Source organism: uncultured Bacteroides sp. (genome assembly GCF_937912035.1).
GTDB lineage: Bacteria > Bacteroidota > Bacteroidia > Bacteroidales > Bacteroidaceae > Phocaeicola.
In genome coordinates this window covers 1-56,946 of record NZ_CALDPF010000052.1, presented here as the reverse complement: position 1 = coordinate 56,946, position 56,946 = coordinate 1, and the positions used below count along the sequence as shown (strand labels likewise).

Here is a 56,946-nt window from a genome sequence, read left to right as displayed (position 1 = left end):
CCCGTGACCCCATGCGTGACAGGCATGTATTCTAACCAACTGAACTAACGCACCAATTATTCTCGGCTTTTGAGTTGTTTTATGTCTCAATTGCGGTGCAAAGGTACAACAATTTTCCGTACTTGCAATACTTTGACCGATTTTTTTTCAAAAAAAGTGATTATCACCTCATTTTTTACCGAAATACGGCTGTTTTGAGGTGATAACCGTTGAATTATGGGCAGGTTACTTTATTCTTTTATATCCGTATTTTGCCAGGTCTCCAAGTTCTTCTTCGATACGGAGAAGCTGGTTGTATTTTGCCATTCTGTCCGAGCGGCTTAAAGAGCCTGTCTTTATCTGACCGCTGTTGGTTGCTACAGCGATGTCTGCTATTGTGGCATCTTCTGTTTCTCCCGAGCGGTGTGATGTAACAGTTGTATAGCCATGTCTGTGTGCCATTTCTATTGCATCGAGTGTTTCGCTCAGCGAACCTATCTGGTTTACTTTTATCAGGATTGAGTTTCCGCATCCCATTTCTATACCTTTTGAGAGGAATTCCACGTTAGTAACGAACAGGTCGTCGCCAACCAGCTGGCATCTGTCGCCGATTCTTTCTGTAAGTTTTTTCCAGCCATCCCAGTCGTTTTCGCTCATACCGTCTTCTATTGAGTCGATAGGATATTTGTTTATCAATTCTTCTAGATAGTCAATCTGTTCGTCAGAAGTACGTTTCTTTCCTTTTTCTCCTTCGAAGATTGTGTAATCGTATATTCCATTCTTGTAGAACTCTGACGAAGCGCAGTCCATACCAATCATAATGTCTTTTCCCGGTTCGTATCCTGCGGCTTTGATAGCAGAGATTATTGATTCAAGAGCGTCTTCTGTACCGTTGAGTGAAGGTGCAAATCCACCCTCATCGCCTACTGCAGTGCTGAGTCCTCTGTCGTGAAGTACTTTTTTAAGGGCATGGAAGACTTCTGCGCCCATTCTGAGTCCTTCGCGGAAGGATGCTGCACCTACAGGACGAATCATGAATTCCTGGAAGGCTATAGGAGCATCGCTGTGAGAGCCTCCGTTTATGATGTTCATCATAGGTACAGGTAAAGTGTATGTGTTCACACCGCCAATGTATCTGTAGAGAGGAATATCAAGATAGTTTGCGGCAGCTTTTGCCACTGCAAGTGATACACCGAGAATTGCGTTTGCTCCGAGTTTTGATTTGGTCTTTGTACCGTCCAGTTCAAGCATCTTGTTGTCTATGGCCCTCTGTTGCAGTGCAGACCAACCTGTAAGTGCAGGTGCAATGACATTGTTTACGTTATATACAGCTTTCAGTACGCCTTTACCGCCGTATCTGGTTTTGTCGTTATCGCGCAGCTCAAGAGCCTCGTTTTCGCCTGTTGATGCTCCTGAAGGAACAGATGCTCTACCTGTAATTCCTGATTCCAGACGAACTTCTACTTCTACTGTCGGGTTGCCGCGTGAATCCAAAATTTCACGTCCTTTGATTGATTCTATTCTCATACGCTTAAGTTTTTTATAGTTTTATATACACCTGCAAAGTTCAAAAGTCCTGATTTTATTTACAATACCTAAAAGTAGGTATTCTTCTATTGCAGGTTTTTGTATTGTTATAAAATAGGACAGGTTGCCCTGATCAAATGTAGGTACATTTTCACGAGGCAACCTGTATATCTATGATTTAGGGAATGAACAGTTATTAGTAGTTGTTCTTTTTAACTTCGAAATAAGCTTGTGGGTGAAGACATGCAGGACATACTTCAGGAGCCTCTGTACCTACGTGCACATAACCACAGTTGCGGCACTGCCATACTGTTTCAACATCTTTCTTGAATACCTTTCCTTCTTCGATATTCTTAACGAAAGCTCTGTATCTTTCTTCGTGTCCCTTTTCAGCTACAGCAATTTCACGATACATTTTTGCGATTGCAGGGAAACCTTCTTCGTCTGCGATGTCAGCAAAACGTGGGTAATCCAATGACCATTCTTCGTTTTCGCCGGCAGCTGCTGCTTTCAGGTTTTCAAGTGTTGTACCGATTACGCCTGCTGGATAGCTAGCTGTAATTTCTACCATTCCGCCTTCAAGCCATTTGAACATACGTTTTGCGTGTTCCTTTTCCTGGTCTGCAGTTTCGGTGAAGATTGCTGAAATCTGTTCGTAACCTTCTTTCTTTGCTACACTTGCAAAATAAGTGTAACGCATTCTTGCCTGTGATTCACCTGCAAATGAGATTGCCAAATTTTTCTCTGTTCTTGTTCCTTTGATGCTTTTTTCCATAATTGTAGTTATTTTGTTGGGTTAAACTTCTTGTTTTATTTTCACACTGCAAATGTAATATATTTATTCAAATTTGTAATCATTACAATTTTTAATTTATAATCTTTTAAGCTTTTAATGTCAAATCATAATTTATATGGTTATAAAAGTATGTTATATGGCAGAAAATACGTAATTTTGCAAAAAAATATTTATAAATAGAAATAAGATTGTTTTATGAAAGGGGTTGAGTTTCATCCTAAACTGTTTTCTACACTCAAGAATTACAGTAAATCAGATTTCATGACTGATTTGATGGCGGGTATAATAGTAGGTATTGTAGCCTTGCCGTTGGCTATCGCGTTTGGTATTGCTTCAGGTGTAACTCCTGAAAAAGGTATCATTACGGCTATTGTGGCTGGATTTATCATTTCGTTCCTTGGTGGCAGTAAGGTGCAGATAGGTGGTCCTACAGGTGCTTTTATTGTTATCATCTACGGTATTATCCAGCAATATGGATTGAGTGGACTTATGGTTGCCACTATGATGGCGGGAGTCCTGCTTATATTATTAGGTGTATTCAAGTTGGGAACTGTTATAAAGTTTATCCCCTATCCTATTATTATAGGTTTTACGAGCGGTATTGCCGTGACTATCTTTACTACACAGATAGCAGACATCTTCGGCCTTGATTTCAGGGGAGAAAAGGTTCCTGGAGATTTCATTGGTAAATGGATGCTCTATTTCAGACATTTTGATACTGTGAACTGGTGGAATGCCATAGTAAGTGTTGTCAGTGTGTTTATCATAGCTATAACTCCAAAGTTCTCAAAGAAAGTGCCAGGTTCGCTTGTTGCAATTATTCTGGTTACTGTAGGAGTGTATTTACTTAAGCAGTATGCAGGAATCACATGTATTGATACTATCGGCGATCGTTTCAGTATTAAGGCTGAACTTCCTTCGGCAGCTGTTCCTGCGATAAATTGGGAGGCAATACAGAACCTTTTCCCTGTAGCGATAACTATAGCAGTTCTTGGAGCAATAGAATCTTTGCTTTCTGCTGCTGTGGCTGATGGTGTGATTGGTGACAGACACGATTCAAATACAGAACTCATAGCTCAGGGTATTGCCAATGTGGTATCTCCTATTTTCGGAGGTATTCCTGCAACAGGAGCAATTGCCCGTACTATGACAAATATCAATAACGGAGGAAAGTCTCCTGTGTCAGGAATTGTACATGCAATAGTTCTTCTTCTGATACTTCTTTTCTTAATGCCGCTTGCTCAGTATATACCTATGGCATGTCTTGCCGGAGTATTGGTTATTGTATCATATAATATGAGCGGATGGAGAGTGTTTATGGGATTGCTCAAGAACCCTAAATCGGATGTTACAGTTCTTCTTATTACATTCTTCCTTACAGTAATATTCGATTTGACAGTGGCTATCGAAGTGGGATTGCTCATTGCCTGTGTATTGTTTATGAAACGTGTGATGGAAACTACTCAGATTTCCGTTATAAAGAACGAACTTGACCCTAATAAGGAATCGGATATGGAAGTACACGAAGAGCATCTTATTATTCCTGATGGTGTAGAGGTGTATGAGATTAACGGTCCTTATTTCTTCGGTATAGCAACCAAATTTGAGGATATGATGGCGCAGCTGGGTGATAGACCTAAGATTCGTATCATACGTATGCGTAAGGTTCCGTTTATCGATTCTACAGGTATTCATAACCTTACTACACTTTGCCACATGTCGCAGAAGGAGAATATACATATCATCCTGTCTGGTGTAAATGAGCATGTACATAAGACACTTGAGAAATCAGGATTCTATGAACTCCTTGGTAAGGAAAATATCTGTAGCAATATAAATGAAGCCTTGGCTGTGGCTACAAAAGAAATGGAAGAACTCAATAGAAAATAATGCTTTTAACAATTAACATAAATGCTCCATGTTGTTAACAAACGTGGAGCATTTTCTTTATTTATTAAACTATGTTATAAAGCATAGATTTTTGGCTGAAATACTTGCAGATTACCGGAAAGTCCGTACCTTTGTACTGTGTTTTTCATAGTATTAGATTTTAAGGTTAACAAAGGTTGGAGTACAGCGGTACTCCTTTTTTTATGTCTATACGTTTTGCACGATAAAATATAGTAAAAACCGCCGGCTAGATATACATCACATATCTCTAGCCGGCGGTTTTTGTTTCTTATTATAAATTACAGAATAACGATACGAAGAATGGTACGCTCAGGTTTATCAGAATTCCGTGAAGAATAGCCAATGGAATTGCTTCCTTGCCTGAATATTTGCTGATAGTAGCTAATAGAATATCAGATGATCCTATACCTGCGGCAGATATAGGTGCAAGCTGCCCGAAATATTTTCTTATTACCGGGGCACAAATCAGGGCCGTCATTTCGCGGAATATATTTGCAAGCAGGGCAATAGTTCCTAGTTCTGTGGCAAGCTGAAGTCCTATGCTTGGTGTTTTAAGCTGGGTTATAAGAACTGAAGATACGGAATAGTATGCAAAACCACTACCAACTGCCATACAGTCGAATATGCTCCATCTGCTCAGAATAAATGCTGCAATTGCAGAGAAAACGAAAGTTCCTGCCACTGTAGCCATTGGGACAAGAAGCATCTTAAAACTCAGTTGCGATGCAAATCCTTTTATGTCCTGATTACCTCCAAGATTGATGCCAAGCAAAAGCATAAGTACATAGAGTACATATACCGAGAGCTGATGCGCATCGAAATCCATTGTAACAAAATAACCGCCCAGACATCCTAATATAAAGAATACCAGAATCATTATACTTCCTTTCATTTTCCGGTTCCTTTCTTGAAAAACATGTTGAATACCAGCATGGCTGCTACAGAGCTTCCTACGAGGCTTAAGGCAGATATTATCGCTGCCTGTTCGCAGTAGTAAGTCAGATTGTTGATTATTAGTTCGTTTGCCCCTACAGATAGTCCTAGAATGAATAAAAGAAGACAAACTACAATTTGTATAAGTACAGTTACCTTGCTTAGGTCTTTTTTACTGCGTAGACTATAGCCTATCAAGGCACCTATTGCCATAATAGAAATAAAAATGAACATGTAAAGTTATAAATTAAAATTAGACATAGAAAATAAAAATCCTCGCTTGGAGTATATTCTATGGCACATTAGTGAAATTAAAAGATCGTATAGACCAGATTATTTTCATTTTTAATATCAATTTATAAGTTTTTGTGTTGCTTGAAATCGGTCGCAAAGGTACACTTTTTTCTTTTATGTTATATTTGATATACAAGAAAAATGTTTTATACTGTAATTTGAATATTTTGTACTCATATTGCTTACAATTTGATATGTATATTATATTACGAATTGATAGTATATTATTGTCGGTGAATAAATATTCGTTTTTGTTACATAGTTATATAAACAAGAAAGCCCCAAGAGATTATCTCTTGAGGCTTTCTTGTGTTGGACTACCAGGATTCGAACCTGGACAAACAGAACCAAAACCTGTTGTGCTACCATTACACCATAGTCCAAACTTAATTGCTTTCTTTCGAAATGCGTGGCAAAGATACTATCTTTTTATGTTATCTTCCAAATTTTCTTTAACTTTTTTCGTACTTATAGATCTATATTTCTTATTAGATCATTAAAAAATAAATGCTTTGTCATTCGAAGTTAAACGACAAGGCATTTTACATCGAATGACAAAGCGTTTTTTATGGGATAAAATTTTATTTGTGAAAATAAAATTACTGTAGTTTTTATTAGTCTTTATGATTGTGTTTTTTGAGTACTCTGTGCGGCAGTTCACCGTGTCCAAGCAGTTCAATAGGGCATTGCAGCTTTTCTTCTATCCATTCGGCAGAGACTTCGCTTTGAGGGTGATAGTCCAAAGTGCCGTTTACGCAAGCTATACTCTTTACATTTTGCAGTACTGATCCTATGTCGTGGCTTACAAGTATTATAGTCCTTTCCTTGTTTATTTCCTCAAGCAGTGAATACAGTCTGGCTTCGAAACGCTTGTCGATATAGGTATTTGGCTCGTCAAGTATTATTGCCTTAGGATCTGAAACAATGGCTCTACCTAATAAAGCTCTTTGCATCTGTCCTCCGCTCAGCTGTCCTATCGGCTTGTTTTCCATTCCTTCGAGTCCCATCATGGAGATAGTTTTCTTTACTCTTTCATGATGTTCTTTTGTGAATCTTCTGAACAGGTTTTTTTGTCTGTTAAGCCCGGAAAGAATAACTTCGTAAACAGATATAGGGAATTTCTTGTCTATTGAATTATATTGCGGCAGATAGCCTATTTCCAGTCTTTCTGTGGGGGTACCGTTATCATAATAGGTTATTTTTCCTTCGGTAGGTTCCAGAAGTCCCAGTATCACCTTCATCAGTGTGGTTTTTCCTCCGCCGTTCGGACCTATAATGCCAAGGAAATCCTTTTCTGCTATCTCCAGATTTATGTCATGAAGGACGGTCTTATTCTCATATCCTGCGGACAAATTCTCTATTTTTATTATGCGGTTATTCATTATTCGTTGGTTGAAACTTCTTTTGTATGTAGTGCCTTTGCTGTATTTATCATCTCTTCAGTCCAGTTGTAGTTTAACGGATTAACCGGAACAACTTCCACTCCAAGTTCCTTGGCTATAGTTTCTGCATTGCGCATGTCGAACTCCTGCTGCACGAATATTACTTTGGCGTTCTTGTCTTTACACAGTTTTATTAGTGACTGCAGATGAGCGGGCGACGGTTCTTTTCCGCCTTCCTCAATACTGATTTGTTCCAGACCGTAATCTCTGGCAAAGTAAGTCAAAGCCGGATGATAGATAAGGAAAGTCTTGTCTGCATCAGTAATTATTTCCTTTATTTTTTCATCGGTATTTTCTATTATTTTTGTAAGACTGTCCAGTCTGCTGTTATAGTATTCCGAGTTCTTGCTGTCCAGTTCTTGCAGTGCGTTACAGATGTTATTGGCTATTATTTTAGCGTTCTCTGTAGAATTCCAGATGTGTGGTTCTACGCCGTGTACATGGTTCTCCTGTGCACTGTTGTCATGTGAGTGTGAACATTGCTGGTGTATGAGATTTACCCCGGCGGAAGTATCGTAGAATGGTAGTTTCGGAAGACTTTCCTGTAGTTTGCCAGTCCACGACTGTTCGAATCCTATATATCCTATACGCAGATATGCAACACTCTTACTAAGGTTGACCATTTGTTGTGGAGTCGGGTCGTAAGTTTCCGGGCTGCTGCCGGCCGGTACCATGCTCACTACTTTGAATTTATCGCCTGCAATGACTTCTGTGAAATATCTTAGCGGTTCTATTGTGACGGTTATTGTAGGCTTATCGTTTTTTTCAGTGTTACTGCATGATGAAAAAGCCAGAAGCAGGCATATAATAGATAATAATGTTTTCATGTTACAATCAAAATTTAAAAGATTAATCATTATGCTGTTTCCTGCACATTTCGTTTTGTGTAAGATTTCATTTCTTTTTGGTCCCTCTCAGTATTTCTCTTTTGCCTCCCGGAGGACCTGCCAAGCGTTCCACTATGAAACCCGCTTTCTGAAGCATCCGTCTTACAACTCCTTTTGCACAATATGTGGTGAGTATTCCGTTGTTGTTCAATACATCATATAGGTTGTTAAACAGTGTCTGGTTCCACATTTCAGGTTGTTTTTCAGGTGCAAAGGCATCAAAATATATAATGTCGTAGCCTTTTCTGAAATTATATTCAGTAAAATCACCTTCTATTTTTTCAATAGTGAAATGCTCTGATACGGTTTGCGGTGAGTTCCATTCTGCATTGTGGATAGAGTAAAACAGTTCGCTTTCTTCCGGTGCGATAAGTTTCGGATACTCAAGAAGCTTTATAGTCTCCATATCAAGAGGAAATTTCTCTATAGTGGTATAGAATATGTTTCTCTTCTCATTTTTGGCTTCGAGAGATGTCAGGAAGGCATTTAGTCCTGTTCCAAAACCAATTTCCAGTATATGTGGTGACGTAGCCTGTGAATGTTTAAGACCCATATTGATGAATATGTGTTCCGACTCTGTCAATGCTCCTTTCACAGAGTGATAATGCTCGTCCAGTTCCGGAACGAACAGTGTATAGCTTCCATCTGCTGTTTTTTCTATTTCCATAACCTTAATTGTTTGTTATAAGGATATCAGTTTCAGGGTTGTGGCTACAAGAATGGCATATCTTGCAAGTTTTCCCAAAGTCATGGATATTGTAACTATAAGTGCGTTGGCTCTCATCAGTCCCAATACTACCAGTATAGCGTCACCTATAACCGGCAGAAATGACAGGAAAGCTATCCATGAACCTTTTCCTTTGATAAATCTTTCTGCCTTGTCCATCTGTTTCTTTTTCACCCCCAGATACTTTTCTATCCATTCCATCTTTCCAAGATGTCCTATCCAGTAGCATGTCAGTCCTCCCAAAGCATTTCCTGCTGTGGTGGATAGTGTGGACAGTATAGGGTCAAGTCCAAGTCCGATACATGCCAGCAATACGGCTTCCGAACTGAACGGCAACACTGTTCCTGCCAGGAATGCTGAAATGAACATTCCCCAATAACCCCATTCTGTGAGAAACTGTAGCATTGTATCCATGATATCTTATAATCCTATGTTCGTCGAAAAATGAATCATCAGGTTATATAATGCCATAAGAGCGGTTATAACCAGTGAAAATATCATAAAAATATATGTAAACCTGTTTGTCTTCTGTATCATGATATATCCGTAAAGGATAGATCCCATTGTTATTATAATGGGAAATATTGTTTTAAGCATAGCAGGTTGCGCAATCATGAGAATAGTTTCATATATTCCTATAGTGTTTATTACCATTATCATGATTCTGTTCCTTACCTTATCACTTTGTGATTCTATAAGACTGTTTATTCCGCTTACAGTAGATAGTAATAATACCCCCCCGGCTGTTACAATATGATGTATCGGAAAGTTACTGTATATGTTTGTATTCCATTCAAAAATATTGTCGAACCATGTGATAAACATCAGGTCTTTTCCAGTATATAGGTCATATCCTGTTATCAGCCAGTACGGAGTACAAAGACCAATAATACCCGCAAAGAAAGTCTTGAAGCTGAATGACCTGAGCTGAAACATTAAGATGAATACCAGCGGTACAGAAAGAATCACTCCCGGTTCTATCAGACTTGCTATGCCTAGCCATAAAAAGGCGTGGAAGATATATTTAGATGCGTTGCTTAATTCATAACTCTTGAGCAGACAATAAAGACTTCCCATGAAAAGTAACAGAATCCAGCATTCCCCTTTACCATATTCATGAAGGAACAAAGATGATGAATAAAGTATGGCAAATAAGGCAGAGGGCAACGATGAACGGCTTCGTACAAGGGCAAATGAAGTATTGAACTCAATGAGAAGATATGTTACCAAACCTCCTGTCAGAAATGATGCAACCTCCAATTTATCGTTGAAAGATGCTATCCACAGAATTAATGATAATATGATAGCTACCGGAAGAGTCAGTCTCCCGGTAGCTATCTCATATTGAAAGCGGTTACGCATGATATATTATAAATCGAAACCTATGTCTGAACGGAAATATTTCTTCTCGAACTGTATCTTGCCGGCATTCTGGAACGACATAGCCAAGGCTTCTTCCTTGTTTGCTCCGTAAGAACTTACAGCGATGACACGTCCTCCGGCAGTTACTACCTGTCCGTCCTTAACAGCTGTTCCGGCATGGAATACTATGCTTCCGCCTGCTTTAGCGTCTTCTATGCCGCTCATAGGGAATCCTTTGTCGTATGCTTCAGGATATCCTCCTGATACCAGCATAACGCATACAGCCGAGCGAGGGTCTATCTCAAGAACACGCTGGTCGAGGTTACCTTCTGCAACACCTTCGAGCAGGTCAACCAGGTCGCTCTTGATACGGAGCATCACGCTTTCTGTTTCAGGGTCACCCATACGTACGTTGTATTCTATCACCATTGGTTCGCCCTTCACGTTGATAAGTCCGAAGAAGATGAATCCCTTATAGTCGATACCTTCTTCTGCAAGACCTTCTACAGTAGGACGTATGATACGGTCTTCCACCTTCTTCATCCATTCTGCATTTGCAAACGGAACAGGTGATACAGAACCCATACCTCCTGTGTTAAGACCTTTGTCGCCTTCGCCGATACGTTTGTAGTCTTTTGCTTCAGGTAATATCTTGTAGTTCTTTCCGTCTGTAAGAACGAAAACAGAACATTCTATACCGCTAAGGAATTCTTCGATAACAACAGTGGCAGAAGCACTTCCGAACATACCGCCAAGCATTTCCTTCAGTTCCTTCTTAGCTTCTTCCAGTGTAGGGAGAATCAATACACCTTTTCCGGCACACAATCCGTCAGCTTTAAGCACGTATGGAGCTTCAAGAGTCTCAAGGAAAGCCAATCCTTCTTCAAGGTTTTCGGCTGTAATGCTCTTGTAGCCTGCCGTAGGGATATTGTGACGCTGCATGAATCCTTTTGCAAATTCCTTACTTCCTTCAAGCACTGCACCGGCTTTAGAAGGGCCTATAACTGGGATTGATTTCAATGCTTCGTCGTCGCGGAAAAAGTCATATACACCCTTTACCAATGGATCTTCCGGACCTACTACCACCATATCAACCTTGTTTTCAACAACAAACTGTTTGATGGCATTAAAATCGTCAGCCTTGATAGCTACATTTTCACCAACTTCGCGTGTTCCGGCATTTCCCGGAGCGATGTACAATTTCTCAACTTTTGAGCTTTGTGCAATTTTCCATGCCAGAGCATGTTCGCGGCCGCCTGAGCCAAGTAGTAAGAGTTTCATATTATATTTTGGTTTTAAGTTTTTTATTTTAAGAAGTCGTCAAAGTATCTCGAAATGTGTTCATGCAGATGAACTCTTTCTGTTCCAATCATGTTATGTCCTGATTCAGGATAAACGAAGAAGTCAGGATGTGTTCCTGCATCAATACATGAGCGCAGGAAGGTATAGCTGTGCTGAGGAACGCATGTCGGGTCTTCTCCACCGATAATAATCAGTAGTCGTCCTTTCAGGTTTCCTGCTTTCAGGTTCAGGTTTGAGTTTTTGTATCCTTCAGGATTAGTTTCCGGTGTGTCCATGTACCTTTCGCCGTACATCACCTCGTAGTATTTCCAGTCGATAACCGGACCTCCGGCTACACCAACCTTGAAAATTTCAGGATAAGTGAGCATAAGGTTTGTAGTCATGAATCCTCCGAAGCTCCATCCGTGTACTCCTATCCTATTTGCATCAACGTATGGAAGTGACTGCAGCATCTTTGCTCCTTCCACCTGGTCTTTCATTTCTTCCACACCAAGTTGACGGAAAGTACAGTTCTCGAATTCTCGTCCGCGGTTGTCGCTGCCACGGCTGTCAACTGTAAGCATTACATATCCTTTCTGAGCCATGTACAAGTCCCATCCGCGCGCATCGTAGAAACGAGTGTTGTGTATCATCTGTGCGTGAGGACCGCCATACACGTAGATTATAGCAGGATATTTCTTGTTAGGGTCGAAGTTAACCGGCTTGATAAGTCTGTAGTAAAGATCAGTCTTGCCGTCTGCAGCCTTTATTGTTCCAAGAGTTATCTCAGGCATATTGAATATCTCAGGCATAGGGTCGCTTGAAGTGAAGATAGTAATACCCTTTTTGCCGTTTGTAGGGAGTATGCTTGTTTCGCCTGCTACACTGAACGAAGTCATGTTGTCGATTATATAATTACCACCGGCAGAGAGTTGTGCTCTATGGTTACCGTCTTCCTTGCCAATCAAAGTACGTTTGCCGCTATTTATGTTGAGGCTGTAGATGTTAGTCTGCAAAGGTGAAGCCTCTGTAGATGCAATGATGATTTCCTTCTTCGCTTCGTTGAAACCGAGGATATCCTGTATCAGCCAGTTGCCTTTGGTGAGCTGTTTTACCTCTACATATTCTTTGTATTTGTTCATACCTTCTATCAGTTCCAATGTGACAGGTCTAGGTTTCTTAGTATCGAACAGATACAGATGATTGAAGCCGTCTCTCTGGCTCTGGTAGATGAATTTTGTCTCATCCCATGGTAGGAATGTCAGAGGATGCTGAGGCTCAACATATTTAGGATGAGATTCCTCGTACAGTACACCGATTTTCTTACCTGTTTCGGCATCGTACTTAACGAGTTGTGCATAGTTCTGGTCGCGGTTCACTTCTATCACATAGATGTTTTCCTCGTCAGGAGCCCATGATATGTTTGTGAAATATCTGTCTGTAGGGTCGCCTGCATCCAGATAGACTGTCTTTCCGCTCTCTGGATTATATATTCCAACTGTTACCTTATGGCTTGTCATGCCTGCCATAGGATATTTGTCAGGTTCTAGGGTTGCTGTGCGTGTAGTGGTATTTACTTGCGGATAGTCTGTCACCATACTCTGATCCATTCGGTAGAAAGCAAGGTATTTTCCTTCAGGACTCCAGAATGTACCCTTGTAAATACCGAATTCATTACGGTGTACAGCCTGTCCGTAAACGATGTCGTGTATATCGTTAGCACCGCATGCGGCTTTTTCAATGTCGATGTCAGGATTAACCTGCTTGTCTGCTATTTTCTCGGAAGCTATATGTAGGTTGTCACCCACTGTATATGCCACAGTCATGCTTTCTTTGCAGAAATCAATATTGGCAGCTCCCTTGTTTATTTTGATAGCCGATTTTACGGTCTTGTCTTCGAAGTCATAAACTATGATGTTACCGTCGTGTGAGAGAAGTATTTCTTTCTCATCTCCCCAAGGCATTGAAGCACCCATGAGCGAACGTAGCTGCTTGATACCCTTGGTCTTCTCGTCAGCCTGCAATGCAGAATTTATTTCTTCTAAGGTGATGATAGTCTTTTCCTTTCCGTTCTTTGTGTCGATAGATACTATCTCCTCCACTCCTGTGCGGATACATACGTCGCCCCACCATTTCAGGCCTGACATTCTTTTTGGAATGAGGTTGAAATAGTTGTCACCTCCCGGTATTACATCCTGTAGTGTGAACGAAGTCTTTTCCTGTGCCAGGATTCCTGTAGTAGGGATATTAAGTGCCATTATACTCAATAGGGTTATAATTTTGTTCTTGAGAATCATGTTTTTTCTGTTACGTTATAGAATCGTTTTAAAAATATGAAACCTTGCTGGGTAAGGTTTTACCCAGCAAGGATATGTATTAATCAACGTTGTTTTCTTCTGTTGACAATAAGTCTTCCGGCTTGCGTCTGCTGTGCATATATCTTGGTGCAGGCGCGCCTTTAGGACGTCCGTCGTCTGTTGACGGGCGTGGAGTGCGTGGCTTGTTTTCGTCGCGGTATTTGAATTCGCTCTTTCTTTCGCGTGTGAATTCTTTTCCGTCGCCGGCTCTTCTTCCTCTGAATTCAGATTTTGTATCGCCGTCTTTACGGTCTCTTCTATCACCTTTGTCGTTGCCGAAAGGTTTTCTGTCCTTGCGGTCACCTTTGCCGAAATCAGGTTTCTCACTCCTTCTTCTTGGTCTTTCGCTTCTTTCTTCACTCTTGGCCTTGAAGTTCTTTCCTTCCTCACCACTTCTGAACGCCTTGAACTTGCCGTCGAACAACTGATACTGGCGGAACTGACATTCCAGAGCACCGTTCATCAGACGTATTTTCACACTTGGCTTAAGTCCTATCTGGTCGAAACATTCGTTACGGTAGCTTAATATCCATGCATCGTTACCAGTGAAAGCATGTTTCAGTCTTTCTCCTATCATCTTGTACAGACCAAGCAAGTCGTCCGATGAGATTCTCTCACCGTATGGAGGGTTTGTAATGATGATGCTCTTTTCTGCAGGCTGTTCAAACTGCTGGAACGGTTGGATTTTCAGTATGATATCCTTGCTCACTCCGGCAGCCTTGATGTTGTGAGTGGCAATCTCATTTGCCTTAGGATTGTTGTCATAACCGTATATCTTATGGTTGAATTCTTTTTCCTGCGAGTCGTCGTTATAGATTGAGTCGAGAAGTTCGCGGTCGAAATCTTTCCATTTTTCGAATCCGAATTCTTTGCGGAACACACCCGGAGCGATGTTGCGTGCTATCAGTGCAGCCTCGATAGGAATAGTACCAGAACCGCACATAGGGTCGATAAGGTCGCACTCGCCTCTCCAACCTGTCATCAATATCATTCCGGCAGCGAGAACTTCGTTAAGCGGAGCCTCCACCTGTTCCTGACGGTAACCGCGGCGGTGAAGAGACTCGCCGGAGCTGTCGAGTGACAAAGTACACTGGTTTTCTGCAATGTGGATGTTAATACCCAAATCAGGCTTACTGATGCGTACAGACGGACGGTTTCCTGTCTTTTCGCGGAAATAGTCCACAATGGCATCTTTTACCTTGTATGCAACGAATTTTGAATGGCGGAATTCTTCAGAGAATACTACAGCATCTACACTGAAGCTGCTCATATTGTCAAGATATTCATCCCATTCAATGCTTTTTACAGCATCGTAAACTTCGTCGGCCGAGTTGGCAGTAAAATGTTTGATTGGTTTAAGAATGCGGATTGCAGTACGCAGGCAAAAGTTTGCTTTGTACATCATTGCCTTGTCGCCTGTGAAAGAAACCATGCGGCGACCAATTTCGATGTTGCCGGCTCCCAATTCAGTGAGTTCTTGTGCCAATACTTCTTCCAGTCCCTGGAATGTTTTGGCGATAAGCTCGAATTCTTGATTCATGTTTGAAAAAAAATTACGTAATTTTGTTTTAGGGTACAAAATTACGTAATTTCAGTCGCTTAATCAACGATTTAGCGGTGTTTCTTATAATAATTCTATAAAAGCGTCCACGTCTTCTTCGCGTGTGGCCCAACTGGTGACAAATCTTACTACTGTTTCCTTCTCTCCGCGCGGTCCCCAGAGCTCAAATCCGGCATGAGGTGAAAGTCTGTCAATCTCTGTGTTTGGCAGACATACGAACTGCTGGTTTGTAGGCGAGTCTATATAAATCTTATATCCTTTGTCCTTGAAAGCTTGTTTCAGTTTCATTGCCATGAGGACAGCATGTTTTGCGATGTTCAGATATAATCCGTCGGTGAACAGTGTATCAAACTGGATTCCCTGCAGTCTTCCTTTTGCCAGCAGTGCACCGTGCTGTTTTATCAGAGGAAAGAAATGAGGCAGACGTTTCGGATTTGCTGCAACTACAGCCTCACCGAAGAGGGCACCAACCTTTGTTCCTCCTATGTAGAACACATCACACAGCCTTGCCACATCTTTCAGTGTTACGTCTGTTCCTTCTGCCGCCAGACCGTAACCTAGTCTTGCTCCGTCCATATAAAGTGGAATATCTGCCTTACGACATACACGGCTTATGCTTTCCAGTTCCTCAAGACTGTATAGTGTCCCGTATTCTGTAGGATGAGAGATATAAACCATTCCCGGGGCAACCATGTGTTCGTAAGTCTCGTCGCGGTAGAAATCGGATATATATTTCTCTATATCTTCAGCCTTGATTTTGCCTTCATATTGGGGTAGAGTCAGTACTTTGTGTCCTGTAGCCTCTATCGCTCCCGATTCATGAACATTTATATGTGCGCTTTCGGCAGCCAGTACTCCTTCGTGATGTCTTAGCAGTGCGTCTATAACTGTGGCATTGGTCTGTGTACCTCCCACAAGGAAATGTACGGCAGCTTCAGGCTGTCCGCAAGCCTCTCTGATAAGCTGTTTTGCTTTCTGTGTATATTGGTCGGAGCCATATCCTGTGGTATGTTCAAGATTAGTCTCCATAAGTCGGCGCATCACTTCCGGGTGTGCCCCTTCCATATAGTCTGTGTAAAAGTATAACATTGTTGAATGATTTTATAATTCGTGTGCAAATATATGCATGATAACTCTTATATAGTAGAATTTATCAGTGATTAATGTTGAAAAATATCTAATTTTGCGGTGTAAATTTATAAAGACGATATGACAAGTTTGCACAATGCTAAATATCATATTCTGGCGATACTGACGGTAGCTGTTTGGGGAACCACATTTATATCTACAAAAGTTCTGATAAACAATGGTTTGACTCCTCATGAGATTTTCTTTATACGCTTTGTGATTGCGTATATCGGAATATGGTTTATTTCGCCGCGCAGGATATTTTCCGAGAATGTAAAAGACGAGCTTACTTTACTGGCAGCCGGACTGACTGGTGGTACACTGTATTTTATCACGGAAAATACGGCATTGCAGTTTACTCAGACCACTAATGTTGCTTTTATTATATGCATAACTCCGCTGATAACAACCGCTATGTCTCTTTGGGTAAACAAAGACAGTAAAGTGGGGCGTGGATGGGCTGTAGGATCATTAGTCGCACTGGTTGGTGTGGCTATTCTTATATTCAACGGCAGTGTCATTCTGAAGTTGTCGCCCGTAGGAGACTTGCTGACACTTGCCGCTGCATTGTCGTGGGCATTCTATAGCCTGATAATAAACAAACTTTCGAAGAAATATAACTCGGTCTTTATTACAAGGAAAGTTTTCTTTTACGGAGCTTTATGTGTTCTGCCCACATTTGTAGTCAATCCGCCTTCATTCCCTGTCGAAGGTTTTCTTCGCTATGAGGTATTTCTTAACATAATGTTTCTTAGTGTTTTGGCCTCACTTGTATGCTTCGTTGTATGGAATGTGGTACTGATGCGTATAGGCACTATAATGTCATCTAACTATCTGTATCTTAACCCATTGTTTACAACAGTTGCAGCGTCCATTTTTCTTGATGAAACCTTGACCGGCTATGCCGTAGCCGGTGTTATATTGGTAATGCTTGGAGTATATATTGCTGCCAGGAAGGGGTGATTGCTGATTTTGAGTTTATTTTTTCTTTTGTTTGAAAAGCCATTCCATAAAGTCCGGATAATTGAAGGCCGGATTCCAGCTGCCATGATTGCATCCAGGGAATTCTATATATTCCACTGATGCGCCTGTGGCTTTCAATGCTTTATATGCTTCTCTTGATCCTTCTACCGGCACGACATTGTCCGCATCACCATGAAATATTCTGAAATTTACATCTTTGGCGACAGACAATCTTTGGGGATTTACCGTACCGCAAATAGGTATTGCAGCAGCGAAAATACCAGGGAAACGGGCTACCATATCAAATGTTCCCATGGCACCCATAGACAGTCCTATTATGTAGATTCTTGATTTATCCACGGCAGGATTTGTTAAGTAACTATCCAACATTTCTTTTACCGTCTGAAATGTAATAGGCATTTCCTCGTTTTGTGGCATCTGTTCGGGTATAAAAGAACCAGGACGAACACTATAAGCCCAATAAGCGTTTTCAGGACACTGAGGGAATAAGACAAATGCCGGATATTTTTCACGATTTACAGGATTTAAAAACATCTGTCCACCATGAGTCAATTGCTTCTGGTTGTCACTTCCTCTTTCTCCGGCACCATGTAAAAATAATACCAATGGATATTTTTTACCTTTTATTTGATTTTCAGGGGTAAGCAGACGATAATTAATACTGTCACCACTTTGAGAGACAAAAACTTTTTTCTCGTATAAATCCTGTGCTAAGATGATATTGATATTAGATATTAACAACAAAAACAGGAAACTTAATTTTTTCATGATTTTCAGATATTGTCAGTTTGTAATCAGGTTAATTTTTTTCACAAGTCACAAAGTTAGGCAATAACAGTTATATTCGAAAAATATTAAAACTGTTTATTGCTCAAATTTAGAATAACATCTAGAAGTTTTATATAAGTATATCTTATATATATGTAAATACAACTTGTATCTTTATAAATATAACTTGTATTTATAAAAACATAGGTTGTATTTATAGAATATTTAAAGGTATTAATCCTTTCTTGTCATGATATTTAGTGTTTACAATATGGTCAAATAGAATAATTTCCATACCTTTGCGATACTTACTTCTAATAACTTATATATGAAAAAATCTATAATCACATCCTTGTCATGTATGCCATTCCTTTCTTTACTTTCGGCACAGGACAGACCGAACATCATAGTATTTCTGGTTGACGACATGGGACTGATGGATACTTCTGTACCTTTTATCATAAATAAATCCGGTGAACCTGAAATGCAACCGCTTAATGAGTGGTATCGAACTCCGAATATGGAGCGTCTAGCTTCACAGGGAGTGCGTTTCTCTACGTTTTATGCACAAAGCGTGAGCTCGCCGTCGAGGACATCGATGATGACTGGACAGAATGCGGCACGACATCACACAACAAACTGGATTAACTCTGAAAGCAATAACCGCGATACGTACGGGCCGTATGAATGGAACTGGAGGGGACTTGAACGTACAGATATGATTTATCCACTTGTACTTAGCAAGGCAGGCTATAAGACAATACATATCGGTAAGGCGCATTTCGGATGTTTCGGCAGTGAGGGTGAAGACCCTATTAAACTGGGTTTTGATGTAAATGTGGGAGGTTCATCTATAGGTGAACCTGGAAGTTATTTGGGTGAAAACGGATATGGACATATTGCAGGCAACAGGAAAAGAGCTGTACCCAATTTGGATAAATATCACGGAACTGATACTTTTCTTTCAGATGCGCTTACTCTAGAGGCTGTTAAGGAAATACAAAAGGCTGTGGCAGAAGGAAAACCTTTCTATCTGAATATGTCGCACTATGCGGTACATACTCCGCTTGATGTAGATAAACGTTTTATAGATAATTATCCCCGTATAAAGAAGGATGACGCTCGAGCTTTTGCCGCACTTGTGGAAGGTATGGACAAATCCCTTGGTGATTTGTTGGACAAGCTGAACGAAATGGGAATAGCCGAGAATACTATGATTATATTCCTGGGCGATAACGGCAGTAACGCTCCTCTTGGTGGTGCGGCTGATTATGGCTCGTCAGCACCGCTGAAAGGTAAGAAAGGAGCTGAATATGAGGGAGGAGTACGTGTACCGTTCATTGCCGCATGGGCTAAACCTGATGATACGAACAAGTTCCAGAAAGAATATCCTGTCGCGCGGAATTATGTGCAGACACAGATGGGTACAATAATGGATATCTACCCTACTGTGCTTTCCATTGCAGGTGTAGAGGCTCCGAAAGGTCATGTACTTGACGGAAGTGACTTGAAGAAACTTTTTGCCGGAAAAAAAGACAGAAACCGTAGGGATGATTTATTGATACATTTCCCTCACGAACACCGTGGAAACTATTTCACTACGTACAGAAAAGGCGACTGGAAACTGATTTATTATTATAATCCGGATAAGGATGGTGTACCGTCGTATAAACTGTATAATCTGGCTGATGATCCGTATGAGAAAAACGATGTGGCATCGGAGAACCGTGATAAAGTAAGAAAGCTGTGCAAGTTGATGGTGAAAAGGCTTGAACTGGAAGGCGCTCAGTATCCTATAGGAAAGGATGACAAATCTTTAATACCTGTTATTCCCCAATAAAATATTGTTATTCACACTTTAAATTTTTTGTACGATGAAAATTAAATCAATTTTATTTCTATTTTCTTTGTTGTTAGGTTCATCTGTTGTTAATGCTACTAATAATGGCATTACAGATATTACCGTTGATCAAGGTTTCCTGACAGCTGGTAAAGGTAACAAGGACCATATTTTATTGCGAATTAATCTGAAAAGAGATTTACAAAAAGAAGCTCCTCTCCTATCAGGAATTAAAGTTTCATTGGACGGTACTACTGATTTGGGAGACATTTCATCACTTAAAGTATATGCCACACAGACACCATTCCTGAACGGTGACATCAAGGATTATTCTATCCTTCTTGCAGAAAGTTCTGTGCCTTCTTCTGCAAAGTCAGAAAGTTTTGAAATTCGTTTTTCTTCGAATTACGTTCCGTTGAAAGATGTGAATTATCTGTGGTTGACAGCAGATATTTCGTCTGGTGCAAATATCGGTAACCAGATAGATTCTTCATGCGAAGGTCTCTTGTTCAAGGACGGAACTCTAATGTCACTGGAATCAGGAAATCCGAAAGGCACAACCTGTATATACGAAATACAGACTATGCTGTTCAATCCATGGGACAGCGGTTCTGAGTTTTATAGAATACCGGCAATGATTGTTCTTGGGAATAAACAGTATAAAGGACGTATACTGACCGTAACAGACAGACGATATAACAGCAATGATGACTTGCCAAACAAGATTGATCTGGTGGCAAGGTATAGTGATGATAATGGTGTTACATGGAGTGATGCCAAAACTATTGCCGGAGAGTATCATGACAGTATAAATAACCAGGGACCTGACTATGGATATGGTGATGCAGCAATTGTAGAGACCCCTTCAGGCAAGATAATCTGCCTTATGGCTGCTGACCGCAGGTATCAGCGTTCTACATACGATGAGCGTATCAGAGTTTATCAGACATCGAGTAGCGACGGAGGCAAGACATGGGAACGTCCTCGTGAGATATCAGATATGATATACGATGCATCATATAAGGATGCTTCTGCAAAACTTCAGGGCTTGTTTGTCACGTCAGGTAAAGGATTGTGTCTTAAACATCAGAAAAGAAAATCTGCAAACGGTAGAATAATGTTTGCCATGGTTTGTAAATTCTCTGATTGGCCGTATTACAATTATATTATTTATTCTGACGATGAAGGAAAGACTTGGAATGTATCAAAAAATGCTGTCTTCAAGGGCGGTGATGAGGCTAAGCTTGTGGAAGAGCATGACGGTACGGTAATAATATCTACACGTCGTAGTGGAGAAAGGGGATTCAATGTCTCGCATGATGGAGGACTTACTTGGGGCAATGGTTATACGAATAAGGATTTGTGGGGTAACAGCTGTAATGCCGATATGCTGGTATATTCCGAGGATATATATCTGCATACAATGCCAAATGCCGAAGATCGCCGGAACCTTACAATTTATGCCAGCAAGGATAAGGGAAAAACATGGCCGTACAAATACGTGTTTAACAGCCTTCCTGGAGCATATTCCACTATAGTGAAATGTGAAGATGGCTCAATAGGTATATACTACGAGGATGGAACAATGAGTGACCATTATTCCATGAATTTCATTTCTTTACCATTGGAATGGATTTTAAAGTAAGCTTTCTCGATTTTATAAACCGAAAATACTCCGGTACAGCAGTTAGTGAAGTACCGGAGTATTTTATTTCTGTATGGCTCAATGTTGTATCATTTCCTTTGCACTATGCGTGCCCCGGCCGGAACGCTTTCGGTAACCCAGATATTTCCTCCGATGGTTGCCCCCTTTCCTATCGTGATACGTCCAAGGATTGTAGCGTTTGAATAAACCACAACATCATCTTCAAGTATAGGATGTCTTGGTATTCCCTTTATAGGATTTCCGTTTTCGTCCATAGGGAAACTCTTTGCTCCGAGGGTAACACCCTGATACAGTTTCACATTGTTGCCTATGATACATGTCGCCCCTATTACCACACCCGTTCCATGGTCTATTGTGAAGTGATGCCCTATCGTGGCTCCCGGATGAATATCAATACCAGTTTCCGAGTGTGCCATTTCGGTTATTATTCTTGGTATGAGAGGAACATTCAGAGTATATAGTTCGTGTGCTATTCTATAGTTTGTAATCGCCCTTATAATCGGGTAACAGCAGATTATTTCCCCAAAACATGTCGCAGCAGGATCGCCGTAATATGCAGCTTCCACATCCGTAGCAAGAATACTCCTTATTTCAGGCAGACGGCTGATAAATTCAGATGCAATATGGGCAGCCGTATCGCGGCAAGGTTCGTCTTTTGTTTCCATTCCGTTGTTCTCTACTCCGAAGCACAGACCGGCTTGGATCTGTTCGGTAAGCAGCTCGAACAGTCTTTCCAGATTGACTCCGATATGATAGTTTATGTTCTGGCTGTTGATATTCGACTTTCCGAAATATCCCGGAAACAATATTGCCCTTGACAAGTCGATGATTTCTTCCAGGGCTTTTCCCGAAGGTAAAGGCTCTCCGTCCTTATGTTGGTGGAAAAGTCCGCGGTAAGAGTTGTTGTCCGACAATTTGTCAACAATGTCTGTAAGTATATGCGAATAATCAAATAAGGTCATATTGCTCTGATTTTTATTATATTATTGGCAAAAGTAAAGTATATTTTCTTATTTCGGTAATAAAATGAATATTTTTTGACTGAAAACGTGTTTTGACATAAAATAAAAATACAGTAAATTTGTTCCGCATTAAAATTTATATCCATTATGCCGATAAAAAAGAATAATAATCCTTTTGCTTTCAAGGCCAAGCAGGGAGCAAAGAAAAAAAGCAGTGGCAAACGTATTGGAAAGTCCAAGCCGGAAAAGGCTAACAATCAGTTGAACAGACGTGTGAAATAAAAAATGATACGATACATGCAACAGTCGCGGCATGATCGTATCATAATTATGATATGGTAATTATTAGAAGTGTCCCTAAAAGAATTTCAATCAATTATTTCTTTATGCTTTTTATTACGGTTGAGGCTATTTTTGATGAACTCTTACGGCTAGCCTTGCTCAATTTGTCTGCTTTTTCGAGGTTCATGCAAGTGAAATAGTTATTTCCCTTTGTGATTTCTTTCTGGTTTTTGTCATACAGCGAGTAACTTACAAAGTGGAAAAGTGTTCTTAAAGGCTTTTCCTGCCATTTCAAATAGTGCTGATTCAAGAACAGTACATAGTCGGCGTTTGAGGCATCAATAAGTCGATGATATTCATTATTGTCGATACTGCTGAGATCGATATATCTTTCTTCCTCCTCCCCTTTCAGCTGAATGTTGTCTATGATTTCGTTTATTTCGGATGAAACAACCGGGGAAACAAACGTATAATCCTTGTCTTTGTTTGACTGGATAATGTTGTTTGTGATAATCTTGTTATAAGTGTAGCTGATACTGTCGGTTGGTATGCCTGTTTCTTCTGTAATCATACTTTGTGGAAAGTAGTTTGAGTTTACGTTATCCAGACCGATGACAAGTACCTTCTTGGTAGAAACATTGCTGTTTTCGTTTACATAGTCTTCTGCATTTGCAGATAGTGAGAGTCCCAATACAGATAATCCAAAAATAATACCTTTGAAAATTGTTGTTTTCATCTCTTTCATGTTTTAATTTCACGATACAAAAATAGGGATGCAATGTTACATCCCTATTTCCTAAGTGTTATGTTTCTGTTTAATTCTTGTTACTTGCAAGTCCTGCGGCCTCTACAGGATGGTCTGTAGTGATATAATCAACATTCAGCTTGAGCATGTTTTTGATATCTTCCGTATTGTTTACTGTCCATACGTTTACTTTCATACCCAGCTCGTGTGCTTCTTTTACCCATTCAGGCTTTTTTTCGAATACTTTGTAATGATAGTCTATACCATTTATTCCCTTTTCCTTAAGCTCTTTAGGCGAGATATCCCCCTTCAGATATGCTATCTCGGATTCTGGAGTTAGTTTTGCCAGAGTCTCACAAATGTATTTGCTGAATGAAATGTATTCCACTTGTTTTTCCATTCTTGCTTCCTTTACCATTTTAACGGCTTTTTCTGAAATTTCCTTTTCCTGTTCTTTTGTCTTGTGAGGCTTGATTTCCAGTATCATCTGTATATCCTTTAACTTCTTTCCTTCTGCAAGATATTCTTTCAGTGTAGGGATTTTTTCTCCGTTTTTCAGCTTTATTCCGTTAAGTTTGCTGTAAGGAACTTCGGCAATTGTTATTCCGTTTACGTTGTCATCGTGGTTCACAACAATCACTCCGTCGCCTGTGAGCTGAACATCAAATTCCGAGCCATAAACTTTGGCTTCTGCAGCTTTCTGCAGTCCGGTAATTGAGTTTTGGGCAGAATTCTCTGTTTTCCAGTATCCGCGATGAGCTATTATCTGTGTCTGTGCCTGTGCAGTGTAAGTCATGAATGCCAGTGTGCATCCCAAAAGAATGTTTTTAAGTTCCATAATATTTATTGTTTAATATATCAGTTTTTATTAGAAAGCATATCTCAAACCAATCTGGAACTGATATGGAGTACCGTTAAGGCTTGATACACCTGTATTAGCATTTACGTTGTAAATATATTCTTTTTTATTCTGATCAAATCCTTTTATGCTGTATATCTTCTGTGCTCCAAGGTTATGTCCAGCTCCCCAGTTTTTGTTCAGGAGGTTTGCTACGTTGAAGATATCAACTGACAGTTCGAGATTTTGTTGTTTGTAAATCTTGAATTTCTTGGCAAGTCTTAAATCAAGTGTACCATAGAAACCGTTTACACCGCCATTACGTTCTGCCACTTTGCCGAAGCTTTTTCTGATATAGTCCTTTGTGCTTTCTTCCACATCAGGGTTGTTCAGGATATCGTTGATGCCGTTACGCAGATATTCAGGAGTTTTAGGATCGTTCGGATCGTATATATAAGCCAGGTCGTTAGAGTCAACGAAGTCACCGTTTACATTACCACCTACTATAAGTGAATAGCGTGTACCTCCAATACCTGAGAAGCGTGCGCCTACGCTGATACCCCAGAATGTCGGAGCCGAACCGTAAACTACCACTTTGTGGCGGAACTGGTTGTTTGAGTAAGACATCTTGCTCAAGTCGCGAGGATCGTCAACAACCATCTGTGACAGAGTTGCTGAGTTGGCTACGTTACCGTTGTAAGAAGTATTATCTTTAGTATCATTCCAAGTATAGCTGAATGAAAGTTCTCCATCCTTGAAATATCTCCATGTACCGTCAATTACGAATGCGAATTGATTAACCTTACCTTCGCTTACCATTTCAAGAACGCGGCCTACTTCAGTGGTCTTTCTACCCTGCTTCCAGTCTGCTACACCATTGGCGTCGATAGTATTTGCAGGTACATATACTCCGCGGTTTCCTTCAGCTTCAATGCGGAAATAAGGATCGTCCACCATGTTTCTGTCAATATACATATAGTTGTTGCGTCCTAAAGTCATATATCCAGCTACACTCACTTTCAATCGGTCGTTGAAGAAATGTGTGTACGAAAGGTTGGCTTTGTAAATTACAGGAACCCTGCAGTCTGCCCCATTCATGTTGATTGTAGAAATCTTTTCTACATTAGGATTGTCGAACAGCTCTTTTCCCGGTGCTGTAGAAGGATCTTCACGATATGAAGGGAAATTCGGTCTTATCAGATTCAGCATCTCATTATAGTTTGAACTGTTTTTGTCAAGAGTGATGTCTATTGATGCTGTCTTTGTACCGTCGAACACCATATTGTTGATCATTGCATAGTTGTTGATATCCGAAGCGAATATACCTGCACCTGCACGTATGATGTCTTTGTGTTTGTCGTTTATATCCCATGTAATCTGCAAACGAGGCTGTACCTGGAATGTTGACATTCCGTTGTCTGTGCGAAGTCCTAGTTCATCGTAAACAGTCTGATTGAAAGCTCCATGATTGAAATAAGTGGCATTGTCCAGACGCAATCCTGCAACCAGCTCAAATCCTTTGAACAGTTTAGTCTGCAACTGTGCGTATGCGCCTGCATTAAGGATATTCTGTTTTACACGTTCATCATCTGTCAGGTAAACCTCACGTACATAGCGGTATGGTTCAAGATTGTCGAAAGCATCAAGTCCGTTGAAATAGAAACGTCCGTTAGCCTCACTACCGTATCTTGAGTTCATGTATGTGTACATCATGTCGATACCGTATGTGTAGTTTATTTTGTTTGTACTGTAATAGAAGTTATCTACAAGTTGAAGAACGTGGTTGTAGAAGTTTTCAGGGCTGTAACGCTGTCCTCCAAGCTGTATGCTTGTAACTGCAGTCTTACCGTCAATCTGTGATTCTACATTGCTTACAATAGCACGTGGTATGTTTTCAGATGGAAGCTCTTTTCCAGGCATAGACTCTTCCAGGGTATATAAGTGTTGTATTTTCAGTTCATTAGTACCCTTAGGACCTACTACAGAACGCAATGTAGCCATGGCACTGTTGTTTAATGAATGAACGTCTCCGTATGACTCATAAATGTTGATTGCAGTATTGTCGCCAAGTCCCATGTTGTTCATGTCGTTCACAAAGTTGTCTGTGAAAGTCAACAGGTTTGTGGCGTTTATCTGCCAGTCTATACGTGCAAAGACTGCGTCAGTGCTCTGTTTCTTGTCGAAAGCTCCGAATTGTGGATTTTGTGAAACTCCATATTTGTCGCGTGCAATCTGTAAGTATCTGTCGCGGGTCTCAGTGCTTAGATTATAACGCTTTTCGTCTGCAGCGCTTTGAATATCAGCAATGTATAACGGACGGGAGTCTGCCTGATGATCCCAAGCGATGAAGAAATGTGCCCTATCCTTTACAATGGCACCGCTTAACGATGCACCAAACTGATAAGTTGAGAAGTCATTATCTCTCTTGTTCCCACGTATATCATAAGGGCTTGACAGCCAGTTTGCGCGTGCAAATGTAAATGCGCTACCTTTGAAAGTGTTTGTTCCCGATTTTGTTACAGTACTTACTGTACCACCTCCGGCACGTCCGTTAGTTACGTCATATTGGTTTGTTACTACCTTGAACTCGCGGATAGCTTCCATTGAAATAGCGTAAGGAACTCCGTTACGGCTTGTTGTACTACCTCCTGATGTAGGATTTTTTGCAGTCATACCGTCTATAGTATAGTTGGTCGATGAAGCAAGCTGTCCTGAAAGGCTTGAACCTGTACTTAAAGGAGAAAGATCGACAAGTGAAGTAAAGTTACGTCCGTTGACCGGAAGTTTGGCCAGGTCTCTTTCTGTAACAGAAGTTGCCGAACCTGTAGTAGAGATTGTATTTTTTAGTGAGTTTGCTACGACTTCAACAGTTTCGAGAGTAACACTTTCTTCTTTCATCTGGAAGTCTATGCGTACTACATCGCCCTGATTTAGTGTATATCCTGTTCTTTTCTGGTCACCGTAACCGACATATGAAACAGTGATGCTGTAAGGACCGCCAAGAGGCAGCTGCTTGATGGTGTATTCACCGTTTTCGTTAGTGATTGATCCGGTACTGAAACCTGTTGACTCATTTTTGATTTGTACGGCAGCACCAATTACTCCCATTTTTGTTTCATCGGTGACAATACCTGAAATAATAGCTTTGTTGTCTTGTGCTAACAATAGTCCTGTGCAATTGAACAGAACCATAAAGATCAAAATAGTTTGATAAAGTTTTGTTTTCATTTCTTTGGTTGTTAAACAATGTTTTCTGGGTGCAAAAGTATTCTTATGGTATTTCATTGTTGAAACATCCTTATAACGATTGTGCATCTTTTTATTTTCAAACCTATTACAAAACTTTAGGAATGTATATGTTCTTATTATGAAATATTTTATGCGTTAAATGACAACTGCAATAATTATAAGTATGTCTAATTTTGCAGCGTTATTAATATGGTATTTATGGTAAAAGAGAATTCACAATTATTTATTCTGGTATTTTTAGGTTTGCTTACTGCTTTTGGTCCATTCGTAACTGATATGTATTTGCCTACTTTGCCTGCTATGACAGAGTATTTTGTCACAACGTCTTCACAAGTACAGCTTGGACTTACGGCAAGTATGATAGGACTTGCAGTAGGGCAATTGTTTTTCGGACCTTTGAGTGATAAATATGGCCGACGTTTTCCTTTGATTATGGCTATGTTCCTATTCTTATTATCAACAATAGGATGTTTGTTTTCATCCACCATAATGCAGTTTGTGGGCTGGCGTGTTGTGCAGGGTATTGCCGGTGCGGGAGGAATAGTTATTTCGCGTTCCATTGCTGCTGATAATTTTTCGGGTAAGGAACTTGCAAAAATGCTTGCCATTATAGGTGCAATAAATGGTGTGGCTCCTATAGCTGCACCAATAGCAGGAGGGGGGATGGCAGAAAGTTTGGGATGGCAAGGTATATTTTGGACACTTTTCTGTATAGGTGTTATTTTATTGCTGGGAAGTTTTCATTTTAAGGAAACTCTTTCTTCCGAACGGCGTGGCAATACGTGTTGGGGGGATGTATATAATGGATTTGTGTCAGTTATTCACAATCGCAGATATTTGTGTTATATTTTTCAGTTTGGATTTGCTCAAGGAGTAATATTTGCAAATATTGCTTCCGCGCCTTTCATTATGCAGCAACATTATGGATTTTCTCCTTTTATGTTCAGTGTATTCTTTGGTATTAATGCTGTGGCAATAGTAGTCTCAGCCGCTTCAGCGGCCAGGTTTACTCATCCTGAGCAGGCTTTATACATAGGATGTGTTGGTATGGTCATTGTCTCATTTTTCCTTATGATTGCTCTTTGTCTGGATTGTAATTTCTGGGTTTATGAGATCCTGCTTATCGGTTTGCTTTCCATGATTGGACTGACATTTACTTCTTCCAATACATTGGCCTTGGACTGTGAACGTTCTAACGCTGGAGTAGCATCAGCTTTGTTAGGCGCATTAGGTTTTGCTTTTGGCGGTATTGTCTCGCCAATAGTTGGTTTGTGAAACATAATGGTTTCTACCGGTATAACATTCTTTATATGCTCTGTTTTTTCACTGTTTTTTACGTATATGGCACTTCGCCGAGCATTTTATCTGGCGCAGTATTATAAAAGATAAAAACTTGTAATAATAATCAGCTGGATAAAAATTAAACGCTGTTTAAACGGTATTTTAGAGCTTTTTAAATACTGTTTAAGCAGCGTTCTTTATTATTATTACTTTCGTCCGAAATCGGCAGGAATTTCGCCCCACAGGTCTGTTTGCCATTTCAGGATAGGAGTGGAGTAGGAGTTGTTCTTCAGCCAGTTCTCAGCCCTTTCTATATACTTGAACAGTTCCTCTGTTTTGGCATTTCTCACAAGATTGGTCTTGCATTTCTTTTGTTTCACCCACAGCTGAGCGTTTCTGCTGTCAGAATATATAGGCATGTCCAGTCCTTTCTGTTTCAGCAGTGCCAGTCCGTGTACTATTGCAAGGAATTCGCCAATGTTGTTAGTTCCATATACAGGTCCGAAATGGAAAATCTGTTCTCCGGTTCGCAGATACACACCGCGATACTCCATCATACCAGGATTTCCGCTACATGCGGCATCTACGGCTATACATTCGAAGTTGAAATTTTCTGGAAGATTTGCTTCCTGTTTTTGGGCAGTGCTTTCTCCGCTTTTTCTGCCGGGAGGATTCATGAACTCATGCGCAGGTGAAGCAAAGGCGTGCTCTGCTTCTTCCCTCGTATTGAAGGATTTGTAGAGCGCGCCTTTGAAACCTTTTATCTGGAGCTGGCAGTCAGTCCATGAATCATATACCCCAGGATTTACACCTTTCCAGACTGTATAGTATTTCTTTCCTGCCATTATTACATTCTTTCAGGTACTTCGATACCAAGAAGTCCCATAGCCAGTTTTACAACCTTTCCTACGTTCTTGCTCAGTGCAAGGCGGAACACCTTGAGAGCCTCGTTTTCTTCGCGCAGGATGCTGAAATCATGATAGAACTGGTTATATTCCTTAACCAGGTCGTAGGCATAGTTGGCAATGATCGAAGGATTATAGTCGCTTCCAGCCTGTGCCACCACGTTTCTGAAGTCGGCAAGCATCTGTATCAGACCTTCTTCCTTAGTGCTTAACTCAATACCGGTATTAAGTGTCTCAGGAATGTTTATACCAGCTTCTGCAGCCTTTCTCAAAATAGACTGGATACGTGCATAAGTATATTGGATAAATGGTCCTGTATTACCGTTGAAGTCGATAGATTCCTTAGGATTGAAAGTCATGTTCTTTCTTGCATCCACCTTCAGGATGAAGTATTTCAATGCTCCAAGACCTACTATACGTGCTATATCATCGGCTTCTTCCTTAGTCAGACCATCAAGTTTTCCAAGTTCAGCGCTTGTTTCCTTTGCAGTTTCAATCATTGCTTCCATCAGGTCGTCGGCATCGACTACAGTACCTTCGCGGCTCTTCATCTTACCTTCTGGAAGTTCCACCATACCGTAAGAGAAGTGTACAAGGTCCTTACCCCATTCGAAGCCAAGTTTGTCGAGCAGGATAGAAAGAACCTGGAAGTGATAGTTCTGTTCGTTACCCACCACGTAAATCATCTTGTTGATAGGGTAGTCCTGGAAACGAAGTTTCGCTGTACCTATGTCCTGAGTCATATATACGGATGTACCGTCACCACGGAGCAGAAGCTTGTGGTCAAGGCCTTCGGCAGTAAGGTCAGCCCATACAGAACCGTCTTCTTTTCTATAGAAGAAACCTTTTTCAAGCCCTTCCATAACCTTTTCCTTACCTTCCAGATAGGTTTCTGATTCGTAGTATATCTTGTCGAAACTTACGCCCATCATCTTGTAAGTTTCGTCGAAACCTGCATATACCCAGTCGTTCATCATCTTCCACAGACCGCGTACTTCAGGATCATTAGCTTCCCATTTACGCAACATTTCGCGTGCTTCAAGCATCAGTGGCGATTCTGCTTCAGCCTTAGCCTTGGCTTCTTCTTCGTTCATGCCTTCAGCCATGAATTTAGCGGTAAGTTCCTTTACTTCAGCTTTATAATGCTTGTCGAAAGCCACGTAGTAATCACCAATCAGGTGGTCACCCTTCTTGCCTGATGATTCAGGAGTTTCGCCGTTACCGTATTTCAGCCATGCCAGCATAGATTTGCAGATATGGATACCACGGTCGTTCACGATGTTTGTCTTCACCACCTTATTACCGTTTGCAGCCATAACATTAGCCAGTGCGTTACCAAGCAGGTTGTTACGCACGTGTCCAAGATGCAAAGGTTTGTTTGTGTTAGGCGATGAATATTCAATCATTACCAATGGAGACTCGTCTGTAGCGTCTTTAATTCCCCATTTATCGTCCTTATGTATAGTGTTGAGCAGTTCTACCCAAACGTCCGATGCAATAGTCAGGTTCAGGAATCCCTTTATCACATTGAATTCTGCTATTGCCGGTTCGTTCTGTTTCAGATATTCACCTATTTCCTGTGCAGTCTGTTCAGGGCCTTTCTTTGACATTTTCAGGAAAGGGAACACAACCAAGGTTAAATGACCTTCGAACTCTTTCTTAGTCTTCTGCAACTGTATCATTTTTTCAGGTACTTCCTGTCCGTACAGTTGCTTGATACCTTGCAGTATCGCTGCTGTCAGCTTGTCTTCTATCTTCATTTATTTCAGTTTTTATTGTTTATCCGGATAATAATGCTGCAAATGTACTAATAAAAAGTGATAATCAGAAACATGTGTGGAATATATTGGATGAAGGTTACAGCTGGTTCAAATTTTACTAATTTCCTCTTCTGACATTCCTGTAATTGCACCAATAGTACTTACATCCATTCCCATATTCTTCATATTACGGGCAATTTCCGTCTGTTTGAGCTTTTCTCCTTCTGCTCTTCCTACTTCCAAACCTTCCGCCCTGCCTTCCGCTCTACCTTCCGCTTTTCCTTCTGCCCTGCCTTCCGCCCTCTCTGTATTTATATTGTCTCTCAGAATCACGATATTGTCAAGGTGTCTGTAGTATGCTTCTTTCTCTACTTTAGTCATATTGTCTATTTTGAGTTTTTCTCTAACCACGTCCAGACCAGGGGCGTTTGCTCCTTCCGGTATTTCTCCTGTGTTCAGATAATAAATCCATTCCTCTAACGGAGTTTTTGCCACTTTATTGAAGTCGTTTACTTTCAGGATATAATATTCCGGATAAAGTTGGCTTACTTCATTTACCTTGAATGTCTGCTTTTGGAACGGACTCAGTTCCAATACATCGTTAGTATGAATTCCGCGGAATTCAGTCTTTCCATGATAAACAATGTCCTTTCCGTGTCCGAGAGTGAAATAGACGATATTTATACTGTATATTTTTCTTACCTTGTCGTATCCTTCTCCTCTGTTTATGTATTCAGTCACCAGTTTTGATGTACCGAAAAGCATTCTTTGGAAGTAGGCATATTCGTTGTTGTTCTGCACTTCAATCAGGATTAGGTTCCCTTTTGAGTTTTCCGCCAGCATATCCACACGGTTATACTTGTCATATTCCTCTTCCTGATTGCTCTCGCTTTCCAGCAGGTTCTTTATGGTTATTTTTTCGTTCAGTAGGGTAGTGAGCAGTCCTTCCAGTACCTGAAAGTTAGCCTTGTCCCTTAGCAGGCGTTTCATTGCCCAGTCGAATCTGATATAATTTCCCATAATCTCAAAATTTTGTTTTTGCAAATTTAACTATAAGATTTTGTTTTTCAAAGAATTGCGGTGTATGTGTTTATTTAATACCCTTGTGATTATTAATTCGATCTATATATTTCGTTCTGATGTTTAATCCATTTTATTGTGCTCTTATTTATAGCTCTTTTTGAAATTTTCTTCATGCCAACCAACAATGCGGATACCGTATGTGCTATCAGGGTATATTTATGACAGATATATAATACGGTATCATGAAAGATATGATACATGACTTTTAAAATAACTGCACCGTAATGAAAATCTAGTCGGAGGGTATCACTTCGTACAATGTTGTTCATCGCGATATTAGAGTATTAACTTGTACTTCATTGAAAATTGGTTTCAGATTTTAAGAATCATGAGATAAGGTATAATCAGAATAAGGGCGTTTTTAATCTAAAATTGCTTGAGAAGATAAAAAAAGCCGGACATGCCGGCTATAAATCATTTCACTATTTTATTGCATTCCTCAATCTGTGTTTCATCAAGTTTACCTTTATATGAGTTGAAAATATATTTCCCTACTGTGGAGTTCCCGTTTTTGAGTACTTGCTGTACGATAAAGGTTGCGAATTCAGATTTTACAGAGTCAGCAGACAGTGACTTTTCATAAATGTTGTCTATGAATTTATCTTTTTCCATTAGGAATTTCATCATTCTATCGTTCTCTTCAGTAGCAGCTACGTATACCATGTCGCCCATCTCGACTGTGATTTCGCCTTTTTCAAGTACTACTGGTAGTGTAACTGGGAACATATCGCTGTCGTTTTCGCATACTATCAGCTCCATAACTTTTGTCACGTCAGGTTTCCCTTCGAATGTGAATTTGCAGTCTTTCACTGTGGCGCTGTCGCATTTTTCTCCATTTGCATCCACCATATAAACTGTTCTTTCGTCGTATTTCGGATTTGTTATTTTACCGTTAATTCTATATCCATTGGTTACTGTCTGTCCGCAGGATATTAATAGAAACGCGAATGCGCTTATACCTAAAAGTTTGAAACTTTTCATATTATAGTCATTAAGTTTAAAAAAGCACTCCGCAACTTCGTGTGGAGTGCTTTAATAATCAGGTTAGAATTTCTATTTGGACTTTTCTCGGGTTTAGAATCTGAATCCAATCTTCAAGTTCGGAGTTGCAAATAGTCCGATACTGTGATGACCTGCCTGATATACAGCAGAACCTTTAGGACAAATCTGGATACAGTCATAACGATAAGACACTGGTTGTACTTCGAAGCCAAAAATCAAACCTTTGGCGATGCTGTATTCTATACCTGCCACTGCACCTACTCTCAGACCGAAAATCTGTCCTGCACGTGAGTTTGGAGTATAGAGCTGTACGCTTTCAGTGTTTAAATCTTCATCAGTTTCTTCACTCATATCTTCATCTATTACGGTTTCACCGGTGTAAGGGTATGATGTCTCTATTCTACCCATTTGCCAACCCAGTACTCCACCTAAATAGAGATTGATGCGTTCGTTCTTTGTATTAAAATAATAATTTGAACCTAACTGAACAGTCCAGGCGTTTTGTATTCTGCCTTCGATGTATTTATAGTCCTGTATTGGGAATTCTGGAACGCTATGGTCTCCTTCAATGTAGTCTCTTGAAGGGGTTGCATTAATATTCATACTGAACATTGCGTTTATATCCCAACGATCTGTAAGGAAATATTTTCCCTGAATACCAATAAGGTTCATCAGTGTATTACTATTCAGTTTACCCAAATTAAGCCAATATCCCGGATCGCCGGACTGGAAATTTGTTCCGGGAAGTCCAACAGGGTTATTAAAGGCAAATTCTGAATTGGTACTTCCATTCCAGTAAGTCGGCAGTAGATATTCCATATTCTGATCGAACATCTGGTTGTTGCCAATCACTGCAGAAACCTGCCATTGACCTTTCTTTGGGGCAAACGACGCATCACTGCTGCTGTATTGTTGCGCCATTCCTGGCGCAACTGTACATACAGACAGAAGTAATATGCATAGTTTTTTTATCATACTTTTTAGTTTAAGAGATTAATTTATTCACCAGACATTGCTGCAAGAAGGTTGTTTATAATAGCCTCAATACGTGCAACTTCAGCTTCATATAATTTAACTACATCTTCCTGAGCTTTAATTGAATTTTCAAGTACTGCTCCGCAATTGTTGTCAGTTGGATATTCTTCTGGATTCCAATTTTCACTTATAAATCCTTGTTCTTCAAACAGCTTTATGAGTGTATTTGTTGTAATCAGTTGTCCTTCTTTTGCTTCAATTTGAGCTTCTATTGCTTTGATAGCATTGTCAATAGTTCCTGTTCTTACTTCATATTTATTGTTATATTCAACATAATATACATAATCAATGGTATTACCACTCTGAATATTTTCTAATGCATTAATTTCATCTCTGATTACTTGAGCTTTTGTTAGATAACTACCACTAGCATATATTGAATAATATGGGTTTCTATAGTCATTACTCAGAGTACTTGATACCCAAATGTCAGTGGAATTTGTTCCTTTAATTAAGAATCCTTCAACCTCAAGTTTCCATAATGTTTCAAGCTTATCTAATGATGCGGTATTAGCTGCATTAATTGTAGCATTGATTTCATTATATGTATCGGTCAATGTTTGTGCGTCCTTATCCAAAGTCTGGTAGAGAGCTACCCATGTATCAATATTATCAATTACGCTTATAGTTTTTTGATTATTAAGATAAGTTTCAAAATTACTTTCTCCAACAGGCTCAAGACCCTCCGGAACTACGTAAGTGGTTTCATCTCCATTAACAACTTTCATAGGTTCCTTACACATTGCAAGTGTAGAGGCATTTGATCCTAAGAATGTTCTTGTAGCTTCGATGAATTTATCCAATAAGTTATTTTCATTACTACCGTTACTATTATAAGTTGTGCTAATAGTTGGTGTTCCTAAATCCAGGTCTTGTATCTCACTATCAAACTGAGCTTTATTCGCATCTGTAAGAGCATCCTTATAATTATCGTAGAATGTTCCTGAAGCAGTACTTACTGCTCCGTCCACCTTTTCACGATTAGCAATATAAGTACGTACTAATGTTCTAAGTTCGTTTGCTTTTGCAAGTGTCTTATCGGTTGATTTTTTGTATTCCTCAATAGCTTTTGATGTAGCATCATAGTAATTTTGTCCATTCTTATAGTTTGTATAAGTATATAATGCTGCCATATAAGCCCCATACGCATCAAGCCATGCCTTCTCGTCTGCTTTATATGCTTTTTCTACCTGTTCAGCGTCAATAGCCCATCTCTCTAATTCATTATTTATTTTTGAAAGATATTCTTCTTTTACAGAACCATCTTCATTAAAAGGATATGATGACAGAGCGGTCCCTATTATAGTAAAATATGCATTCTCAAAATCAAAATAATACTTTTGCATTACCTCATTTGCTAAACTTGAAATACCGTTTTTTCTATTTAGCATATTTAGTGCCTTGGATTCAATGTCACCTGTTAACTCATATTCTCCAGTAGTACTATTATATTGAAACGCATCAAGAATGAAATAACTGTTACCTGTTCTATTTACTGCCGTATATAATTCATTTGCAATTTTAACAAGTTCGTCCGTTTTCTTAATTGTATAGATTTCTTTCTTTTCTAGTTTTTCTCTTTCTTTATTTGTTTCATTTACTGCAGGAAGCAATGCATCGGCCGCTTCTTGAATCTGTTTAATCTTATCACTTTCCTCGGTATCCAAAGCCCTTAATTCATTTTTCTTAGCTGCTATTTTTTCTGCAATTTCTGCTGCATTATCTGTGGATGCATCTTTAATTGCTTGTACTGATTCCAGTAATGATTGATGGATTTTAAGAACAGCTTCCTGTTCAGCCTTTCTTGTTTCAAGTGTTGCTTTGTAGTTTTCCTTTTCGGCTTCAAAAGCAATTTGCAGCATCTTTAAGCTTAGCAAGCTATTTTGTTCTATAGCTAACTGTGTTTGTGCTCCTGTTCCAGTCATATTTCCGATTGTTCCATCTTCTTTTATATAAGGACCACCAACTAATAGTGCTTTATAGTAGCTGAGCTCTCTTGCATACATATCATCCTTCATAGTAATGAGGTTGATATTTATCTTTTCCAAAGCTTCCTGAAGTTTATAGTCTGCTTCAGCTTTTTGCTTGTTTAATTTTAGAAGTAGGGTTTCAAGGCTTACTGCTAACGAATCTCTTTCTGCTTGTATCGAGTCTTTTTTCCATTCGTTAATAGCTTGTTGAAGTTCTAAATTCAATGCCGCAATTTGGTTATCAATTTCCAACCCCGCATTTTCAAGTTTAATACCTTCAGCCCTGGCTTGTTCTTTTGCTGCCAATGCAGTTTGCACTGCAGCTTTAGCTTTTAGCAATTCAGCCTTAGCACTGCGCATTTCTTCGATACCCGCAGGTTCGGTAGTGTCAATACAGCTTGTGAAAGTTGCAGCTGTTCCGCTCATGAGTAGAGCAGCTACGAGATAAGTCCATTTTCTCATACTGTTTCCTTTTTTAGGTTAATAAATTAAGGTTATTAGTTAAAGTATTATCTTTAAAATTCTTCTCTTAGTATTAGTCAAAGTTCCGGCGGAACTTTGTGTTTTAAATTAATTTTTTATTGTTTTTATTCTTTCCCTATTTATTGTTACCTGTATTCCCAAAATTATAAAATAATAATGGATTTTATTTGTCTAAAGGTAAATATTTAAAGATTGATGTTATATAACATTATTTGATTGTAATAGATAGATTATTTTGGCTTTAAAGTTATAAAGTGTAATTTTAACGTTAAATTTATAGATGAAATGGTGTTTCGTAGCTTTAGATTTATAGTTAAAAACTATTGCTAATTCATGGATAATTTATATTTTGTAAAATAATAAATATTAATTATCCATGAATGTTTCTGTTAAGAGTTTTCTCCGTTGTCAGATACTTGTTTCCTCCACTTCATAGGGGATACACCGGTTATCTGTTTGAACAGTTTGCTGAAGTGTGCCTGATCTGTGTAACCTGTCATTATGGATATTTGCCCCATAGTAATGCCCGGATTGTCGATAATCATTTGTTTGGCATCGGTAATTCTCATCCGGTGAATCCAGGTATTGAAGTTAACCTGATATGTGTCGTTTATGTAGTTGGATATATATGTACGGTTTACTCCTAGTTTTTTACCTAGTTTTTCAATTCCTATGTCGTTTTTCAGGTATTCTTTGTTTTTCACCCATTCATTGACCAGAAGCCTTATTTTCTCGTTGTCTTTGGCTTTTCTTATGTTTCCCATATCTCCCATATCTCATTAATTGTTCATTCCAAAGATAATCAATGCTTTACGTTTCTACAAATGCGATTCTTGTGATTTATTACTATCAGGTAGAAACCATGCACTATGTGGTAAAAATTCGCACTTATGTGGTAAAAGATTTTTTTTACTGTGTTCTTGCGGAGCTAAAATTAATGATTTATTGATAAAAAAAACTCACCGAAAACCGTGGTTTTTTTAATCTGATGGATTTAGTTGTAAAGGAATCCTTGACAACTGCTTCAGATGGGAAAAATATCAAACCTCATAAATTAGTGTGGATAGACGTTCTTCGCTGAATATTTCATTGGAGATTTCGAGAAGTTCCTTCGAAGTGATGCTTTCTTTAGTTCTTCAAACAACCCAAAGGTATAACATATACTCCGTCTTCTCTCTTATATGCCATTTCTCCACCTGTTAATACAATCATCAAGTCGGGTTCTCTTAGTGGCATCTGCTTTTCCTGCTCATTCTTTTCTCTTATTAGCCTTTTTATTTCCAACAGATGCTTTGCCCCTTCGTCAATTTCACGGCTGCCAAGTTTGCATTCAATTAGGGCATAACGGCCATCTTCTAAATGTAGAACAATGTCAGCTTCAAGTCCATATCTGTCATTATAGTAAGAGACCCTGCCGCCTAAACTTTGTGAGTAAACCTTAAGGTCACGGATACACATACATTCGAAAATGAATCCGAAAGTCCTTAAATCAAGTTCCAGCATTTGTGGAGAGGCTCCCAATGCTGCAACTGCGATGGACGGATCTGTAAAGCATCTTTTCTGACTGCTTCTAATGGCACTTGCTGAACGTATAGCCGGACACCATGCTTCTATATTTTCTATTACAAAGAGCCTTTCAAGTGCACTGACATAATCATCAAATGTTTTCATTGATATACTTTCCATTTCCACTGATACATCTGCAAGCATCTTTGTTTTTTGTATTAAAGTGCAGACATTTCGTCCGTATGAGCGTAGAATAAGTCTTGCTAAAGAAGGATTTCTTTGTACGTTATCAATTCTTGATATATCTTCGTTGCATACCACATTTATATAATCTTTGGCTATCAATAACTGGGCTTTTTCGTTCATTACTGTCATAGATTCCGGCCATCCTCCACGACATGCGGCAAAAATGAGCTTCTCTATAGACATTGAAGACATTATTCCATCTATATCTATTTCTTTATTTTCAAATAAGTCCTTAATTGATATTTCCCCATTTGACTCTTCAGATTCATATAAACTCATAGGGTACATTGTCATGGTAGATATTCTACCGGTACCTGAATGGAATCGTTGATATTCTTCTCCTTCTTGCTTCTTTTCGTCAATGACAGTTGAACCTGTTAGTATAAACTGCCCTTTAGCTCTTCTTTCATCAACAGCCATACGTACTGCATCCCAAAGAACTGGAGCATCTTGCCATTCATCGATAAGTCTTGGTGTTTCACCCTTAAGGAGTAATGAAGGCTTTGTTCTAGCTGTAGCCAGATAACCGGCTCTTCTATCCGGATCCTGCAACTTTATATAGCTATTTGAATGTTCCATTGCAGTTGTTGTTTTTCCACACCACTTTGGACCTTTTATCTGTACAGCTCCAAATGCTTCCAAACGTAAGGCCAATTCATCATCTACTATTCTTTTCTTATAATCTTTCATATCAAATTTGTGTTTTTCTACAAAAGTACTGTAAATTAATAATTTATCAAAGATGCTTCGTATTTTTGTGGCGTTTTACTTCGTGTTTTTGCGGTATTTCGCTTCGTGTTTTTGCGGTGTTTTACTTCGTTCAACAGAAAGCGAAGCTAAACTTGAGTTATTCATAAATCAGCGTGGATAGGCGTTCTTCGCTGAATATCTCGTTGGAGATTTCAAGAAGTTCCTTAGATGTTATACTTTCTATTCGCTTAAAGACTTCTTCTTTTTCTTCGTAGCGGTTGTAATGTAGGAAACATTTTCCCATGTCGAGGGCGCAGTTCTCAAAATTGTCCGATGCTACTCCCAGTTGCCCTATAATCTGTTTCTTGGCTGCCGAGAGCTGGCTTTCTTTTATATGGTTATCTCTCAGTTTCTTGAGTTCCTTCTTTGTCAGTTCTATACAGCGGTCTCTGTCTTCCTGATCGCAGCCGAAGTATATACTGAACACTCCGGTATCGGTGTATGATGTGAGGTTCGATTCTACATTATATACAAGGGCATTTTTCTCTCTGAGGACTACATTCAGACGGCTGTTCATACCCGGACCGCCAAGTATGTTGTTAAGAAGATAAAGACCTGTACGCCGGTTGTTGTGTGCGTCGTAGGCTCTGGTACCAATCATGACGTGTGACTGATGCGTATCCCGGCTCAGAATGAGGTCGCGTGGAACGTAAGGCAGGGGAGAGGTGCGTCCGTCTACAGGAGATGTGTATGGTGTGATGTCGCGAGTAAGTTTCTCGATTGTATCTGTAACTTTCCTGAACGGTATATTTCCTAATACGAAAAATACCATGTTGCCAGTCTTGTATCTGCTGCCTGTGAAGCGTAGCGCGTCTTCCGGACCGAATCCTCTGAGCAGTTCCGGTTTTCCGAGGATATTTCTTCCCAGCGGATGGTCGGGAAATATCAGTTCCTCGAAATCGTCGAATATAAGTTCTGCAGGGCTGTCTTCGTAGCTCTGTATTTCGTCTATTATGACTTCCACTTCTTTCTCTATCTGGTTTTCCGGAAATGTGCTGTGGAATACGATGTCGGTAAGAAGTTCGGCGGCACGCATGAAATGCTGTCTCAGGAAGGCGCTATAGACAACGGTCTCTTCCTTGTTGGTGTAGGCATTGAGGTCGCCGCCTACGTTTTCCATACGGTTGAGTATGTGCCATGCACGGCGGTGTGTGGTACCCTTAAAAAGGAGATGTTCCACAAAATGGGCTATTCCCTGTTCGTAGTCTTTTTCGTCGCGTGTGCCTGCGTTAATGGCATATCCGCAATAGACTACGTCGGTTGGGCTGGGGCAGTGTATTATCCTCAGCCCGTTTGCAAGTGTATATGTAGATATTGTGTTCATTTTTAAATTATTGTACGGTGCAAATTTAAGAAAGGTTTTCGTTATAAAAAAATGGCCTGTCATTTAAGGTAAAATGGGCTGTCGTTTGAACTTAAATGACAGGCCATTTAAAAAAAACGTATCAGGCCTGTGAATAGTGTCAATTTTTATCTCCATATTTGTGAATAAAATTCATATTAGTATGGAACATATAGCAGTATTTTGTTCTGCATCGCAGGACATTGATAACATATATGCCGAAAAGGCACGCGAGCTAGGTGCCTGGATGGGTGATAACGGTAAAACTTTGGTTTATGGCGGTACCAGTTCAGGACTTATGGAAGAGATAGCAGCAGAGGCTAAGGCGCACGGAGCTATGGTCATGGGAGTGGTGCCTACCATAGTGGAGGAGCGTGGAAAGACCAGTGACCTTTGCGACGTGGTTTTCCGTACTGACAATCTGAGTGAAAGGAAAGACGTGATGTTGCGCGAATCGGATGTGTCGATAGCATTGCCCGGAGGAGTGGGAACATTGGATGAGGTGTTCAGCGTAATGGCATCTGCTACTATAGGATACCACAGAAAGCAGGTGATTTTCTACAATATAAACGGATTTTGGGATGGAGTCATTGCCTTCCTTGACGGACTGGAGAAACAGCACTTTGCTCACTCGCCACTGAAGAATTTTTATAAGGTGGCAAACTCGTTCGAAGAACTGGTGGAGATGATAAAATAAGATATTAGATACTAGGAACCAGATACTAGGGAACCTCGTCAACTGGTCTCTCGTCAACTAGTAACTATTTAACTTGTAAACTAAAAAATATGCGAAAGATTATAGGTATAGGAGAGACGATACTCGATATACTTTTCAGAGACGGACAGCCACAGGCAGCTGTGCCGGGAGGTTCGGTATATAACGGTATAGTGTCGTTGGGAAGAATGGGTATGGACGTAACGTTCATAAGCGAGACTGGTAACGACAGGGTAGGGCAGATTATCCTTGAGAATATGCGTGAAAACGGTGTGAAGACTGATAGCGTTAATGTGTTTCCTGACGGAAAATCGCCCGTATCATTGGCTTTCCTGAATGAAAGGAACGATGCGGAATATATTTTCTACAAGGATTATCCTAAGTTGAGGCTGGACGTAAAAATGCCGGAAATTGGTAAGGATGATATACTGATGATAGGTTCGTATTATGCTATATCGCCTTTGCTTCGTGACAAGATTAAGGAAGTAATGGACATGGCCAAGGATAATGGCGCCATAATATATTATGACGTGAATTTCAGAAGCAATCATTTGTCGGAGGCTATTAAACTTATGCCTACCGTGCTTGAGAATTTTGAGTATGCGGATATTCTGCGCGGCTCGACTGAGGACTTCCAGAACCTGTTCAAAATAAACGATCCTGATAAAGTTTATAAGAATAACGTCGGTTTTTATTGTAAGAACTTTATCTGTACTGATGCCGATAAGGATATACACCTATATACGGGTAAATTCAATAAGACATACGGCGTTGAGCCGATAGAAACTGTGAGTACCGTAGGTGCGGGCGATAACTTCAATGCCGGTGTGGTATATGGGCTTATAAAGAACAATATCGGAAAAGATGATTTGTCCGGTCTTTCGGAAACCGATTGGGACAAGATAATACGCTGCGGCATTGACTTCAGCGCTGAAGTGTGCCGCAGCGTACATAATTCTGTTTCTAAAGAGTTTGCTGCGTCATACCGCTGACAATCTTCTTCACTTCGTTCTGGAAGGCAATGAAACCACCTCCCAGAACGCGGTTGCCGTCGTAGAATACGGCAGACTGTCCCGGTGTGATGGCCGATGCTTCGACGCTGAAATGCACCATCATGCGTCCATCATCCAATAGGGTAGCGGTGCATGGAATAGGCTTGCTTCTGTAGCGTATTCTTACTGACAGTTCGGGGCATGTAAGAATCTCGTTTATGTCGGCAGCATTGATGTCTTCCACCAGCATGTATTCAGTCTTTAGTTGCTCTGCATCGCCCAACATTACTGTATTCTTTGCTGGGTTTATTTTCAGTACGTAGGCAGGTTTTCCCAGTGCTATTTCCAGACCTTTGCGCTGTCCTATGGTGTAATAGGCAAATCCCTTATGCTGACCTAATTTCAGCCCCTTGCTGTCAACAAACCAGCCCGGGCCTATTTCCTCGTCTATGTCAGGACAATGCTCTTTCAGGAAGTCTCTGTAGTCCTTGTCGATAAAGCATATTTCCATGCTTTCTCCTCCCTTGGCCTTGGCTTCGAAGCCTTTCGATGCAAGGTATTCCCTTACCTCTATCTTAGTCATTCCACCTAGCGGGAACATCATTCTGCGGAGTATCTCCTGAGGAAGTTTCCATAGGAAATACGACTGGTCTTTTGTACTGTCGTCGCCTGTGAGTATATATCTGTTTCCGTTTCTTTCCTCCATACGGCAGTAATGACCTGTTGCTATGTAGGCACAATTGGTCTTGTCAGCCCATTCGCACAATATCCTTTCCTTGAAAAGCGGATTGCACATAACGCATGGGTTAGGGGTGCGGCCACGCATGTATTCATCGATGAAATACTTCACTATCACCTGCTTGAATTCCTCGCGAACGTCTGCCACATGGTGTTCTATACCCAGTCTTTCTGCCAGTGCTTTTGCTTCGAGCACAAAGTTCGGCTCTTCCTGACCGGGGGTTGTGAACTGCGACGCTATGTCCCATGTGCGCATGGTTACGCCCACTACTTCATATCCTTTTTCCTGAAGCATGATGCATGTGGCAGAACTGTCTATTCCGCCGCTCATGCCTACTAGTACTCTCTTTTCTCTGTCTTTCATTCTTAGTGTCGTTTTGTATTAAATAACAGCAGGTGTGGCGATGATGTTCATAAAATAGGAGATACCTATACTTATTTTATGAACTTTTTGGCAACCTTATGATATGTGTCGAGGTTTACTCCAAGCTTTTCGCCTAGGTCTATCATATCGAATAGCATCCCTTGTATTTCGGATTGGTGTCCGCGTGCTATATCTTTCTGCATTGATGCCGTGCTGTGAGGATCGAGCTTGTCGATTACCTTCAGATTATATTCTACAGGGTCTTCAGGGAATATTACTCCCAGGCGACGGCCTATCTCTGCACTCTCGTTTGACAAGCCTTTAAATGTGTCACGCACTTCGCCTTCGTGCTGTACTTCACCCATCGGGACATCATGATATGCTCCTGTACAGGCCATGGCAGAAATGAATGCCCATTTTATGAATGTATCACGGTTTATATCGTCGGATACATCTACCTTAATACCGCATTTACGCAGTGTATCGGCTATTTCTTCAAGTCTTTCATGGGAAACACCCTGTTCCGGACGTGCGCCGAATACGAGGCGGAAAATCGTTCCCATTTGGGTTATTTCGCCTTCGCCGGATACGAAACCTACTATGTATATACATCCGTCAAGAACTTTCACCGATGGGGCAAGACGTCCTATTCTAGGTCCTGTGCCATAGACATTAAGTATCGGAATAACCAGTGTGTCAGGTGTTGAGGCGCGTTCAAGTACATCTTTTATGGAATCGATGGAATATCCTTTTACGCATACGAAAATAACGTCAGCCTTGTCGTTGTATTCTTCGGATGTACAGGCTTTTACGTTCAGAAAGTGTTCTCCTTTAAGATCGGATTTCAGGTGCAGTCCTTTGCTTCGGATTGCCTCAAGGTGCGCGCCACGTGCTATGCAGGTGACGTCCTCACCGTTTAATGCCAAAAAACCGGCGATGCTGCCTCCAACGCCGCCGGTTCCTATGATTAGATATTTCTTTTGCATATATAATTGAAATTATACATTGAATCTGAAGTGCATGATGTCGCCGTCCTGAACTACATAGTCCTTTCCTTCGACATTCATCTTACCAGCTTCTTTTACAGCTGCTTCAGAACCGTATTTGATGTAATCGTCGTATTTGATTACTTCGGCACGGATAAAGCCTTTTTCGAAGTCTGTGTGGATAACACCGGCACATTGTGGAGCTTTCCAGCCTTTGCGGTATGTCCAAGCTCTCACTTCCTGTACTCCGGCTGTTATGAATGTCTCAAGGTCAAGCAGTTTGTAGGCAGCCTTGATGAGTCGTGTCACGCCTGATTCTTCCAGACCTACTTCCTGAAGGAACATCTGACGGTCTTCGTATGTTTCAAGTTCGGCAATGTCTGCTTCTGTCTTGGCTGCAACTATAAGGATTTCAGCATTTTCGTCTTTTACGGCTTCGCGAACCTGTTCAACGTATTTGTTTCCGTTTACAGCGCTTGCTTCATCCACATTGCATACATAAAGTACAGGTTTGCTGGTGATGAGGAACAGTTCTCTTGCTATCTTCTGTTCGTCTTTTGTTTCGAACTGTACTGTACGTGCTGATTTTCCCTGTTCAAGGGCTTCCTTGTACTGTACAAGTACCTCGTATGTCTGTTTTGCAACCTTGTCGCCACCTGTCTGTGCCTGTTTCTGCACTTTCTGTATGCGGCTTTCAATAGTTTCAAGGTCTTTCAGCTGAAGTTCGGTATCGATAATCTCCTTGTCGCGTACAGGATCAACGCTTCCGTCAACGTGAGTGACGTTATCATCGTCGAAGCAACGCAAAACGTGGATGATAGCGTCTGTTTCGCGGATGTTTGCAAGGAATTTGTTACCAAGACCTTCGCCCTTGCTAGCTCCTTTTACCAGACCGGCGATATCAACGATTTCTACTGTTGTAGGAACTATTCGGTTAGGATTTATAAGTTCTGCCAGTTTGTTAAGACGTTCGTCAGGTACAGTGATTACACCTACGTTAGGTTCAATTGTACAGAATGGGAAATTGGCTGCCTGAGCCTTTGCATTAGATAAGCAATTGAAAAGTGTCGATTTGCCTACGTTAGGTAGGCCGACAATACCACATTGTAGAGCCATAAATATATTTAAGTTTTTTATTTTTAGATCTAAAACTTTGCAAAGGTACTTATTTCTAATAATATAACCAAAGAATGGTAGTCATATAGCAAAAAAAGGAGGTATCTTCCAAAGATACCTCCTAAAATTTAGAGAGATTTATGTTTACTGATTTTATCTGCTTGTTTTTTATTTATCCATTGTAACTGTCATGTCAGGAATAAGGATGAATGTACCCTTCTTGCTGTTCCATTTGTAGTATTCTGTTGTAACGCTCTTCTTGTCGTATGTATAACAGATTTTTAAATCGTTTACCCAACAGTTGCTTTCAGCATTCCATTTCTGTGACAAATTTTCAGTCATCTGGTTATTTTCATCATATTTATAGTTGTACTTCATGTATTTAGTTAGCAGATTGTTATCCATCTTATAGACTGTTTCTGCAACTTTCACTCCGTCAACTTCTTCTGCGTTGTAAATCAGGTTGTTATTCAACTTAGCAGCTGAAATAGTAGCATTAGCGATAAAAACTGTTACAATTACTAACAAGGTTTTGATAAAATTCATAGCTTTCATATTTTTATTGTTTTAGGTTTAACTTACATTTTGTTCTTGATTGCGGTGCAAATATAGATGTTATTTTGATATGTTGTATAGTTTATCCCTAAAAAATGGCTATAAATTAGCAAAATGTTAGTTATTTAACTTCTGTTTACAATTTAGATAAATTAATGCGCTTCAAGCCAATTTTGACCCCAACCACAGTCTGCAAGCAAAGGTACTTTCATTTTGTAAGCAGCCTCCATTTCGGATATCACAATTTGCTGCACTTTTTCTTTTTCTTCTCTCAACACGCTGAAATTGAGTTCATCGTGTACCTGTAGTATCATTTTAGACTTGATGCCTTCATCTATGAAGCGTTTGTATATTCTTATCATGGCTACTTTGATAATATCGGCTGCACTACCCTGAATAGGGGCGTTAATTGCATTTCGTTCGGCATACCCTCTAACAACGGCATTTCTTGAGTTTATGTCAGGAAGATACCTTTTGCGCTTGAAAATTGTCTCAATGTAACCTTTATCCCTTGCAGAGCGTATGTTTTCGTCCATATAGGCTTTTACTTTCGGATAGTTTTCGAAATATCCGTCAATAAGTTCCTTGGCTTCTTTGCGATCTACATTCAGACGTTCCGCAAGCCCGAAGACAGATATACCGTATATAATTCCGAAGTTTGCAGTTTTTGCTTTGCTTCTTTGTTCTCTGGTCACTTCGTCTATATTTATCTTATATATTTTTGCTGCAGTCGCTGCATGAATATCCTGCTCCTCTCTGAATGCTTCAATCATATTGTCGTCTTCGCTCAGGTGTGCCATTATTCTAAGCTCTATCTGAGAATAGTCGGCAGAAAAGAATTCGCATCCGTCGTCCGGAATAAATGCTTTTCTTATTTCTTTTCCGTCATTGTCTCTGACCGGAATGTTCTGCAGGTTAGGATTGCTTGAGCTTAATCTTCCTGTAGCAGTTACTGTTTGGTTGAAAGATGTATGTATCCTTCCTGTCTTCGGATTGATAAGTTCAGGCAGTGCATCTATATATGTGCTGAGCAGTTTTTTCAATCCTCTGTAGTCAAGAATTTTTTCTACTATCTGATGTTTGCCTTTCAGACTTTCCAGAACCTCTTCCGATGTTACGTATTGGCCTGTCTTGGTTTTCTTGGCTTTTTCTACAATCTTAAGTCTGTCGAAAAGAACTTCACCTACCTGTTTAGGAGAAGATACATTGAATTCCATTCCTGCAAGTTTGTAGATTTCTTCTTCTATTTCGCGCATTCTTATGGTGAAGTGTCTGGAAGTTTCTTTCAGCGCTTCGGTATCTATTCTCACTCCGTTTCTTTCGATATATGCAAGCACAGGAACAAGTGGCATCTCTATTTCTTCAAACAGTTCTTTCACACCGTTAGTCTCAAGTTCCTTTTCAAGAATGTTCTTAAGTTTGAGCGTTACGTCTGCATCCTCGCATGCATATTTATATATATCGTTAGGAGAGAGGTCGCGCATGTTCCGTTGGTTCTTTCCTTTTGTGCCAATCAGCTCTTCTATCTTTATGGTGTCATATTTAAGATATACTTCTGCCAGATAGTCCATACCATGATGCAGTTCCGGCTGCAACACGTAATGAGCAATCATGGTGTCGAACATATGTCCTTTAATGCTGACTCCATAATTGCCAAGGACAATCATATCGTATTTTATGTTCTGTCCTACCTTTATGGATTTTTCATTTTCGAATACAGGTTTGAACTTATCGACGATTTTTTGAGCTTCTTCCCTGTTTTGCGGAACAGGAACATAAAAAGCCTGGTTTTCTTTGTAACTGAAGCTCATTCCTACCAGTTCTGCGCTCATTGCGTCGGTGCCTGTAGTCTCCGTATCTAGACTGATAATTTCCTTTGTAAGGATTATTCTTAAAAAATCGTTTATTTTATCCTCTGTATCAATGAGTTGATAGTCGTAGTCGGTGTCTTCAAGCCTTTTGAGACTTGAATTTTTCTGTTCTTCCGTATTGTCGTCGGCAAAAAATCCAAAGAGATCGCCTTGGAGTGCCTGTTTTTCGGGTGCCGGTTTTGCTGCCGGCTTTTTGTCGGATTTGAATACCCTTTCCAATAGAGTACGGAATTCCAGCTCCTCGAAAATGTTTCTGAGTTTTTCCTCATCCGGAGTTTCACGTTTCAGTGAATCCATGTCAAGTTCGATAGGAACGTCAGTTTTTATAGTGGCGAGAAACTTTGAGAATTTTATCTTTTCGACATTCGATTCTACCTTTGTCTTTATTGCTCCTTTCAACTGGTCTGTATGTTCAAGCAGGTTTTCTATGTTTCCGAATTCCGAGATAAGTTTCTGGGCGGTTTTCTCGCCAACGCCAGGACACCCCGGTATATTGTCTGACGAGTCACCCATAAGTCCAAGCATATCGATTACCTGACTGGTAGATTCTATATTGAATTTTGCTTTTACTTCTTCGATACCCATTATGTCGAATTCCTTGTCGCCATACTTAGGTCTGTACATGAATACGTTCTCGCTTACCAGCTGGCCGTAGTCTTTGTCGGGAGTCATCATATAAGTTGTGATACCTCTTTTGCCGGCCTCGGTGGCAAGTGTGCCGATAACGTCGTCAGCTTCGTATCCCGGAACTTCCAGTATAGGAATCTTGTAAGCTCTGATTATATCCTTTATAATAGGAACTGACAGTCGTATTGCTTCAGGAGTTTCTTCTCTCTGTGCTTTGTATTCCTTGTATGCTTCGTGTCTGAATGTCGGACCTGATGGGTCGAAAGCTACACCGATATGGGTAGGCGATTCTTTTTTCAATACATCTTCAAGTGTATTTACAAAACCCAGGATAGCTGATGTGTTGAAACCTTTCGAGTTTATTCTGGGACTTTTGATTAATGCGTAATATGCACGGTAGATTAATGCGTAGGCATCGAGTAGAAAAAGTTTATCCATATAGTGTGAATTAATAATGAAATTTCATGTAAAAGTACAAAAAAATACCGTATTCCCCGTTTTATTATTACTTTTGTACGCTAATTTATTCCCGATGAACACAGTAGATATAATAAAACAACCTATTACAAATGAGTTGGAGGCTTTCAGAGAGCTATTCGTTTCGTCATTAAAGAGTGATAATCCGCTTCTTGACAATGTGCTTGCATATATCAAGAATAGGAGTGGCAAGATGATGAGGCCGATATTGGTTATGCTTGTTGCCAAAGCTTATGGCGTTATAGATGATTCAGTAAGGCATGTAGCTCTGTCGCTTGAATTGCTTCATACGGCAAGTCTTGTTCATGATGATGTGGTGGATGAGAGTAGTGAACGTAGGGGACAGCAGTCTGTAAATGCTGTTTATAATAACAAACTTTCGGTTTTGGTTGGCGATTATATCCTGGCTACTTGTTTGAAACATGCCTCATTGACCAAAAACATCAAGCTGGTTGAACTGGTGTCCGATCTTGGTCAGGATCTTTCTTTGGGTGAGGTGATACAGTTGGCCAATCTTTCGAATAAAGAATTCTCAGAAGAAGATTATTTCAATGTAATACGCAGAAAAACTGCAGCGTTGTTTGCTGCTGCAGCAGAGTGTGGAGCAGTTGCTGTAGGTGCATCGGAAAAAGAGGTTGAAAGTGCAGCATCATTTGGAGAAATGCTTGGTATTGCATTTCAGATAAAGGATGATATCTTTGATTATTTTGAAGATGAAAACATAGGAAAGCCTACCGGAAACGATATGATTGAAGGTAAACTTACCCTGCCTGCAATATATGTCCTGAATAAGATGAATGATGATGCCTTGAATGCTTTAGCCTTGCGCATAAGAGGTATGAAAGCCAGCAAAGACGAAATCATGTCGTTTGTTGAGACGGTTAAAAAAGAGGGTGGAATAGAGTATGCCGATAAGGTTATGCGTGATTATAGAAACAAGGCGCTAGACTTATTGCCTGAATATATACCACAGGATATAAGGCTTGCATTGACTGCTTATATTGATTATGTAATTGACAGAAAGAAATAAAAAAAGGACGGGAAACCGTCCTTTTTCGTTTTATGTAGATTTAGAAGAACTTGATGTCTTCACCTGTTATGTCCGAAAGTAAAAGGTTTGTAAGACGACTTGTTCCGATGCGGAATAGTCCCTCGTTCAGCCATTCTTCTCCAAGTACTTCTTTGGCTATTGTATAATATTTCAAGGCATCTTCCACTGTATTTATACCTCCGGCAGCTTTAAAACCGATCTTTATTCCTGTTTCAAGGAAGTATTCCTTTATTGCCTTACACATTATAAAAGCAGCCTCGGGAGTTGCTCCTATGCTTTCCTTTCCGGTAGAAGTCTTGATGAAGTCAGCGCCTGCATACATCGCCAGGATAGAAGCTTTCTTTATATTAGAAGCGCTTCCCAGTACTCCTGTCTCAAGTATTACTTTCAGTGGTTTTTCTCCACAAACGGCTTTCAGCTCCTCTATTTCATCGCACATTCCCTCGTAGTCTCCGCTAAGGAATTTGCCTACCGGCATAACGATATCAATCTCGTCGGCACCTGCGTGTATAGCCATTGCTGTTTCGGCTACTTTGACTTCGGTGAATGTCTGTGATGACGGAAAGCCTCCTGAAACGCATGCTATCTTGACATCGTCCGCTTCCAGAGCGTCGTTCACAATTTCTGCCATATTAGGGTAAACACAGATTGCGGCAACGTTTTTCAGGTCAGGATATTTGTCAACAAACTCATTAACCTTCTCTGTGAATTTAAGTATGCTTTCTTCGCTGTCTGTACATTTCAGACTTGTGAGGTCTATGCAATTGAATAAAAATTTCTTTACATCTTTTGTGCTGTTCTCATGAAGATATTTATTCAGAATATTATCCGTTGCATAAGTTATTTCATCGTCCTTTATGGCGGTGTTATACTTGTTCAGTGCCTCTGTGTATTTATCACTTGTAGGCATCTCATGTTCATGCTCGTGGTCATGTTCCTGTTCAAAATCGTAGATGTTTTCTTCGTTGTAACTCATAAGCATTATAGTTTTGGATTGTTTTTATGTCTGTCTTTATCTCTTGAAGTTTTCTTTTCGATATTCTTCTTGAATGCTTCCGTAAGGTTCACGCCTGTCTGGTTTGCCAGGCAGAGCAGTACCCATAGTACATCGGCCATTTCGTCTGTCGGATCCTGGTTTTCACCTTCCTTGAACGACTGGTCGCCGTATTTTCTTGACATCACTCTGGCTAGTTCTCCAACCTCTTCGGTAAGAACCGCCATATTGGTAAGTTCACTGAAATATCTTACTCCGTATTCCTTAATCCAGTTGTCAACTGTTTTCTGGGCTTCATCAAATGTCATATTTATTCTTTGTTTTTTGAATCTATCAATATGGTTACAGGGCCGTTGTTAAGCAGCTCTACTTTCATGTCTGCCCCGAATTCACCTGTGCCAACTTCTTTACCCAATGCCTTGCTTACTTCGCTGCAGAAGTATTCATAGAGTGGGATAGCGGTCTCATGTCCGGCAGCTCTAATGTACGACGGTCTGTTCCCTTTTTTTGTAGAAGCCATAAGAGTGAATTGGCTTACGATTAGAATCTCACCGTTTATGTCCATGATAGATTTGTTCATCACTCCGTTTTCATCGTCGAACACTCTCAGTCCGATAACCTTTTTGCACAGCCAGTCGGCATCTTCTTTAGTGTCGGCTTCCTCTATACCTACAAGTATCATGAAACCTTCCTTAATTGCCGATTTGCACACGCCGTTTATGGTTACCGATGCATGGCTTACTCTCTGTATAACTAGTCTCATATTTTGATAAAATTATTCCTTGTTTAATTCCTCTTTTACGGCCTTTGCAGAGGCTTCTCCTACAACTTTGGATAATTCCTCTATGCTGGCTTCCTTTATTCGTCTGACGCTCTTAAAAGTCTTCAGAAGCGCCGTTTTCTTTTTTTCTCCGATACCCTTGATGTTGTCCAGTGCCGATGCTATCTGGCTCTTGCTTCTCTTGTCTCTATGGAAGGTTATGGCAAATCTGTGTACTTCGTCCTGAATGTTTTCAAGCAGATGGAATAGGGGAGTTCCCTGTTTTATTCCTATGGTCTGTGGTGGGAATCCGGCGAGCACTTCCGATGTTCTGTGGCGGTTGTCTTTTGCCAGTCCCACGATTGGAATGTTGAGGTGAAGCTCATTTTCTATTACCTGTCTTACAACTTCCATCTGTCCTTTTCCACCATCTGTCAGAATAACGTCAGGCAGTTCGCCCTGCTCGTCTAAAATACGTGTATATCTTCGTCTCACCACCTCCTGCATCGAAGCATAATCGTCGGGGCCTTCCACGGTTTTTATAATGTATTTTCTGTAGTCCTTTTTGCTTGGTTTCGCTTTCTTGAAAACTACGCAAGCTGCTACGGCGTCAGAGCCCTGAATGTTCGAGTTATCGAAGCATTCTATATGTACAGGCATTTTTTCCAGGTGAAGCTGTTCTTGGATCTCCTTCATCAGTCTTACGCTTCTTTGCTCCGGATTAAGCTTTTCTGCCTGTTTCAGGCGATCCACTTTATATTGTTTTACGTTCAGGATAGACAGTTCCAGAAGATGTTTTTTGTCTCCTCTTTGTGGCACTGTAAATATCACTCCGTTCATCTCCATATCCAGTTCGAACGGAACTATTATCTCTTTCGATTTGCTCTGGTATCTTTCGCGCATCTCCACAATACCCAATTGCAGGAGCTCCTCTTTTGTTTCGTTCATCCGCACTTTATATTCGAAAGTGAAGGCCTGGTTTATGCATCCGTTCGTGATGTGCAGATAATTGATATATGCCACTCCTTCGTCAGTTTCTATAGAGAATACATCGATGTTGTGAAGTACTGAACTTACCACCTCGCTCTTCGATCTATAGTTTTCTACGAGGTCGTATTTCAGCTTTATTTTATGCGCCTCTTCAAACTTCAGTTCGCTTGCCAGCTTCTGCATCTCGTCCATCAGCATGTCGCTTATGATGCGTGTATTGCCTTTCAGAATCTCTTTTATTTCGGCTATCTGCTTCATGTATTCTTCGTGGCTTTGAAGTCCTATACATGGCCCTTTGCAGTTCTTGATATGATATTCCAGGCAAACCTTGAATTTCCCTTGCGATATGTTTTCCGGTGTAAGTGCCAGATGGCAGGTGCGCAGATTGTATAGTTTCTTTATAAGCTCCAATACTGCCATCATTGAAGGGACGTGGCTATAAGGACCGAAGTATGTACCTTCTTTTCTGATTATCTTCCGTGTCTTGAAAACACGTGGAAAATACTCGTTGCTGATGCAGATAGAAGGGTAGCTCTTGTCGTCTTTAAGCAGGACGTTGTATCGTGGCTTATATTTTTTGATCAGGTTATTTTCCAGCAATAATGCATCCTCCTCTGAGTTTACCACAATGTATTTTATATCCGCAATCTTGCTTACCAGAATCCTTGTCTTTGCCGATTGGTGCTCCTTTGCAAAATACGAATATACGCGTCTTTTCAGGTTCTTTGCCTTGCCCACATAGATGATTGTACCTTCGGCGTTCAGGTATTGATAAATTCCCGGACTGTCCGGCAGGTTCAAGACAATTCCCCTAAGATAATCGTTGGTTTTAAGTTCCTCTTTCGAATCCATTATTGCTGAAAAAATATTTAGAGTTCAAGTATTGTTGTGACGTCAACATCGGAAGGGAAAGCCTTTCTTCCGTTAAGGTCTTTCAGCTCTATAACGAAGTTGATATATGTTTCTTTTGCTCCGGCTTTCTTAACCAGTCTGTGTGTAGCTGCCATAGTTCCGCCTGTGGCAAGAAGATCGTCATGAAGTAATACCACATCGTCTTCGTTGATGGCATCCTTATGAAGTTGGATAGTGTCAGTTCCGTATTCCTTTTCGTAAGTTTCTTCAATTACTTCTGCCGGAAGCTTTCCCGGCTTGCGGGCCATGATAAAACCGGCTCCAAGTCTTGCAGCCAGAGCACCGCCAAGGATGAATCCTCTTGACTCGATTCCTACTACTTTAGTGATGCCTTTGTCCTTGTACATTTCATACAGCTCATTTATCAGACCGCTAAGGCACTCGCTGTTTTTGAATAGGGTAGTAACGTCATAGAATAGAATTCCCGGCTTAGGGAAGTCTGGAATCTCACGGAGGTTCTTTCTTAAAGTTTCTTTGTTCATTGGTTTTGATTTTATTTGTTCTAACCTTAAAGTTTTACGTTAACCTCACTTTAAACTTTAAGGCGTTTTCCTTTATTTACAGTGATTTACGGGTAATCCTTAAACAAATTGTTTCACGTGAAACATCGTTTTATCGTCCCATGAGAACAAGTAGTACATTGATGTCGCTAGGAGATATACCCGGTATTCGGCTTGCCTGTGCCAGTGTCTCAGGATCTATCTTCTTTAGCTTTTGTCTTGCCTCGGTTGACAGTGACTGGAGGGTATCATAGTCGAACTTGCCTTTTATCTTGATTGACTCCAGACGGTGTATCTTGTCGGCTATCATTCTCTCGCGGTCGATGTATCCCTTGTATTTTATCTGTACCTCGGCAGCCTCTATAATTTCTTCCTTGCGGTCTTCTATTCTGTCGAGAACAGCCTTGAATGCCGGAACAAGAGGAGCGATGTTTTCTATCGTAATCTGCGGACGGCTTATCAGGTCGATTAGCTTACATCCGTGAACCAGTCTTGCTGTTCCTAATGCTTCCAGACCATCGTTTATCTTGTCTGCCTTGATAGAGTAGGTCTTGGTGAATTCCACTATCTTCTCTATCTCTTCACGCTTCTTGCAGAGGATGTCGTATCTGTTCTGTTTTGCAAGTCCTAGCTTGTATGCTTTTTCTGTAAGTCTGAAGTCGGCATCATCCTGTCTCAGTAAGATTCTGTATTCTGCTCTTGAAGTAAACATACGGTAAGGTTCGTCCACACCTTTTGTAACAAGGTCGTCTATCAGAACGCCGATATAGGCTTCGTCTCTTCCCAATACGAAAGGCTCTCCACCATGACAGTTGATATGAGCATTGATACCTGCAATGATACCTTGACCGCCTGCTTCCTCGTAACCGGTAGTACCGTTCACCTGACCTGCAAAGAACAGGTTCTTTACGATCTTCGATTCAAGTGTATGCTTGAGTTGGGTAGGGTCGAAGTAATCGTATTCTATGGCATATCCCGAGCGGTAAAGCACCACATCCTTAAAGCAAGGAATCTTCTTCAAAGCCTCAAGCTGGATGTCCATAGGTAGGGAAGAGGAGAACCCGTTTAGGTAAAGTTCCTGTGTAGTTTCTCCTTCCGGTTCCAGGAAAAGCTGGTGCTGCGGTTTGTCCGGGAAAGTTACGATTTTCGTTTCTATACTCGGGCAGTAGCGAGGACCGATACTCTGGATTTGTCCGTTGTAAAGAGGGGAGTCCGCCAGTCCGTTTCTCAGTGTGGCATGAACCTCTTCGTTAGTAAAACAAGTCCAGCACTGAAGTTGTTTAAGTTCTCTTGGCTTACTTATGAATGAAAATCTGTGGAAGTCATTTTCGCCGTCCTGAGGCTCCATGAGATCGAAGTGTACACTTCTTGCGTCAATTCTTACCGGTGTACCTGTTTTCATTCTTCCGGCAGTGATGCCATGTCTGGTTATAGACTCAGTAAGATGATAAGAAGCAGGTTCTGCGCAACGTCCTCCGGCAAGCATCTTGCGTCCTATGTGCATAAGTCCGTTGAGGAATGTACCTGCAGTGAGAACAATACATTTTGCATAGAATGTCACGCCCCAGCAAGTTGTCAGTCCTTTAACTTCCCCGTTCTCGATTATAAGTTCTTCCACAGTATCCTGCCATATATGCAGGTTAGGAATGTTCTCAAGAATCTCTCTCCATGCCCAGATAAATTTGCCTCTGTCGCACTGCGCGCGAGGGCTCCACATGGCAGGACCTTTTGAACGGTTCAGCATTCGGAATTGTATGGCAGTCTTGTCTGTTACCAATCCCATGTATCCGCCCAATGCGTCAATCTCTCTTACTATCTGTCCCTTTGCAATACCACCTACCGCAGGGTTGCAGCTCATCTGTGCAATCTTGTTCATGTCCATTGTTATCAGACATGTCTTGGACCCAAGATTGGCTGCTGCCGCAGCAGCTTCACAACCTGCATGACCGGCACCGATTACAATAACGTCGTACTTAAATTCCATTGAATTATGATGTTTATTACTGGGTACAAAATTAGTGAAAATTATCGTTGTTTTTTCCCCTTGCAAATATCATTTAACAAAGTAGGGCGAGAAATTCCCGCCCCACTACTTTTGTTCTAATTATTTCATTTCCTTAAGCATATCCAGTGCTTTGTTCTCTGCTGCTTCCATTATCTCTCTTTCTCCCGGTCCCTTGTCGTTTATTCCGCATAGGTGCAAGATTCCGTGGATAATCACTCGGTGCAGTTCCGTATCGTATTCCGCTCCGAACTGTTCGGCATTTGTCCTTACAGTGTCAAGGCTGATGAACAGGTCGCCTGATATTCGCTTGCCTTCGCAATAGTCGAATGTGATGATGTCAGTGTAATAATCATGTTGCAGATACTGTCTGTTCACTTCCAGAATTTTTTCGTCCGAACAGAAGATGTAGGC

47 protein-coding genes, 1 tRNA gene and 1 pseudogene are annotated in these 56,946 nt (G+C 40.5%); 9 read left to right on the top strand and 40 right to left on the bottom strand.

Annotation, left to right across the window (positions count from 1 at the left end; translation table 11 throughout):
• Window positions 1–225 precede the first annotated feature (225 nt).
• Together eno and rbr are read right to left on the bottom strand one after the other, a co-directional pair.
• Window positions 226–1,506, bottom strand: coding sequence for a phosphopyruvate hydratase (gene eno, locus Q0486_RS14725; RefSeq protein WP_299235008.1), 1,281 nt, complete (start codon window positions 1,504–1,506; stop codon window positions 226–228).
• Window positions 1,507–1,702: 196 nt separating this feature from the next.
• Window positions 1,703–2,281: a rubrerythrin gene (rbr, locus tag Q0486_RS14720; RefSeq protein WP_204443971.1), complete on the bottom strand. Its 579-nt coding sequence runs from the start codon at window positions 2,279–2,281 to the stop codon at window positions 1,703–1,705.
• A gap of 216 nt (window positions 2,282–2,497) precedes the next feature.
• On the opposite strand from rbr, the gene sulP reads away from it, so the two are divergent.
• Window positions 2,498–4,192 carry a sulfate permease gene (gene sulP, locus Q0486_RS14715; RefSeq protein ID WP_299235005.1) on the top strand — a complete coding sequence of 565 codons (1,695 nt, stop codon included), beginning with the start codon at window positions 2,498–2,500 and terminating at the stop codon, window positions 4,190–4,192.
• A gap of 292 nt (window positions 4,193–4,484) precedes the next feature.
• On the opposite strand, the gene Q0486_RS14710 is transcribed toward sulP, so the two are convergent.
• The 12 genes from Q0486_RS14710 to Q0486_RS14655 form a co-directional block, all read right to left on the bottom strand.
• The gene (locus Q0486_RS14710; RefSeq protein WP_299235003.1) at window positions 4,485–5,105 is read right to left on the bottom strand and encodes a lysine exporter LysO family protein; all 621 of its coding nucleotides are present in this window, start codon (window positions 5,103–5,105) and stop codon (window positions 4,485–4,487) included.
• Window positions 5,102–5,380 carry a LysO family transporter gene (locus Q0486_RS14705; protein WP_235335975.1) on the bottom strand — a complete coding sequence of 93 codons (279 nt, stop codon included), beginning with the start codon at window positions 5,378–5,380 and terminating at the stop codon, window positions 5,102–5,104. The genes Q0486_RS14710 and Q0486_RS14705 overlap by 4 nt, the downstream gene beginning before the upstream one ends.
• A gap of 372 nt (window positions 5,381–5,752) precedes the next feature.
• Window positions 5,753–5,823, bottom strand: a tRNA-Gln gene (locus Q0486_RS14700).
• Between the two features lie 231 nt (window positions 5,824–6,054).
• Window positions 6,055–6,822, bottom strand: coding sequence for an ABC transporter ATP-binding protein (locus Q0486_RS14695; protein WP_299234999.1), 768 nt, complete (start codon window positions 6,820–6,822; stop codon window positions 6,055–6,057).
• A complete protein-coding gene (locus Q0486_RS14690; RefSeq protein ID WP_299234996.1) occupies window positions 6,822–7,709 on the bottom strand; it encodes a zinc ABC transporter substrate-binding protein in 888 nt (295 codons plus the stop codon). The genes Q0486_RS14695 and Q0486_RS14690 overlap by 1 nt, the downstream gene beginning before the upstream one ends.
• Window positions 7,710–7,776: 67 nt before the next feature.
• Entirely contained in the window at window positions 7,777–8,436 is a 660-nt protein-coding gene (mnmD, locus tag Q0486_RS14685) for a tRNA (5-methylaminomethyl-2-thiouridine)(34)-methyltransferase MnmD (RefSeq protein ID WP_299234994.1), read from the bottom strand.
• A 15-nt stretch (window positions 8,437–8,451) separates the two neighbouring features.
• Window positions 8,452–8,910 (bottom strand): YqaA family protein, encoded by a 459-nt coding sequence (locus Q0486_RS14680; RefSeq protein WP_299234992.1) that lies wholly within the window; start codon window positions 8,908–8,910, stop codon window positions 8,452–8,454.
• A 6-nt stretch (window positions 8,911–8,916) separates the two neighbouring features.
• A complete protein-coding gene (locus tag Q0486_RS14675) occupies window positions 8,917–9,858 on the bottom strand; it encodes a hypothetical protein (RefSeq protein ID WP_299234990.1) in 942 nt (313 codons plus the stop codon).
• A 6-nt stretch (window positions 9,859–9,864) separates the two neighbouring features.
• On the bottom strand, window positions 9,865–11,139 hold the full coding sequence (gene purD / locus Q0486_RS14670) for a phosphoribosylamine--glycine ligase (protein WP_154043688.1): 1,275 nt from the start codon (window positions 11,137–11,139) through the stop codon (window positions 9,865–9,867).
• Window positions 11,140–11,162: 23 nt separating this feature from the next.
• Window positions 11,163–13,397 carry a DPP IV N-terminal domain-containing protein gene (locus Q0486_RS14665; RefSeq protein ID WP_299234986.1) on the bottom strand — a complete coding sequence of 745 codons (2,235 nt, stop codon included), beginning with the start codon at window positions 13,395–13,397 and terminating at the stop codon, window positions 11,163–11,165.
• A 118-nt stretch (window positions 13,398–13,515) separates the two neighbouring features.
• Window positions 13,516–15,036 (bottom strand): THUMP domain-containing protein, encoded by a 1,521-nt coding sequence (locus Q0486_RS14660; RefSeq protein WP_299234984.1) that lies wholly within the window; start codon window positions 15,034–15,036, stop codon window positions 13,516–13,518.
• Between the two features lie 84 nt (window positions 15,037–15,120).
• On the bottom strand, window positions 15,121–16,146 hold the full coding sequence (locus Q0486_RS14655; protein ID WP_299234982.1) for a low specificity L-threonine aldolase: 1,026 nt from the start codon (window positions 16,144–16,146) through the stop codon (window positions 15,121–15,123).
• 120 nt (window positions 16,147–16,266) lie between these two features.
• On the opposite strand from Q0486_RS14655, the gene Q0486_RS14650 reads away from it, so the two are divergent.
• Complete coding sequence (locus tag Q0486_RS14650; protein WP_299234979.1) at window positions 16,267–17,148, top strand: DMT family transporter; 882 nt, start codon at window positions 16,267–16,269, stop codon at window positions 17,146–17,148.
• Between the two features lie 15 nt (window positions 17,149–17,163).
• Here the strand turns inward: Q0486_RS14650 and Q0486_RS14645 are convergent, their stop codons facing one another.
• Window positions 17,164–17,937 (bottom strand): dienelactone hydrolase family protein, encoded by a 774-nt coding sequence (locus Q0486_RS14645; RefSeq protein WP_299234977.1) that lies wholly within the window; start codon window positions 17,935–17,937, stop codon window positions 17,164–17,166.
• A gap of 328 nt (window positions 17,938–18,265) precedes the next feature.
• Here Q0486_RS14645 and Q0486_RS14640 point away from each other — a divergent pair, with 328 nt between their 5' ends.
• Window positions 18,266–19,777, top strand: a complete 1,512-nt coding sequence (locus Q0486_RS14640; RefSeq protein WP_299234975.1) for a sulfatase — start codon at window positions 18,266–18,268, stop codon at window positions 19,775–19,777.
• Between the two features lie 34 nt (window positions 19,778–19,811).
• A complete protein-coding gene (locus Q0486_RS14635) occupies window positions 19,812–21,422 on the top strand; it encodes a sialidase family protein (RefSeq protein WP_299234974.1) in 1,611 nt (536 codons plus the stop codon).
• A gap of 89 nt (window positions 21,423–21,511) precedes the next feature.
• On the opposite strand, the gene Q0486_RS14630 is transcribed toward Q0486_RS14635, so the two are convergent.
• A complete protein-coding gene (locus Q0486_RS14630; protein WP_154043696.1) occupies window positions 21,512–22,405 on the bottom strand; it encodes a serine acetyltransferase in 894 nt (297 codons plus the stop codon).
• A 147-nt stretch (window positions 22,406–22,552) separates the two neighbouring features.
• Here Q0486_RS14630 and Q0486_RS14625 point away from each other — a divergent pair, with 147 nt between their 5' ends.
• Window positions 22,553–22,687 (top strand): hypothetical protein, encoded by a 135-nt coding sequence (locus tag Q0486_RS14625; protein ID WP_258322903.1) that lies wholly within the window; start codon window positions 22,553–22,555, stop codon window positions 22,685–22,687.
• A gap of 94 nt (window positions 22,688–22,781) precedes the next feature.
• Here Q0486_RS14625 and Q0486_RS14620 read toward each other — a convergent pair whose 3' ends face one another.
• The 3 genes from Q0486_RS14620 to Q0486_RS14610 all read right to left on the bottom strand — a co-directional run bounded on the left by Q0486_RS14620 (window position 22,782) and on the right by Q0486_RS14610 (window position 27,498).
• Window positions 22,782–23,432 carry a hypothetical protein gene (locus tag Q0486_RS14620; RefSeq protein WP_363317997.1) on the bottom strand — a complete coding sequence of 217 codons (651 nt, stop codon included), beginning with the start codon at window positions 23,430–23,432 and terminating at the stop codon, window positions 22,782–22,784.
• Window positions 23,433–23,502: 70 nt separating this feature from the next.
• Window positions 23,503–24,270: a glycerophosphodiester phosphodiesterase family protein gene (locus tag Q0486_RS14615; RefSeq protein ID WP_299234967.1), complete on the bottom strand. Its 768-nt coding sequence runs from the start codon at window positions 24,268–24,270 to the stop codon at window positions 23,503–23,505.
• Window positions 24,271–24,300: 30 nt separating this feature from the next.
• Window positions 24,301–27,498, bottom strand: coding sequence for a carboxypeptidase regulatory-like domain-containing protein (locus Q0486_RS14610; protein ID WP_299234965.1), 3,198 nt, complete (start codon window positions 27,496–27,498; stop codon window positions 24,301–24,303).
• A 219-nt stretch (window positions 27,499–27,717) separates the two neighbouring features.
• Here Q0486_RS14610 and Q0486_RS14605 point away from each other — a divergent pair.
• Window positions 27,718–28,791: pseudogene (locus Q0486_RS14605) on the top strand (multidrug effflux MFS transporter); the annotation flags it as partial.
• 215 nt (window positions 28,792–29,006) lie between these two features.
• Here Q0486_RS14605 and Q0486_RS14600 read toward each other — a convergent pair.
• From Q0486_RS14600 to Q0486_RS14560, 9 genes are all read right to left on the bottom strand, one after another.
• A complete protein-coding gene (locus tag Q0486_RS14600; RefSeq protein ID WP_287677890.1) occupies window positions 29,007–29,645 on the bottom strand; it encodes a ribonuclease H family protein in 639 nt (212 codons plus the stop codon).
• 2 nt (window positions 29,646–29,647) lie between these two features.
• Entirely contained in the window at window positions 29,648–31,465 is a 1,818-nt protein-coding gene (argS, locus tag Q0486_RS14595) for an arginine--tRNA ligase (RefSeq protein WP_299234960.1), read from the bottom strand.
• Window positions 31,466–31,573: 108 nt separating this feature from the next.
• Window positions 31,574–32,485, bottom strand: coding sequence for an Rpn family recombination-promoting nuclease/putative transposase (locus tag Q0486_RS14590; RefSeq protein ID WP_299234958.1), 912 nt, complete (start codon window positions 32,483–32,485; stop codon window positions 31,574–31,576).
• Between the two features lie 477 nt (window positions 32,486–32,962).
• The gene (locus Q0486_RS14585) at window positions 32,963–33,529 is read right to left on the bottom strand and encodes a DUF4369 domain-containing protein (protein ID WP_299234955.1); all 567 of its coding nucleotides are present in this window, start codon (window positions 33,527–33,529) and stop codon (window positions 32,963–32,965) included.
• A gap of 93 nt (window positions 33,530–33,622) precedes the next feature.
• The gene (locus Q0486_RS14580) at window positions 33,623–34,525 is read right to left on the bottom strand and encodes a BT1926 family outer membrane beta-barrel protein (RefSeq protein WP_299234953.1); all 903 of its coding nucleotides are present in this window, start codon (window positions 34,523–34,525) and stop codon (window positions 33,623–33,625) included.
• 23 nt (window positions 34,526–34,548) lie between these two features.
• Window positions 34,549–37,017 carry a hypothetical protein gene (locus Q0486_RS14575; protein WP_299234951.1) on the bottom strand — a complete coding sequence of 823 codons (2,469 nt, stop codon included), beginning with the start codon at window positions 37,015–37,017 and terminating at the stop codon, window positions 34,549–34,551.
• 410 nt (window positions 37,018–37,427) lie between these two features.
• Window positions 37,428–37,802, bottom strand: a complete 375-nt coding sequence (locus Q0486_RS14570) for a helix-turn-helix domain-containing protein (protein ID WP_299234948.1) — start codon at window positions 37,800–37,802, stop codon at window positions 37,428–37,430.
• 364 nt (window positions 37,803–38,166) lie between these two features.
• Window positions 38,167–39,480, bottom strand: a complete 1,314-nt coding sequence (locus Q0486_RS14565) for a DUF4143 domain-containing protein (RefSeq protein ID WP_299234945.1) — start codon at window positions 39,478–39,480, stop codon at window positions 38,167–38,169.
• A 157-nt stretch (window positions 39,481–39,637) separates the two neighbouring features.
• Window positions 39,638–40,864 carry a pitrilysin family protein gene (locus Q0486_RS14560; RefSeq protein WP_299234942.1) on the bottom strand — a complete coding sequence of 409 codons (1,227 nt, stop codon included), beginning with the start codon at window positions 40,862–40,864 and terminating at the stop codon, window positions 39,638–39,640.
• A 181-nt stretch (window positions 40,865–41,045) separates the two neighbouring features.
• Here Q0486_RS14560 and Q0486_RS14555 point away from each other — a divergent pair, with 181 nt between their 5' ends.
• Both Q0486_RS14555 and Q0486_RS14550 read left to right on the top strand, forming a co-directional pair.
• Window positions 41,046–41,579, top strand: a complete 534-nt coding sequence (locus Q0486_RS14555) for a TIGR00730 family Rossman fold protein (protein WP_299234939.1) — start codon at window positions 41,046–41,048, stop codon at window positions 41,577–41,579.
• 89 nt (window positions 41,580–41,668) lie between these two features.
• On the top strand, window positions 41,669–42,589 hold the full coding sequence (locus Q0486_RS14550) for a carbohydrate kinase (protein WP_299234936.1): 921 nt from the start codon (window positions 41,669–41,671) through the stop codon (window positions 42,587–42,589).
• On the opposite strand, the gene mnmA is transcribed toward Q0486_RS14550, so the two are convergent.
• From mnmA to polA, 5 genes are all read right to left on the bottom strand, one after another.
• A complete protein-coding gene (gene mnmA, locus Q0486_RS14545) occupies window positions 42,561–43,691 on the bottom strand; it encodes a tRNA 2-thiouridine(34) synthase MnmA (protein WP_299234933.1) in 1,131 nt (376 codons plus the stop codon). The genes Q0486_RS14550 and mnmA overlap by 29 nt on opposite strands.
• Before the next feature lie 71 nt (window positions 43,692–43,762).
• Window positions 43,763–44,677: a ketopantoate reductase family protein gene (locus tag Q0486_RS14540; RefSeq protein ID WP_299234930.1), complete on the bottom strand. Its 915-nt coding sequence runs from the start codon at window positions 44,675–44,677 to the stop codon at window positions 43,763–43,765.
• A 12-nt stretch (window positions 44,678–44,689) separates the two neighbouring features.
• Entirely contained in the window at window positions 44,690–45,793 is a 1,104-nt protein-coding gene (ychF, locus tag Q0486_RS14535; RefSeq protein ID WP_299234928.1) for a redox-regulated ATPase YchF, read from the bottom strand.
• A gap of 168 nt (window positions 45,794–45,961) precedes the next feature.
• Window positions 45,962–46,348 (bottom strand): DUF3836 domain-containing protein, encoded by a 387-nt coding sequence (locus Q0486_RS14530; RefSeq protein WP_299234925.1) that lies wholly within the window; start codon window positions 46,346–46,348, stop codon window positions 45,962–45,964.
• Window positions 46,349–46,500: 152 nt separating this feature from the next.
• Window positions 46,501–49,284, bottom strand: coding sequence for a DNA polymerase I (gene polA / locus Q0486_RS14525; protein WP_299234923.1), 2,784 nt, complete (start codon window positions 49,282–49,284; stop codon window positions 46,501–46,503).
• A 94-nt stretch (window positions 49,285–49,378) separates the two neighbouring features.
• On the opposite strand from polA, the gene Q0486_RS14520 reads away from it, so the two are divergent.
• Entirely contained in the window at window positions 49,379–50,353 is a 975-nt protein-coding gene (locus Q0486_RS14520) for a polyprenyl synthetase family protein (RefSeq protein ID WP_299234921.1), read from the top strand.
• Window positions 50,354–50,393: 40 nt separating this feature from the next.
• Here the strand turns inward: Q0486_RS14520 and deoC are convergent, their stop codons facing one another.
• The 7 genes from deoC to ybeY all read right to left on the bottom strand — a co-directional run.
• Window positions 50,394–51,284, bottom strand: a complete 891-nt coding sequence (deoC, locus tag Q0486_RS14515; RefSeq protein ID WP_299235011.1) for a deoxyribose-phosphate aldolase — start codon at window positions 51,282–51,284, stop codon at window positions 50,394–50,396.
• Window positions 51,285–51,355: 71 nt separating this feature from the next.
• Complete coding sequence (locus Q0486_RS14510) at window positions 51,356–51,676, bottom strand: nucleotide pyrophosphohydrolase (RefSeq protein WP_299234918.1); 321 nt, start codon at window positions 51,674–51,676, stop codon at window positions 51,356–51,358.
• Window positions 51,677–51,678: 2 nt separating this feature from the next.
• Window positions 51,679–52,131 (bottom strand): D-aminoacyl-tRNA deacylase, encoded by a 453-nt coding sequence (gene dtd, locus Q0486_RS14505; protein ID WP_235340757.1) that lies wholly within the window; start codon window positions 52,129–52,131, stop codon window positions 51,679–51,681.
• Window positions 52,132–52,143: 12 nt separating this feature from the next.
• Window positions 52,144–53,970: an excinuclease ABC subunit UvrC gene (uvrC, locus tag Q0486_RS14500; RefSeq protein ID WP_299234914.1), complete on the bottom strand. Its 1,827-nt coding sequence runs from the start codon at window positions 53,968–53,970 to the stop codon at window positions 52,144–52,146.
• A gap of 17 nt (window positions 53,971–53,987) precedes the next feature.
• The gene (locus Q0486_RS14495) at window positions 53,988–54,512 is read right to left on the bottom strand and encodes an adenine phosphoribosyltransferase (RefSeq protein ID WP_299234911.1); all 525 of its coding nucleotides are present in this window, start codon (window positions 54,510–54,512) and stop codon (window positions 53,988–53,990) included.
• A gap of 130 nt (window positions 54,513–54,642) precedes the next feature.
• Entirely contained in the window at window positions 54,643–56,514 is a 1,872-nt protein-coding gene (mnmG, locus tag Q0486_RS14490; protein ID WP_299234908.1) for a tRNA uridine-5-carboxymethylaminomethyl(34) synthesis enzyme MnmG, read from the bottom strand.
• Between the two features lie 120 nt (window positions 56,515–56,634).
• Window positions 56,635–56,946, bottom strand: a 312-nt coding sequence (gene ybeY, locus Q0486_RS14485; RefSeq protein WP_299234905.1) for an rRNA maturation RNase YbeY, incomplete at its 5' end; no start/stop codon positions are given.

Excerpts from the sequence above, each read along its gene's own strand:
- eno (WP_299235008.1), bottom strand. The coding sequence starts at position 1,506 with ATGAGAATAGAATCAATCAAAGGACGTGAAATTTTGGATTCACGCGGC.
- rbr (WP_204443971.1), bottom strand. The coding sequence starts at position 2,281 with ATGGAAAAAAGCATCAAAGGAACAAGAACAGAGAAAAATTTGGCAATC.
- sulP (WP_299235005.1), top strand. The coding sequence starts at position 2,498 with ATGAAAGGGGTTGAGTTTCATCCTAAACTGTTTTCTACACTCAAGAAT.
- Q0486_RS14710 (WP_299235003.1), bottom strand. The coding sequence starts at position 5,105 with ATGAAAGGAAGTATAATGATTCTGGTATTCTTTATATTAGGATGTCTG.
- Q0486_RS14705 (WP_235335975.1), bottom strand. The coding sequence starts at position 5,380 with ATGTTCATTTTTATTTCTATTATGGCAATAGGTGCCTTGATAGGCTAT.
- Q0486_RS14695 (WP_299234999.1), bottom strand. The coding sequence starts at position 6,822 with ATGAATAACCGCATAATAAAAATAGAGAATTTGTCCGCAGGATATGAG.
- Q0486_RS14690 (WP_299234996.1), bottom strand. The coding sequence starts at position 7,709 with ATGAAAACATTATTATCTATTATATGCCTGCTTCTGGCTTTTTCATCA.
- mnmD (WP_299234994.1), bottom strand. The coding sequence starts at position 8,436 with ATGGAAATAGAAAAAACAGCAGATGGAAGCTATACACTGTTCGTTCCG.
- Q0486_RS14680 (WP_299234992.1), bottom strand. The coding sequence starts at position 8,910 with ATGGATACAATGCTACAGTTTCTCACAGAATGGGGTTATTGGGGAATG.
- Q0486_RS14675 (WP_299234990.1), bottom strand. The coding sequence starts at position 9,858 with ATGCGTAACCGCTTTCAATATGAGATAGCTACCGGGAGACTGACTCTT.
- purD (WP_154043688.1), bottom strand. The coding sequence starts at position 11,139 with ATGAAACTCTTACTACTTGGCTCAGGCGGCCGCGAACATGCTCTGGCA.
- Q0486_RS14665 (WP_299234986.1), bottom strand. The coding sequence starts at position 13,397 with ATGGCACTTAATATCCCTACTACAGGAATCCTGGCACAGGAAAAGACT.
- Q0486_RS14660 (WP_299234984.1), bottom strand. The coding sequence starts at position 15,036 with ATGAATCAAGAATTCGAGCTTATCGCCAAAACATTCCAGGGACTGGAA.
- Q0486_RS14655 (WP_299234982.1), bottom strand. The coding sequence starts at position 16,146 with ATGTTATACTTTTACACAGACTATATGGAAGGGGCACACCCGGAAGTG.
- Q0486_RS14650 (WP_299234979.1), top strand. The coding sequence starts at position 16,267 with ATGACAAGTTTGCACAATGCTAAATATCATATTCTGGCGATACTGACG.
- Q0486_RS14645 (WP_299234977.1), bottom strand. The coding sequence starts at position 17,937 with ATGAAAAAATTAAGTTTCCTGTTTTTGTTGTTAATATCTAATATCAAT.
- Q0486_RS14640 (WP_299234975.1), top strand. The coding sequence starts at position 18,266 with ATGAAAAAATCTATAATCACATCCTTGTCATGTATGCCATTCCTTTCT.
- Q0486_RS14635 (WP_299234974.1), top strand. The coding sequence starts at position 19,812 with ATGAAAATTAAATCAATTTTATTTCTATTTTCTTTGTTGTTAGGTTCA.
- Q0486_RS14630 (WP_154043696.1), bottom strand. The coding sequence starts at position 22,405 with ATGACCTTATTTGATTATTCGCATATACTTACAGACATTGTTGACAAA.
- Q0486_RS14625 (WP_258322903.1), top strand. The coding sequence starts at position 22,553 with ATGCCGATAAAAAAGAATAATAATCCTTTTGCTTTCAAGGCCAAGCAG.
- Q0486_RS14620 (WP_363317997.1), bottom strand. The coding sequence starts at position 23,432 with ATGAAAGAGATGAAAACAACAATTTTCAAAGGTATTATTTTTGGATTA.
- Q0486_RS14615 (WP_299234967.1), bottom strand. The coding sequence starts at position 24,270 with ATGGAACTTAAAAACATTCTTTTGGGATGCACACTGGCATTCATGACT.
- Q0486_RS14610 (WP_299234965.1), bottom strand. The coding sequence starts at position 27,498 with ATGAAAACAAAACTTTATCAAACTATTTTGATCTTTATGGTTCTGTTC.
- Q0486_RS14600 (WP_287677890.1), bottom strand. The coding sequence starts at position 29,645 with ATGGCAGGAAAGAAATACTATACAGTCTGGAAAGGTGTAAATCCTGGG.
- argS (WP_299234960.1), bottom strand. The coding sequence starts at position 31,465 with ATGAAGATAGAAGACAAGCTGACAGCAGCGATACTGCAAGGTATCAAG.
- Q0486_RS14590 (WP_299234958.1), bottom strand. The coding sequence starts at position 32,485 with ATGGGAAATTATATCAGATTCGACTGGGCAATGAAACGCCTGCTAAGG.
- Q0486_RS14585 (WP_299234955.1), bottom strand. The coding sequence starts at position 33,529 with ATGAAAAGTTTCAAACTTTTAGGTATAAGCGCATTCGCGTTTCTATTA.
- Q0486_RS14580 (WP_299234953.1), bottom strand. The coding sequence starts at position 34,525 with ATGATAAAAAAACTATGCATATTACTTCTGTCTGTATGTACAGTTGCG.
- Q0486_RS14575 (WP_299234951.1), bottom strand. The coding sequence starts at position 37,017 with ATGAGAAAATGGACTTATCTCGTAGCTGCTCTACTCATGAGCGGAACA.
- Q0486_RS14570 (WP_299234948.1), bottom strand. The coding sequence starts at position 37,802 with ATGGGAAACATAAGAAAAGCCAAAGACAACGAGAAAATAAGGCTTCTG.
- Q0486_RS14565 (WP_299234945.1), bottom strand. The coding sequence starts at position 39,480 with ATGAAAGATTATAAGAAAAGAATAGTAGATGATGAATTGGCCTTACGT.
- Q0486_RS14560 (WP_299234942.1), bottom strand. The coding sequence starts at position 40,864 with ATGAACACAATATCTACATATACACTTGCAAACGGGCTGAGGATAATA.
- Q0486_RS14555 (WP_299234939.1), top strand. The coding sequence starts at position 41,046 with ATGGAACATATAGCAGTATTTTGTTCTGCATCGCAGGACATTGATAAC.
- Q0486_RS14550 (WP_299234936.1), top strand. The coding sequence starts at position 41,669 with ATGCGAAAGATTATAGGTATAGGAGAGACGATACTCGATATACTTTTC.
- mnmA (WP_299234933.1), bottom strand. The coding sequence starts at position 43,691 with ATGAAAGACAGAGAAAAGAGAGTACTAGTAGGCATGAGCGGCGGAATA.
- Q0486_RS14540 (WP_299234930.1), bottom strand. The coding sequence starts at position 44,677 with ATGCAAAAGAAATATCTAATCATAGGAACCGGCGGCGTTGGAGGCAGC.
- ychF (WP_299234928.1), bottom strand. The coding sequence starts at position 45,793 with ATGGCTCTACAATGTGGTATTGTCGGCCTACCTAACGTAGGCAAATCG.
- Q0486_RS14530 (WP_299234925.1), bottom strand. The coding sequence starts at position 46,348 with ATGAAAGCTATGAATTTTATCAAAACCTTGTTAGTAATTGTAACAGTT.
- polA (WP_299234923.1), bottom strand. The coding sequence starts at position 49,284 with ATGGATAAACTTTTTCTACTCGATGCCTACGCATTAATCTACCGTGCA.
- Q0486_RS14520 (WP_299234921.1), top strand. The coding sequence starts at position 49,379 with ATGAACACAGTAGATATAATAAAACAACCTATTACAAATGAGTTGGAG.
- deoC (WP_299235011.1), bottom strand. The coding sequence starts at position 51,284 with ATGCCTACAAGTGATAAATACACAGAGGCACTGAACAAGTATAACACC.
- Q0486_RS14510 (WP_299234918.1), bottom strand. The coding sequence starts at position 51,676 with ATGACATTTGATGAAGCCCAGAAAACAGTTGACAACTGGATTAAGGAA.
- dtd (WP_235340757.1), bottom strand. The coding sequence starts at position 52,131 with ATGAGACTAGTTATACAGAGAGTAAGCCATGCATCGGTAACCATAAAC.
- uvrC (WP_299234914.1), bottom strand. The coding sequence starts at position 53,970 with ATGGATTCGAAAGAGGAACTTAAAACCAACGATTATCTTAGGGGAATT.
- Q0486_RS14495 (WP_299234911.1), bottom strand. The coding sequence starts at position 54,512 with ATGAACAAAGAAACTTTAAGAAAGAACCTCCGTGAGATTCCAGACTTC.
- mnmG (WP_299234908.1), bottom strand. The coding sequence starts at position 56,514 with ATGGAATTTAAGTACGACGTTATTGTAATCGGTGCCGGTCATGCAGGT.